A 54,792-nucleotide genomic window follows, 5' to 3' on the forward strand; every position below is an offset into this window, starting at 1 on the left:
GCCGACCGAGCGGTGCTCTTGACCGACCGCTATTTTGCCGGCTCCGACACGCTGGCGACCTCGTTCGCCCTTTCCCAGGCAATCGCGAAGGTTGGCGAGACGTTCGGCACGCCAGACCTCGTCTTCACCGGCAAGCAGACGATCGATGGCGACACCGCCCAGGTCGGGCCCGGCATCGCCAAGCGCCTCGGACTCCTGCAACTGACCTATGTCGCGAAGATCGCCTCTATTGACCTTGCTGCGCGCGAGATCAAGGTCGAGCGCCGCTCCGAAGGCGGCACACAGATGCTGAAGAGCAGGCTCCCTTGCCTGATCACCATGCTGGAAGGCACAAACGAGATCCGCCGGGGCTCGATCCAGGACGCCCTGTGCGCCGCGCGCAGCCAGGTCTTGAAATGGAGTGCGGCCGACGCCGGCATTGAGGATCTCACCAAATGCGGCCTGCGCGGTTCACCGACGGTGGTCAAGCGCGTTTTCGCGCCTCCTGCGCGAGCGGAAAAGGCGGCAAAAATCGACACCGCCGAGATGGCCTTGCGCGATGTCGCTGACGAACTCATCACGGCAATTTTCACCCGCCAGCCGGCATTGGAACATGAGCTCGCCTTCAACGGCGGCGCGTGAGAGGGCAAGGAGCAGACGATGTCGACCGCGAACCGAGAAACCCCTCGCCCTGCCGCCGGCCGTGCCGGCATAAAGAAGGAGCTGCCCGCGCATTTCAAGGACTACCGGCACGTTTGGGTTTTCATCGAGCTCGAACGCGGCCAGGTCCATCCCGTATCATTCGAACTGCTCGGCGAAGGCCGCAAGTTAGCAGACAAGCTTCAGGTCCAGCTTGCGGGCGTCGTGCTTGGACCGCCGGGAGAGGCCATCGGGAACGCCGTTGCCGAAGCGTTCGCTTATGGCGCCGACCTTGTCTACATCGTCGAGGCGCCGCTGCTCGCCGACTATCGGAACGAGCCATTCACCAAGGCGATGACGGATCTGGTCGATACCCACAAACCCGAGATCCTTCTTCTCGGTGCCACCACACTCGGCAGGGATCTTGCCGGCTCCGTGGCGACGACCTTGCAGACAGGGCTCACGGCCGACTGCACCGAACTCGATGTGGATACCGACGGTTCGCTCGCCGCCACCCGTCCGACTTTCGGCGGTTCCTTGTTGTGCACGATCTATACGCTCAATTTCCGCCCCCAGATGGCGACAGTGCGACCGAGGGTCATGCCCATGCCGCAGCGGGCGGATAAACCGGTCGGGCGTGTCATCCGGCACAAGCTCTCGGTAGCCGAGGACGAGATCGTTACCAAAATCCTCGGCTTCCTGCCGGATAGTCAGTCGGCAAAGGCAAATCTTGCCTATGCCGACGTCGTGGTTGCGGGAGGCCTCGGTCTAGGCGCGGCGGAGAACCTGCAGCTTGTGAAGAATCTCGCGCGAGCAATCGGCGCCGAGCACGGCTGTTCGCGCCCGTTGGTCCAGAAGGGCTGGATGCCAGCTGATCGGCAGATCGGCCAAACTGGCAAGACCATCCGGCCGAAGCTTTACATAGCGGCCGGGATTTCCGGCGCCGTCCAGCATCGGGTTGGCGTCGAGGGGGCGGATCTCATCGTGGCCATCAACACCGACCCGAACGCGCCGATTTTCGATTTCGCTCACCTCGGGATCGTCACCGACGCGATCCGCTTCCTGCCCGCACTGACGGAAGCCTTCACCCGGCGGCTGTCGCCCCACAGTCGCGATAAGCTTGCGAGCTAAGGGATGGACATGATTGAGGAACAATTCGACGCCATTGTTATTGGGGCCGGCATGTCCGGAAACGCAGCTGCTTACACCATGGCCAGCCACGGCCTGAAGGTGCTGCAGTTGGAGCGGGGTGAATATCCGGGCTCCAAGAATGTCCAGGGTGCCATCATGTACGCGAACATGCTGGAGAAGATCATCCCGGATTTCCGGGACGATGCGCCTCTCGAGCGGCATTTGGTTGAACAGCGGCTTTGGGTGATGGACGACACATCCCATACCGGGATTCACTATCGGTCGGACGACTTCAATGAGGCGAAGCCCAACCGCTACACGATCATCCGTGCCCAGTTCGATAAATGGTTTTCGCGTAAGGTGCGCGAGGCCGGCGCGACGGTTCTGTGCGAGACGACCGTGACGGAACTCATCCGTGACGCCAAGGACAGGGTGATCGGCGTCCGCACAGACCGGGCCGGCGGAGCCATCTACGCGGACGTGGTCGTCCTCGCAGAAGGTGTATGCGGACTGCTTGGCACGCGGGCCGGCCTGCGCGAGATGCCGAAGCCGCAAACCGTGGCGCTCGCCGTCAAGGAAATGCATTTCCTGCCCGAAGAGGTCATTGAGCAGCGGTTCGGCCTCAAAGGCGATGAAGGCTGCGTGATCGAGGCGGTGGGCACGACCTCCCGCAGCATGGCCGGGCTCGGCTTCCTCTACACCAACAAGGAGTCGATCTCACTGGGCATTGGCTGCCTCGTCTCCGATTTCGCCGCGATGGTCGAGAGCCCTTACGTCCTCCTCGACGCCTTAAAAACCCATCCTTCGATCCGGCCGCTGATCGCCGGCTCGGAAGTGAAAGAATATTCCGCGCATCTCATTCCCGAAGGCGGCTACAAGGCTATTCCGCAGCTCTTTGGCGACGGTTGGGTCGTGGTCGGCGATGCCGCGCAACTGAACAACGCCATTCACCGCGAGGGTTCGAACCTCGCCATGACCTCCGGCCGCATCGCGGCTGAGGCAATCATCGAGGTCAAGAGCCGCAACGATCCTATGACCAAACGGAATCTCGCCCTTTACAAAGCCATGCTGGACAAGTCCTTCGTGGTCAAGGACCTAAGGAAATACAAAGACATGCCGGCCTTGCTCCACACCAATTCCTGCAATTACTTCACGGCTTATCCGCGGTTGATGTCGCAAGCCGCGCAGAACTTCATGCGTGTCGACGGCACGCCGAAGATCGAGAAGGAAAAGGCGACCACGGCGGCCTTCATCAAGGCGCGCTCGCGCTGGGGGTTGGTCAGCGACGCGGTCCGCCTTGCATTGGCGTGGCGCTGAGGGGAGACGAAATGACGATCGCAGTGACGAAGTCACGTGTCGAGGACAAGCTTTACCAGAACCGCTACTTGGTGGATTCCGGCCGTCCGCATATCAAAGTGCGACCGCACGAGAGGCCAAGCGCGAACTTGCTCGCGCTGACCCACGTCTGCCCCGCGAAATGTTATGAGTTGAACGACAAAGGTCAGGTGGAGATCACTGCCGACGGCTGCATGGAGTGCGGCACCTGCCGGATTTTGTGCGAGACCAGTGGCGAGATCGAGTGGAACTATCCACGCGGCGGCTTCGGAGTCCTCTTCAAATTCGGATGAGGACGCACGCACCGTATCAAGCGGGTCAATCTTGGTACACCTGAGGTCGCGACCAACGCCAAGTCTATCTTTGCTTGAATTGCCGCGCCACGAAGAGAAGCTCGTCAATACTGTGCTTTCACAATTCAGACTCAGACACAAAAGGAGGAGCACTCTGGACGACAACCGCTGAGGTGTTTCCATGGCTCACGTACCGCAAGATCGGGTCGACGAGGTAGCACCTCGGGATACCCGCCCTGAACCGCCCATCAAAAGCATGCCCCAAGCAGATATCGCGCTCAGGGGACTCTACGAGATATCGAAGGTGCTGACCGCCCCCAGCGAGCTGGAGATTACGCTCGCCAATGTCGTGAACATCCTGCCTTCGTTTCTGCAGATGCGTCACGGAGCAATCGTCGTCCTGGACGCTGAAGGAGAGCCGGAGATTGCCGCAACTGCCGGCAATACCCACGCACCTCAATCAGGCACTCGCCGCGTCATACCACAGGCCATAACAGATCAAATCGTCGCTACGGGGACGCCGCTCTTCATACCGGACGTCCGCAAGTCCCAACTATTTCAGGCTGACCTTCAAACATCTTCGAGCAGCGGCACCATCCCAATTGCCTTTATCGGTATCCCGCTAAAGGCTGATCATAAAATCCTTGGGACATTGTCGATCGACCGCGCCGGAGACGGCGCCACCGACTTTCGCGACGACGAGGACACATACTTCCTGACGATGGTCGCCAACCTTGTCGGCCGGACGATCCGTCTCCATCGCATCCTGAGTACAGATCGTCAGCGGTCTGTCCATGAGCAATGCAGACCGGAGAAATCGCCCAACGAGGGGAGGACCTACGACCCTGCCCGGCATGCGGATGTCAAAATCGACGGGATCATCGGGGAAAGCCCCGCACTCAAGCAGGTGCTCGAAACCGTCTCGGTCGTAGCAGGGACCAATTCCACCGTGCTACTGCGGGGTGAAAGCGGCACCGGCAAGGAATTCTTTGCGCAAGCCATCCATAAGCTCTCACGTCGGAGGAAGAAGTCTTTCGTCAAATTGAACTGCGCCGCACTGTCTGAAAGCGTTCTGGAGTCAGAACTGTTTGGGCATGAAAAGGGCGCTTTCACGGGTGCTATCTCCCAGCGCGCCGGTCGTTTTGAATTGGCAAATGAGGGAACGCTGCTACTTGATGAAATCGGCGAGATTTCGCCGGCCTTTCAAGCCAAGCTGTTGCGTGTCTTGCAGGAAGGCGAGTTGGAGCGAGTCGGCGGCACCAAAACGCTACAGGTCGACGTGCGCCTCATATGCGCCACCAACAAGGACCTCGAGACGGCCGTCATAAAAGGGGAGTTCAGGGCCGACCTTTATTACCGCATCAATGTGGTGCCAATTATCCTGCCTCCGCTCAGAGAGCGACCCGGCGATATTCCACGCCTTGCGAACGCCTTCCTCAATCGATTCAACAAGGAGAACGATCGCGCACTCGCCTTCGCGCCGTCGGCGCTTGACCTGATCTCGCAATGCTACTTCCCTGGTAACGTCCGCGAGCTGGAGAACTGCGTCCAAAGGACGGCCACACTTGCGCGTTCAAGGACGATCACGCCATCCGATTTCGCCTGTAAGAAGAGCCAGTGCCTTTCCTGGCTCCTCTGGAAGCGAGCCGACCGCTCGAATGGCGGCAATACCATCGACGATCTCGCACGGGTCAACGCAGTGCCGGTCGGATTGCGGCTGCCGGCCAGTCGCATCGGTGCCTCCGCAGGCAACGTTTCTCCCCTTGCGGCCGGCGATCCAAACGATCCCGCTTGTCCCCCGCGTCTGACGGAACGCGATCGGCTGATCGACGCGATGGACAAGGCCGGTTGGGTTCAGGCCAGGGCGGCTCGTATCCTCGGCCTCACGCCGCGGCAAATCGGCTACGCGCTGCGCCGATATGGCATCGAGGTGAAGAAATTCTAGACGTCGTGATGACGTCAACGTAAGCCCGAAGTAGTCTCCCTCACACCCTTCGCGCCCAAGGCTGGTAGCCTTCGCGACCCGATTTGCTTGTCCACTGTCGGAAGCCCGACAAAGGTGTGTCGGAGCAATCCGACGGAATCCGACACGAAAGCCAATTCGTGAACCAAAACCGCTCTTTGAGCTGGCATAGCTCTTGCGGTTTGAACTGCGACATTCACCCAGCAACGGAGCCGTTCGATGTCCGCACCGGCAATTTCGCTTGAGAGCCTCAGCACGACATTCGATGACCAGTTGCTTGCCACCGTGAAAGCCGGTGGCTGCGCGTCTTCGTCCTGCGGCTCGTCGATAAAGCCGGACGACACGGATCCGGCTGTCTGGGACAAGATCAAGGATCACCCCTGCTTTTCAGAAGAGGCGCATCACTATTTCGCGCGCATGCACGTCGCGGTGGCGCCCGGCTGCAATATCCAGTGCAACTACTGCAATCGCAAATATGACTGCGCCAACGAAAGCCGGCCTGGGGTGGTCTCCGAAAAGCTGACGCCCGACCAGGCGCTACGCAAGGTGATCGCGGTCGCCAACGAGGTGCCGCAGCTTTCCGTGCTCGGCATCGCCGGACCTGGCGATGCCTGTTACGACTGGAAGAAGACGAAGGCAACGTTCGAACGAGTCGCCAGGGAAATCCCAGACATCAAGTTTTGCATCTCCACGAATGGGCTCGCGCTGCCGGACCATGTCGATGAGCTTGCCGACATGAATGTCGATCACGTGACGATCACCATCAACATGGTCGACCCTGAGGTCGGTGCAAAGATCTATCCTTGGATCTTTTACGACCATCGCCGCTACGTCGGCATCGAAGCCGCCCGGATCCTGCACGAGCGGCAGATGTTGGGTCTGGAGATGCTGACCGCGCGCGGCATCCTCACCAAAATCAATTCGGTGATGATCCCCGGCGTGAACGATGAGCATCTGATCGAGGTGAATAGATGGGTCAAGGACCGAGGCGCGTTCCTGCACAACCTCATGCCGCTGATTTCGGACCCGGCGCACGGCACGCACTACGGACTGAGCGGGCAACGCGGCCCAAACGCAATGGAGATGAAGGCTCTTCAGGATCGTGTCGAAGGCGGCGCCCAGTTGATGCGCCACTGCCGGCAGTGCCGGGCAGATGCCGTCGGCCTGCTCGGTGAGGATCGTGGCCAGGAATTCACAGTCGACCGAATTCCCGGCGAGGTCACCTATGATGCCAGCAATCGCAAGGCCTATCGGGAGCTGGTCGCGGAGGAGCGCCGTGATCACGTGGCGGCTAGGAGAGAAGCGATCGGATTGGTCAAGGCAGCGAGCCCCGGCAAGTCCCTTCTCTTCGCAGTGGCGACCAAGGGCGGCGGCCGCGTCAATGAACATTTCGGCCATGCGAAGGAATTCCAGGTTTACGAAGCATCGCCGAGAGGGATCAGCTTTGTCGGGCATCGCAAGGTCGAGCAGTATTGTCTCGGCGGCTGGGGCGGAGAAGCCGCCCTGGATGGCGTCATCGCTGCGCTTGAGGGCATAGATGTCGTGCTGTGCGCCAACATCGGAAACTGCCCGCAGGATCAGCTCGCCGACGCTGGGATCCAAGCCACCGACGCATATGCCCACGACTATATCGAGACCGCAATCAGCGCGATTTACGCGGCCGCGTCTGGGACCCCCGCACTCGCGGCGACGGCCTGAGCGCGTCTCATCCATTCGGACCAGGAGTTAAAATGGCTTTCAAGATCATCGCATCCCAATGCACCCAATGCGGCGCCTGCGAATTCGAGTGTCCCTCCGGCGCGATCAAGTTCAAAGGCGAGAGCTATGTGATCGAGCCGCAAAAGTGCACCGAGTGCGAGGGGGTCTTCGATGCGCAGCAATGTGCCTCGGTATGCCCGGTGCCGAAGACCTGCGTTCCTGCGTGACGAACATTGGGCTGCCGACATGGTCGGGGATGCCTTCGCAGGACGCCTGGAACGCCTTTGTTCACAATCTGCAGCCTCAAGAGAAATCAGGGAACGGACATGTCGCTCGGACGCGAAGAGGAGGTCGAAATCCGCAGGCCTCCACGATTCATGCCGGGAGAGCGGGTACGTGCCACTCGCCACATAAAAAATGACGGCACCTATCCTGGCAGGGAGATCGGCGAAAATCTCGTGCGGAAGGGCGACGAGGGATATGTGCGCGACATTGGCACCTTTCTCCAGCAGTTCTTCATCTATGCGGTCGAATGGGTCGACCGTGGCACCGTCGTCGGCATGCGAGCGCGTGAACTGATGAGCCTCGACAAGGCCGAGGCGCCCTGCAGTGCTGAAAGCAATACCAATGAAGGGACGGCCAGATGAAAGTCATGATCCGCAGGACCGAGGCTGGCTTGTCGGCGTATGTCCCGAAGAAGGACCTCGAAGAGCCGATCATCAAGCTCGAGAAGGAAGAGTTGTGGGGCGGAACTGTGACGCTCAGGAACGGGTGGCGGCTCCTCCTACCCGATCTTCCACGGGATACGCGTCTGCCGATCACCGTCGAGGCAAGGAAGGTTTCCGAACAGGACTGATGCTGCCCCTTGATAGGTGCGTCGCGAGGAAACGAGCATGAACACGATCCTGACATCGGGCCACCTCGTCATCGTGCGGGACAGTTTTGCCGAAAAGCTGCTTGACCTGGCGAAGGAAGCGCTCGCCGCCGATGAGGTGATCCCCTATCTCGGTCCGGGTCTTCTTGGGTTCAACTGTGCGGAACCGCCTGTGCCGCATACGCCGGAGGTCGTTGCCGCGGCACTCAATGCGCGGGCGCCAGCCCCTTCCAGGATCCGCACCAATATGTGGTCGGTTGCGCAGTTCATCGAACAGCGCCGGCATCGCCGGACGCTGCAAGCTTGGATGACCGACATATTCGCAGCGCCGGTGGCGCCGACCCTCCTCCACGCCTGGCTCGCAAGGCTGCCGCTCTCCCTCATCGTCGACAGCTGGTACGACGGCGCGATGCGCACGGCTCTCGTAGAGACCGGCCGAACGGACGTCGTTGAGATACAGGGCGTCACGCGGGCGAACGAAATCGGTAACATTTGGACGAAAACCTACGATTTGTCCGGGAGGGAACTCGACCCCCGATCGGGGGCCAAGACGGTTCTCTATACGCCTCACGGGAGTATTAGGCCGGCGCAAAACTTTCTCGTCGCAGATTCCGACTATGTCGAAGTTCTGACCGAAATCGATATCCAGACACCGATCCCAGACGTGGTGAAGGAACGGCGCATCACCCGTGGATTTTTCTTCGTTGGCTGCCGCTTCAACGATCAGATGCTGCGCACCTACGCCAGGCAGATCATGAAGCGCTCCCGAGGTCCATATTGCGCGGTAATGGACGCGGAAACGCTGACCAGAAACGAAGCGCGTTTCCTTGCGGCAAGCGGAATCACGGTGATCGACATGCCAGTAAGTGAAGCCGCGGCTCGGCTTATAGGAACGCGCCCTGCTGCAGGTGGTGGACAGGATTAACAATGGCGGGCCCCTTTGATGATTGGTCCTTCGGCTTGCCTCGAAGGCGCAAAATGCAGTCGGGAATACACCCGTGAGCAGTGATGCTATCGGCAGCGCAACGAACGCTCTGAATTCGTTGACCCATGTGGAAGCGGCGCGCTGGGGCCGGGATTTGAGTACGCTGTTGCGCATCACGCGTATGAATTTGCGGCATCCCTGGCAGGTCGCCTTCGCTATGGGCTCGACGGTCCTGGCGGCAATCCTCCAGTTGCTCATTCCCCAGCTTCTCGGCCGGGCCGTCGACCTGACCCAGACAGCCATCGGGGGCGGTGTCGCGGGGACCGCGGCAGGACAAGCGCTCTGGATCCCGGCTCTCCTGCTGCTCGCCGTCAGCGCGCTACGCGGCCTTTTCACGATGGCGCAGAACTATTTTGCCGAAGCCGTCGGGCATCATGTCGCGTACGAACTGCGGCTCGCGTACTACGACAAGATCCAGCGTCTCAGCTTTTCCTTTCACGACCGGGTCCATTCAGGCGATCTGATCACCATCGGAATGCTCGATCTCCAAGGCGTGCGGATGTATTTTTCCACCGCGCTCGTTCGCGTGCTCCTGCTCACCATGCTGATCGGGATCGGCGCCTACATGATGATCTCGACCGATCCCATGCTCGGCCTGGTCGCGCTGAGCTTCGTGCCTTTTGTCGCCTGGCGCTCATCGGCCACACAGCTTAGGCTGCGCGCCACCTGGCTCGACCTGCATGAGCGGCTTTCAGTACTAAGCCGCGTGATGGAGGAAAATCTCGCAGGCATCCGCGTGGTCCGCGCTTTTGCGGCTCAAGCCTATGAGATGCTGAAGTTCGACGGCGCTTCCAAGAACGCGCTCGACCTCGCCAACGACCGCGTTGACATCTACGTGCCCAGCACGTCGGCGATGACCTTGTCCTTCTTTTTCGCAATGGGATTGGTGCTCTGGATCGGTGGCAGCAAGCTCGTCGCTGGCGAGATCAGCGTCGGAACGGTGGCGACCTTCCTGACCTTCATGACAATCCTGCAAATGCCAGTTCGCCAGATCGGCCTCATGGTCAATGCCTTTGCCCGCGCTTCTAGCTGCGGTTCGCGGCTTTTCGGTCTCCTCGACCAGGAGATCACAATCAGGGATGCTCTCGAGGCCAGACCGCTCGAGATAAGCGACGGCACTCTGCGCTTCCACAATGTCTCGTTTGCGTACCCCAGCGCCGAAAACCGCGCCATTCTGAAGAACCTCAGCTTTGAGGCCCGTAGAGGCGAGACGATCGCGATCGTCGGTCCGCCGGGTTCGGGCAAATCGACGATAGCTCATCTGGTCCCCCGCTTTTATGACGTGACCGGTGGCGCCATCACGCTGGACGGCCAGGACATACGCAATGTCACCCTCGCGACGCTTCGCAAGGCGGTCGCCGTCGTACAGCAGGATGCATTCCTATTCACCACCACGATCGAGAACAACATCGCTTATGGCGATCCCTGGGCGAAGAGACAGCGAATCGAACGCGCTGGCGAATTTGCCCAGCTCCACAACTACATCCTCGGGCTCCCAGCAGGCTACGAGACGGTCGTGGGCGAACGCGGCGTCTCTCTCTCTGGCGGCCAGCGCCAGCGTCTCACGATTGCTCGCACCATGATGCTGCGCCCCTCCGTCGTCGTTTTCGACGACTCAACGGCGGCGATCGATGCCGGCACCGAGCAGCGCATCCGCGCGGCGATGCGGCGCTTCGCCAAGGATCGGGTGACGATCATCATCGCGCACCGGCTGAGTGCGCTTATGCATGCCGATCAGATCCTTTTTGTCGATAACGGCGAAATCGTAGAACGCGGCACGCATCAAGAGCTTTTGGCGAAGCGGGGACGCTACAGGGCCCTTTACGATCTCCAGACGCGCCCGGGTGATGACAATATGACCCAGTATGGGGGCGCCCGCTGATGGCGCAGGGCCGCGCCGGCGAAGTCGAAGCCGAACGTGACGACGGTAGACGCCCTCCGCGCGCGGTTGTCGGCTCACACCGCATCGAGGAGGAGATGTTCGGCCGGGCTTTCGACAAGAGCATCCTCCGGCGCATCTGGGCTTTCGTCCGTCCCTATCGGGCCAGGGTAGTCATCACGATTGCAGCAATGCTGATCTTCACCGGGACGCAGCTTCTCATCCCGTTGATCATCCGCTACGCGCTCGACCAGGGCATGAACCCGGCAAGGACCGATCGCTCAGCCCAGCTCGCGGCCGTCGGCGCGTTCGTTTTGGCGATTTTGGTCAATTTCGCTGCCGGCTACATGCAGGAAACCGTGGTTGGGAAAGTGGCCGAAACTGTCCTGTTCGACATCCGCCGCGCCATGTTTGGCCATCTGCAGAAGGTTTCGCTCTCCTTCATGGACAAGACCGAGGTCGGACGCCTCATGTCGCGCCTGCAAGGCGACGTCAACTCCATACAGGAATTCCTCGAAACCTCGGTATATTCCGTAGGCGATGTTGCGCTTCTATTCGGCATCGTTTTCGTAATGCTGTGGCTCGACTTCCGCCTCGGCCTCCTGACGCTCTCGGTTCTGCCGGTCCTGGTGATCGTCCGCATTGTCTGGCTGCCGCGTGCCCGCGACGCCTTCATGGCTGCACACGAGACTAATTCCGTCGTCAACGGCGCGCTGGCCGAAGCCATTCACGGCGTGCGCACCGTCCAGTCAATGGACCGCCAGCAGGTGAATTTCATCCTTTTTGACGACAAAGCCCATGCCAACCTCAGGACCCACCTGATCGCTGCCAAATATGCACTGGTCATGATGCCTATCGTCGATGGCCTCACCGGCCTCGCCATGGCCGCCATTATTGTGGTCGGCGGCTCGATGGTCATGAATGGCCGCATAGATGTGGGCGTATTGGTTGCCTACCTATTTTACATCCAGCGCTTCTTTGACCCGATCCGCTCACTCACCCTGCAATATTCGGTCATGCAGCGCGCCATGGCCTCAGGCAAGCGGCTGACCGATGTGCTCGACGTCAAGATCGATGTTCAGGACAAACCCAATGCCGAGGTGCTTTCGCCCGAAATGGACGGCTCGGTCGAGTTCAGGGACGTCACCTTCGGCTACAATCCGAACCGTTCGGTGCTGAAAAATGTCTCCTTCCGGGTCAATCCCGGCGAGACGGTCGCACTGGTCGGGCCGAGCGGTTCTGGCAAATCGAGCGCGATGGCCCTGGTCCACCGCTTCTATGATGTTCAGCAGGGCCAAGTGCTGGTCGGCGGACATGATGTGCGCGATCTCACCCAGGAATCGCTCGGCCGCCAGGTCGCCATGGTGCTGCAGGAGCCGTTCCTGTTCACCGGGACGGTCTTCGAGAACATTCGATACCACAAGACGGAAGCCACGCGCGACAAGGTGATCGAGGCGGCCAAGGCGGTCGGCGCCCACGACTTCATAATGAGCCTCGCCGACGGGTATGAGACCCAACTTGGCGAACGCGGCGACAACTTATCTCTCGGCCAGCGCCAGCTTATCAGTTTCGCCCGCGCCCTCGTCGCCGACGCCAAGATCCTCGTGCTCGACGAAGCTACCGCCAACATCGACAGCTACACGGAAATGCAGATTCAGAAGGCTCTGATAAAGCTGCTTGAAGGCCGCACTGGCCTCGTCATCGCCCACCGTCTTGCCACGACCCGGGGTGCCAACCGCATCATCGTGCTTCAGAATGGCCAAGTTATTGCGACTGGCAATCACGATCAGCTAATAGCCATGGGGGGTCTGTATTCCAAACTCTATAATCTCAACTACGCCTCCTTCGACGATATTCCCGAACACGATACGACCGTACAAGCCGGCTCCCAGACCTGACGTCTTGTCGGCCTTGTGGTACTGGCAATGACTTCGGGCGTGCCGGCGGACACTCACTCCGCCAGTGGCGTTGATTTCATTGTGTTTATTGGCACTTTTTACCACTTGCCATAACCGACCTTGTTAGTGCTTGCCACAACAAATCCGCTTCCTCTACTACTCTCGATCCCGTGTCGGATCGTTCCGACGTGCGCCGCGTTGAATGAATCCAACCGGGAGGAATCAAAATGGGCGACGATCGGCACGACAAGATCCGGCAACGGGCCTATGAAATTTGGCAACGCGAAGGCGGCATTCACGGCGATCCTGAGCGACACTGGCATCAAGCCGAAGCCGAAGTCGACAGAGAGGCCGCACTGCCCCTCACCGCGGACGATGCTTTGCCGGAAACCGGCGAGATCGCCAGCTCAGACGTCTTGGTGGTTGAGGCGTTGGCGATGCACACCGGTATAACCCCCGAGCAGGCACAAGAACTTTTGGACAGGCTCGGCAATGACCGCGCCGCAATCGAGCAAGCCGCGCGGAGCCTTAAGGAAACGGGAGGGTAGCCGCGTTTGCAACTAAAAAGCCCGCCGAAGCGGGCTTTCGTCGGTTACAGGGATGAACAGTCAGGCAGCGATGCCATCGTAGACCGCAAACCGTTCTGCCGTCTCTGCCGACATGCAGTCGGCGAACGCATCCGCAGCCCATGGGCTGCGTGCTCGCCACCATTCCACCGGCCGATCCCGCTCATCTAATCGAGCTACCATCGATCCCAAGTATCTGCCCCAGTCGGCGTTAACTGTCTGCCCGCGCATCTGATTCTCCTCGTTGCGTTACGGCTATCAACCGAATATGTTGATACGCCTGACGCAAACCTGCGTCAACAGAAAATGTTGATGAGCATGACGCCCTTGCAATGCCGTGCCGCCCGCGCCCTTCTTGACTGGACGCAACCGAAGTTAGCCGATGCGGCTAAGCTTGGTCTGTCCACAATTGTCGATTTCGAGAAGCAGCGCAGGGGGACGATATCCGATGACGCCAAGGCCGCCATCCGCTCTGCCATAGAAGCGGCCGGCGTCGAGTTCATCAACTGCTCTGGCGTCAAACTGCAGTCATAAAAAGCGCGCCCCAGTTACCACGCTAGAACGCGCCCTGATTGTCGAAGCGTCGACAATCGGTTGGACAAAACCGGCACGCCCGAACCGGCACGCGGTAATGGCAGTCCTCGACGCAGGCAAGAACGCTAGCGGCAACTCGACTTGGCTCGTTCGCCTCAACACCGGCGCTGACAGCAACCCGGTAGCACTAGCAGGCTGTTGAAGAAGTCTGGCGTACTGCCTTGAGGATGGCTTCGTCGCCGTTGTGGTAGGCGAATGTGATCTCGATCGAGCCGTCGTCGAGCAATTCGGCATGGCCATCGCCTGTGACGTCGTCCATCTCGTCACATCCGCCCCATGTGAAGTGAACTATCGAGAGGCCATAGCTCAGATCGAGGCCGGCTTGCAGGGCGCCAAAGGCGATCTCGCCGTTGTTGTCGGGTCCGATGGTGATGGTTGCGGGTCCACCGAGGTTCAGGTAACCGCGATCCCACAGATCGGCTTCGATGATCCGCCAGCGGCCGATCAGTTGGCAGCCCGCGGGCGCGGTCATTTCGGCGCCGCCAAGAGCTTGGGCAGCCGCACCAGATTGTAGGCGGCGGCCGCGAAGGTGAAGGCCCACCCAACGCGGTCGCGGCCGCGCAACTTGGTCTTCTCCTGTCCGGCGACGGTCTTGATCCAGCCGAACGCCTCTTCGATGCGCTTTCTGATGCGCTGGCTGACGGCATAGCCACCGTGACGCGTGGTCCGGCGATCGATCGCGGAACGGCGGCCGTTCGTGTTCTGCGCCACGTGCGGCGTCACCTTCATCGAGCGCAACTCGTTGATGAAGTCCTCCGCGTCATAGGCCTTGTCGGCGCCGAGCGTGATCGCCTGCGGCCGGTCGGCGCGAGGTTCGATCATATGCAGGGCCGCCACTCGCTCGGCATGCCCGTCGGCCAGCGTCAGACAGGCATCGACCAGCAGGCCATGGCGGTTCTCCATCAGCCCATGTCCCATGAAGCACAACCTAGCCTCCTTGCCCCGCCCTTTGCGGTAGAGCCTGGCGTCGGGGTCGGTGGTCGAGGCGTGCGTCTCGTTCGATCGCCTCTCGCCGTGGAAGTCCGCTTCCGCGTTACGCCCGCCGTCCTGAGCCGGCGGCTCGCCTGAGTCATCTTCGCCCGAACCGCCCTTCGGCTTGACGCTCTTCATCGACGCCCAGGCCTCGATCAGCGTTCCGTCGACCGAGAAGTGATCCGTGGAAAGGAGCTTCTTCACCTTGGGCTGCGCCAGGACTGCACTTAGAAACTTCGCTGCGACGTTGCCCTCAAGCAGCCGGTCACGGTTTTTGGAGAACACCGAATGGTCCCAGGCTGCGTCGTCGACACCGATGCCGACGAACCAGCGGAACAAAAGATCGTATTCCAGCCGCTCCATCAAAAGCCGCTCCGAGCGGATCGAATAGAACGCCTGCAGCAGCATCGCCCTGAGCAGCTTTTCCGGCGGGATCGACGGCCGACCGATCGGTGAATACAGCGCCGCAAACTCCCGCCCCAGCGCCGAAAGGGCCTCGTTCACAATCGCCCGAATGCGGCGCAACGGATGATCGCGTCGCACCCGCGCCTCAAGGTCCACGTAGCTGAACAGTTCGCCTGTCTGTTCGTCTCCGCCTCGCATGCATCCGTCTCCGAATCCCTTCGGAGACAATGAATCATCGTTGCAAACCGATGACGAGTACCTTTTTCAACAGCCTGCTAGACACCAGCGCCAACGAGCTTGTCGCCGCCCAGCGAAGCCTGGCGCCCCGCGAGGACGGCGCAAGGTGCGCGAGAATTGCCGCAACTCCTTGAGCTTGTCCGCCGGCACTGACGCGAACTTCAAGACCGTCTTAAGATTGTCGACCGTCCATTTGCCACCCGTAATCCGCATGAAAATTTCGATAGCGGGCACGCCTGCGTAGGCTTCGAATAGCGGCAGGTCCTGGGGGTCAATTGTGAATGTGAGATCGCGACCGCCGAAACGGGCGGTTACTGAATTCAGAGTCATTTGGGGAGTTCCTTAAAGGAAAGGCCGCCTTCATGGGCGGCCACAAGCAAGTACGCTCAGAGGAATGTTGCAGTCTTACTTTCTGTTCCGTGGGGCGCGCCAATCCTGACCCGGATACAGTGACTCCGCTGATTTTAGTTTTGCTGCTCGATCTTTGCTTCTGGCCGGCGCACCTTCGTCATCATCGATCAGAAAGGATTTGGAATTTTCACGAAGCAAATTTTCTATTGCGCCGACGATGGTGTCGTGTGCGTCGAGTATGGAGCGAATACCCCTTGCTGCAGGTCCTCGCAAATGGTTCGGCAAACGATCGATTCCGAATGCCCGCAGTGCAAGTACACCTGCGGTAATGTGCTCTTCGCAGTCCGACAACCGTCGCCTTAGATCCCTTAATCGCATGAGCGCCTCCCGGTTCAAGTCCATCGCCTGAATTGAAAACCACCCGGTCCGAGTCTTGGAATTCAGGGTTAGATCGTCTCGTTCAAAATGATCAAGGAAAAGGTCGAGATCGGGCCGGAAGAACCTGTAACCATCAGATCGAGCCTTTTCGGGCGGGTATCTGTCGCTTTTGCGGGAATTACATTCGTCACATGCCCACATCAGATTTTCGTATGAATCTACCAGATCGGCCCGAGCATTTTGCGGCACATAGTGGTCGATGGTAAATCTGATGGCAGACGCTTCCGCTTCGGCCATAGTGCAGTAGGCGCAGGCGTGAAAGAAATCGTGTCGCAGAGAGTTTCGATACCTCGAATAAGGAAGACCGGGCTCGACATCAGACCGGACGACGAGCGCCTGTTCCTCTCTAACGACAATATCTGTCGGCATCTTTACCGCCTCGGGCGCCGTTCCGTACGCGTTTCTAGCTGCTCGTAAAACTTGTTCAACTCATTGATAACGTTTTCGTATGTGTCTACCTGCGTTTCCAGAGCATCCAGCGTTTGGCCATGTTGTGCGTCTTCAATGCGATCTAGGGACCACCGAACGTAGTCGAGTTGGTTTTGCTCGCTCCGGGTAATTGATCCGTCAAATAGCTTATCCAGAAGCGACTGCCTTTCACGAAGAAGTGCCGCATGTTCTGTCGGTGAGATCGACGTTGCGTTGAGCCTTGCGGCCAGTCTCGCCGAAGATGCAAATAAGGATCCTCGTGAAAGGTTCGGTGATTCCAATGCCGAGGCCGCCCATCCAGACGCTGGCGTCTCTGGAGACGCTATACTTGTCAAATCCTCAATCCCGAATGTGTTTGCAGTGCTCGCGGCCGTTCCGACGCTAGGCGTCTTTAACAATATCATCGAACGCATCTCCCACTGCTAGCGTCTCAAAATAATCCAATGCAGCTTTCTTGGCCCTCTGCAACTCGCGTAACAACGTGTCCTTTTCTACCGCGACCTGATTTGAATAGCTTCGCTGCCAGTCGAATTTGAAGTTTGGTATTTGCTCCTTGTCATCCGGGCGAGTCAGGGTGTGAATACATCTGTCCGAATGAATTTTTGCGGACTCAACCTCTGCCACTATTGTGAAAAGGTACGCATCAAGGTCCGATTTCCATGGTCTCGAAAGATACCGAATCATTTTTCTGATGCCAGGAGGTATGTCTTTTTCGTCCGCATGCGTGCTTGTGACTATTCCAATCGTCTTTACCGATCTTCGTTTAGCCATCGGCAAGATCAAGGCTATTTCCACTATATCGGAGATGGCATCATCGAGAAGTTGTGAATATGGCTGGGGGCTAGAAATGAGTTCCGCGACAGGCCTGCTCCCACTTACATTTCTAAATTTAACCCGGTGCTGGTAGGCTATTGAGGTTCTTGTTGGCTCGAATGAATAGGTGAATCCATTGTTATGTTGCACTTCAATTTTGAGTGGTTCCGGCTGGCTTAAGGTGAAGTCCGGTTTATCGCCGACTTTCCATTTGTCGAGCATCGGTGCGATGGCATCAATAATTCCGTCTCCTGACACGAAGTGCGGATCATAGATGAATCCCACAGACGGCACGGATGCAAGTTTGTCACACCAGCTCAAACGACACTCCCAATTCCAAAGCGGGCAGTTTAAGCAGCTTCTCCCGAGCAGGTAAACAGACTGGCGGTCGGCCGCGTTCCTTTTATCCGCCTGCGCTTGACGACCCTCATATTTTCAATTGGAAAACTGTGCGAGCTGGGGCCGAACCGGTAGTTGTTGTCGACGGCGGCAAGTCCATCAGCACCCCCCATTGGGGGTGGCGTCAGGCTGGCGTCCGCCGACCGTAGGACCGGTCGCCAAAGCCAGCGATAACGCTAACTCAGGATTCCGCCTCGCGTGCGCGCAAGCGCGCGAGGGGTCACGTAATGCCTCTCAGCCGCTGCGCGGCTTCGGCTTTGCGGCGAAGCGCAGCTGCCGCATTGCTAGAGGCGCGGGACAGCGAAGCAGATGTCGCATCACCGTAGGCTCCCCACAGAACCAAGGAGATTTCATACGAGCGCGCCTCTGTGATCAGCCGCCTCGGCAGTTCGGCAGTGTCGTCCCATTCTTCAACCCAAGGACTGAACGACACGCTTACCTGGCCGACGTCCTCGCGCCCGACAGTTGCCAGGGCCTCGGCGCCGGCAGGCGAGTCCGGGTTGGGTGTCAGGCTATACCAAAGACCGATCGCGTCAGGCTTGAGGGTCAGCGTACCGTTGCTGACGCGCCCGAGAGGCCTGCTGATGTCGTGCGACCATAGCGCTGCGACGTCGGGGTGGTCTCGCAGTGACTTATCGAATGACCCGCGGGCGAACCGCTCTTCGAAGACCCCCGCAATCACGGCAGGCTGATTCCATTGGATGGCATAGCCACTAATGAAAGGCTCAGCCATTCATCACCGTCCGAGTGCGTCTCTCCCGTTTGTCCAGATCGAGCTTGCGCGCAATGTAAACGGCGGAATCCGAACGCTCGACGTGTCCTTTTTCGCCCGGAAGCTTGATCATGCGGCGACCCGGCTTTCGCAGACCCTTCTCGTCTGTCGAGGCGTGTTCAATGCGTTCGTTATGCATGGTAGCCAGCCTCCTTTGCCGCACGCAACCAACGCTCCAGGTGGCCGTCATGACGGTCGCCGCAGAACGTAGGCTGCAATGGGGTGAGCCAGTCCATTCTACGTTTTCGGCATTGAACTGGTCGACTAGCGATTCATAATCAGCGCTTGCCGCACCCAAAGCCTCGATGGCTGTGGCCATTGCCTGAACGCGACGGGCATATTCAGGCTTCACAGCCTGGCGCACCACAGAAGAGGCGGCGCCCTTTTCCGCCAGAATGCGGCTGGCGATGACCGCAAGTGCTGCTTCAATATCCGCGACCTGTCCGACGATTTCCCGAACCCGACGACGGGGCGCACTCTCCGCTTCGACCGGTTCGCCAAGCAATTCAGAGACGCGGCCGCTGTACTCCTTGCGAGGGGTGGCGAGTATCTCTTGCTCAAGGCGCCGCTTCTCTGCGGAAAGCTCGCTGCGGCGGCCGTGCAGTTCACCACGTTTCGTGATCAGGTCGGCATAGACAGGCGATGCATCCACAAGCGACGGCATCTGGAACTGCAGGCGTGCCGTTTCGGATTTCTTGAGAAGTCCCATGCTCATGCTCCTGCGAAAAGATTACTGACGGCATCGGCAAAGGCCGCTCCGTTGATTGCAGTCGAACGACGGTGGCCGGCGTGCTGCCAATTTGAAGCTATTGCGCCAGGCTCAACAAAGCGGCTGATCGTGCCATCTGGTTGATGGACGGCAAGTTCCTTCCAGTTGCTGACCACCTCAATCTTGACCCGGCGCACGTCCAGTGAGCCTTCAGCGGCCATGTCGGCGAGCGCATCAAGATAGGCGCCGGCCGTGTGCCGCAGGCTCTCAGGGAGGGCCTTGAGCGGCGTGCCGGCTGGTGTCAGTTCGCGAACCCTCGCAACTGTGTCGGCGACGGAACGTAGCGGGACGTCGACGGCGCTGCCGAGGAACAAGTCCACAACATTGCCGATGTCGAGCACCGGGGATTTTGCGGGGGCGCCAGGCGGGAGTCGCCCGGCGTCGGTGAGTGCACGCGCAACAGCGCGGACTCGGGGCTTGTCGAAGCCGACACGTGCAGCGAGCACGTCCACGGCCTCCGATGTGGATGGCATGATGTGTTTTCCTATTTTCGAAAATGGCTAGTCCTGGCGCAAAAGGGGTGCAGCCTTCGACAAGCGGACGCTCAGTCGAAGGCTGCTATTCCGGCGCTGCACGGAATTGGTCCCGCCTGGCCTACTGAGCCAATGACGGGTTACGCAAGACGTTGACGAGGCGTCTTGCGTAAAAGAAAAGGGACGCCGAAGCGCCCCGATCGTTGCTGTTGCCCTATAGGTTTTTCGGGGCCACGATTTGGCACACTGTCTTAAACTGCACGTATTCGGCGGTTGTCATTCGCCACCGCCAACTTCGCCCACTTGCCTGCCGCGAGTAGTTCTGCACCCCCGCGTCTGTCGGCATATCCACCCTTCGCGCCGAAAGCCTTACCAATATCGGCAACGTTACCGCCTACCAAGATGATTTCAATGACAGAGTCGATATCGGCCGGCGGATTGATCGGGTCGGTAGATCCAGCAAGCCGCACGTCTCCACGACTTTTGCCGACCTTAAGCTGCCCTAATCCGCCTATGGCGCCGAGAAAGAAGGCGCCTGGCGCGATCTCTGGTGGATGGAAGCTGAAGCGAGTTGCCGACGTGAATACTGCGTCGGGATGTATCCAATCTTGAGATTTGATGACAACACCCCCGATACGCCCCGTCCCAGTTGCCGGTGCGTGCCGGTTCAGGTTCGGCGTCACCGAGCCGTGGCTTCACGGCAGGCAGAGCTATATACGCTTCCAACGAACGCGGATCGCGATTCTTACCCCTTGGCCTGCCGTCCTTTCGGCTCCGATCGATATGCAGGCCCGCGTCGGTGGGCAGGTTGTCGTTGGCGGCCTGCGGAAGGCGCTCTCGAGCGATGAGCCACAATGCGGCGGCGCCTTTCTCATCATGCTTTTTCAGCGAGTTCCAAGCAGGCCGGCCCCCACGAAAGCGTATACGTACATCGGTGCGTTTCTCTTCGGGGTTCGCCTTCAGGAAGGCGTCTGTTGCTTCTAGTATTTCCTTGCGGGTGGTCTTTGTCATGGGTAGTCATCCCAATTCGAGAAACCGGCCTGGCCGGGTAGAAAAATCAAAAACAATCAAAAGTTTGCGCGTGAGGATACGGGGTTTGCACCCGTAGGGCCTTCCTAGAGATTTGACCCGCCCTGGCCCATTTGCGCGCTGTGGGCTGCCGATATATCTGCGGCAGAGAAATCAAACCTTACGTGAGTAACCCATGGTGTGCTATCTTCATCGTGCAGAATATTCACCAGCCATGGAGGCTACCATGTGGAGATCAGCACTATTTTTCTTCGCGATGACCTCGTTATTCAGCGGAATAGCTATTTCCGCTGATTTTACCTCCCAGTATCAGGTCTGTATTGGACAATATGCGAACCAGGGAGCATGTATTTCTGAGCGTGGAAATCTCGCCTGCATAGGCGCAAATACTTGCGTCGACCATCCTAGTAATAAGCAGTTCGGTTGCGGGATTACGCAGAGGCAAATTTGTAGTGCCATGTGTGGACATCCGAACTGCTTCCATGAGCAATCACATACACCCGAAGGGGGTCATGGGTGCGGCTATGCGTGGCAGAGAGTCGTATGCTGATGGCCTGATTGGCCGCCGTTGAGCGGCTCTCCATCTCGTTATCGTTGGCCGGCCGCAGGTCGGGGCGCAGCGCATAGAATTCCTTCCACGACATGCGCCTGCCGCGATAGGGCTTGGTGGACTCATCGGTGCTGGTGACGCTTGTAGAGCGGGTTGTGATGGTCATGCGGCGTCCTCGCTCTGTGTACCTACGTTAGACCGATTAGAGTGATTAGAGTCAGAAGAACTATAATCGGTATAACCGGTCTTACCGGGGTGCACATAGAGCGCATACGCGATCTTCCTCACCTCACCGTCCTTGACCATCTTGCCGAGCAGGACATTGATGCTGGCGGCCTTTGCACCGATCTCCTTGGCACGTCCGCGGGGGACATAGCGCCTGTGGCCTGTTCTAATATCTCTAGCACCCGACGCCGTTCGGTCGAACGCTTCACATCGACAGCATCGCCCAACACCGACCACTTACCGTTGTCGAACCGCAAGGCCTTCTCTAGCTCCTCAATGTCGCGGCCTCGTCCGTACAACTTGGGCCCGTCCGTATCGCGATTCAGCACTAAGATTGAGTCGGCAGCACCCGTAAGACCATTGGTACCCGATATCATCTCCAGTGGGTCTGACGCCTCCATCTTGCGGACGTGCGTCACCACGACGACGGCAAGGCGGTGCTCGCCGGCCGATTTCTGCAACGGTGACAATGCAGCATAGTCGGCCTCGTAAGAGTCCTGCGTTTTCTTCCTTGCGGGGCGCACCATCGCCAGCGTGTCAACAATGACCATGCGCGGATTTTCGGCGCTGAGTCGCCATGCATCCAGGCGACCAATAAGGCCACCATCAATCTTCGGCGCCTCGGTGTCCAACTCGAGGTGGGTAAGATCTGGCCACAGCGATTTCAACGGTGGCAACAACACCCTCAGCCGGTCCTGTAGCCGCCTTTGATTGTCTTCCAGTGCCAGATACAGCGCGTCCCCTTGCTCGCATCGCATTCCTAGCGCGTTGCCACTACAGGCAACGGCGATGGCAACATCCAGCGCCAGCCAACTCTTGCCGAGTTTTGGGCGCCCACCCAGAATCGTTAGACCTTCGGTAATGACGCCAGGCACTACGTATGAGACAGGCGGAAACTTCATACCGAGCAGGGTTTGCGCGTTATCGCTGTGGCTGGTTTGTTATCGTTGGCCGCCTTAAGTGGCTCTTTCTTGGGCGCCTCTTTGGGCGTTGTCGTCTGGCGTACCTTCAGCGGTTCATCATCGATGAGGGCTTCCGTGATGAGGTAGTGATGGGGTTGTCTAATCGCCGCTGGGACGTCAAGCATGTAATTGCGTCGAGACGACCCTGCCGGGTGCATGGTTGTCTTCGCGGTCGACATCAGTCGCCGCATGATGGAGCTCCGCGGACGAGCCTTCAATGTGGACGACGCACTTTGCTGAGACGGTGCAACCCCATCAGCGGAATGGCTCGGCTCACGTCCCGGCACGGACGTCTCAGGCGCTCAGATCCTGAACGCTATTCGCAAGATTTCATGCTGTGGCGCCTGCATTTCGATCAAAGAACTCACCGGTCTTGAGCATCGAATGCATTATCACCGCCAGTTTGCGCGCCACAGCCACGGCAGCTCGTTTGAAGCCAACCCTCTCCCGGAGCTTGAGGCCCCACGTGCGCAGGCTGCTGTCGATCGAGCTGCGTGTCAGGATGACCGCCGCAGCCTCATAGAGAAGTCCCCGCAAATGTCGATCGCCGCGTCGGGATATATGGCCGTCATAATCGACTTCTCCCGATTGGTAGCGGCGAGTTGTCAGGCCGATCCAAGCGGCAACAGAGCGGGACTTCTTGAAGTTGCCCGGATCTTCAATGGCAGTGGCGAAAGAGGTTGCGGTAATGGCGCCGATGCCGGGGATCGACATGAGTATGCGGCATGCTTGGCTTTGACGTGCATCTGCGACAAGCTGGCGCCCAAGCTCGGCGGCACGGATGCGAATGCTGCGCCAGGCTTCCACCATCGGTAGGACGACAGGAGCAAGCTCGCTCTGATCGATAAGAAGGCTCCGGACATTCTTTTCGAATGTAGTTCCCTTACCGGCGGGAACGAGCAAGCCGAACGTTTTCATGATCCCTCGGATCTGGTTGGAAAGCTCGACGGTGATCCGGACCAGCCGAGTGCGTGCTGCCACGAGCGTGCGGGTCAACATACTGTCGAAGCCTTTCACGCGCACCTCGCGAAAGAATCCTGCTTCAGCAAGACGCGCCAAACCATCGGCGTCATTCGCATCCGTCTTGTTCGCCGCCATATCGAGAGCGGCTTTGGCATGGCGCGCATCGATGCAGATGGCTGGCAATCCCTCGGCGCGCAGCGCATGGTAGAACCAAACTGACAGCGGGCCGGTTTCGAACACGACGCGCTTTGCGGCCGGCGCCCGCTTGCGGACAAGCTCGGCAATGATCCTGGGATCAGATGCGCACTTCCCGCGCCAGATCCGTTCGCCTTCACGGCGGATCGACACTGCCGTCTCTTTCATCGACACGTCGAGACCGATATGTTCTTCCATGGCTGTTCTCCGTTGATGCTGGGCCCGGCGTCCAGTCGTGAGCCCGTATTTCATCTTATCGGGGAACAGCCACCCTCCAAGGCTATGATCGGTTCAGGGCGCGTCGCTCCCGCGATTACCCCATGTGGACGCCCCCTCGACGGCATCGATGTGCCAGAATGGTGGTGTTTGACAGCCACCGTAAGAGAGGGAGCGTCCACAATGGAAGTTAACACGATCGGATTGGACCTAGCGAAGAATGTGTTTCAGGCGCATGGAGCCGATGCGGCGGGCGCCATTGTTTTCCGCAAGCAACTGCGACGCGACAAGGTGCTTGCGTTTCTCGCTGGGCAGCCGGCCTGCTTGGTCGCCATGGAGGCCTGTTCTGGGGCGCATCACTGGGCGCGCGAGATCGGCAAGCTCGGGCACACCGTTCGTCTGATCCCGCCATCCTATGTGAAGCCTTTCGTGAAGCGGCAGAAGAACGACGCCGCCGATGCCGAGGCGATCTGCGAGGCCGCGCAGCGGCCGACCATGCGCTTTGTCGCCGTGAAGAGTGAGGAGGAGCAGGCGAGTGCGGCCGTATTCCGGGCTCGTGATCTGCTGGTGCGGCAGCGCACCCAGACGATCAACGCCTTGCGCGGCCATCTCGCAGAATATGGACTGGTCGTTGCCCAGGGCCCTTCTCACACCGCCAAGCTGATGGAAAAGGTAGAGGATCCTGAGGGCGATCTGCCAGAAGCAGCCCGCCTGGCCCTCACCATGCTGGTCGATACGCTGAGTCGCTGGAGGAAAGGATCAAGCAGCTCGATGCCGAGATTGCACGGCGTGCCCGAGAGGATGAAGACGTGCGGCGGTTGGCAACAATCCCCGGCGTTGGTCCGATAACGGCAACGGCTCTGGTTGCACTGGCGCCTTGCGCCGCAATCTTCCGAAAGGGGCGCGACTTCGCCGCTTGGCTGGGCCTGACGCCGCTGCAACGCTCAACCGGCGATAAACAGAAGCTCGGTGCAACATCGAAGATGGGCGAGCGTACTTTGCGGCGCCTGCTTATCATCAGAGCGAGCGCTGTCGTGCGTCATGCTCGTCGGCGAGGCATTCGTGAAGGATCGTGGCTTGGGCGCATGCTCGCCCGCAAGCCGCCAATGCTTGTGGTCGTCGCTCTTGCCAACAAGATGGCCCGCATCGTCTGGGCGCTCATGGCAAGAGGTGGGACCTACAGGGCTCCGGCCGTGGCAGCATAGCAGCTCGGTCTGAGGTCGTCGCAGGTGTAGGAAGGTCACACGGAGAGGTATGGCGCGACAGTCGATGAGAGACGGATCGGAAAAACCAGTTCAGCACAGAGCGCCTCGAGCGCGCGGTAGTGATATGGATCCGATCGGCGAACTCCCATACGGGCCGGCGGCAAATGGAAGGCCGCATCAGAGGCCGGACAGATGTCAGCACCCGCCTACGCGCCGCTATACTGCCTTTCGAAGAGTCTTCTTGCGCTCACGGGGGCGTCCACAGATGTGCTGCGGGGCAAGGAACGCCATCGATCTGACGAACGTCAGGCGTGCCGCCGCGCCACAACGTTACAACCGAGACGTCCTCAGCGTTCTCGATGAAGCGATTGAACCCGTCTGTTAGCACGGCGAGCCGAGCAATATCTTCCGGCTTAATCTCAGACCAGTGACCGGACAACTTGGTGAGCGTGTCGCGTGTGGTGTTAGGCCAATCTGGCTGACCGTCCGCAAAAGGCAGCAGAACCATGTCGCCGTACAGCACGTCGGCAAAGTCGGCCAGGCAGTCCAGTGCGTGCTCACGCGGATCTACGCCGATAAAAGCCACGGCAGCCCGTGCAGCATCACCTTCGCCAAAACCGGCAGGCAGTTCGAATGCCTTCATTTCATGCGGGTTAGGATTGGACATCGGCTACGCGGCCTCCGCTCAACGCCGCGGCTGCCGCCTGGCTGATCTGCTCTGCAAGAATGGGATGGAACGTCGCGGCATGCTTGCCGCAGGCGTTTGGTGCCATCGTGCGCAGCTTCCCGTCCGCACCTCTTCGGAGCATCAAATTGTAAATTCGCAAATGCTCGCCGATTTCTATGTCGAAATAGGCAAGTGTCTTAGGTCCGGCTGTCGGCCGGATTGCAATAATGTTCACGTTCTGGTGGTTCCCGTTTTGGAAGTTGCCGCGGTTGGGTCCGCGGTGGTTTTTTTATGAGAAACGCGCCCGCGGCCATCGTCCGGTCGGTTTGCCGCACGCGCCGCGGGCGCGCGTCGATCAAGAAAGCGGAGACTGACTAAGCCCTGCGCTTCTTGATCTTTGTCTGTTCGGTCGATGGGCCAGCCCTCCTGTAAGAGGTGCAGTCCGGTTGCGAACTTTTCGCTATTGAAGTCCGGAACGTCCTCCATCAGTCGGATGAGGAGATGCTGCAGGAATGCCTTCTCGGTAGCCTTCCAAAGCATAAACATTTCGCCAACAGTTTCGGCATCATGGCTCATGCTGCCGCCCTCGCGGCGATACGTTTATCAATCCACTCTTCGACCTCGGCACGCACATATGCACTACGTCGTTCGGATAGCTTCGGGAACTCCCCGGCTTCGGCCATCAAAATCAATAGTGTACGAGAAAGAGACGTGGCTGCCGCCGCGTCTTTTGGTGCCATCAGGCGCGGTCGGTTGTCGTTTGCGGTCATCGGAATCCCCATTGCAACCCGGCGCAAAAAAGCGCGCGGAAATCCAACGTGCGAAAAGGCACGTTTCCAAATCTGAATCTTTAGAGAGGGGTTCGGGTCGCCATTAACTTAGGCGAGGTAAGCCAAGGTGAACAACAATATGCGTTTTCGCCTGCTATGTCAATGTGGTCAACGGGCTTTATTTTCACAATACTGCGCCCAGTCTTCCATCAAGCCGCGCCTTTTTTGCAACGCGGTGCCACGTCTGTACGCAGCTTCGGTCTTATCCTTAAGCACATGAGCCAAGGCCGCCTCGGCTACATCGCGCGGGTAGTCGGTCATATCGCCAGCCCAATTACGGAACGATGAACGTAGACCATGCAAGGTGGCATCGCCCCCACCTGCGGCTCTAAGCGCCTTCGTCATAGCTGTGTCGCTGATTGGCCTTCCGTTGCGTCCACCTTCGAACACCAGATCGCCGGTCGACTGCTGCTGTCTAGCGCGGAGGATCGTTAAGGCGCGCTCGGAAAGCGGAACCTCATGGTCGCGCGCAGCCTTCATCCTTGCGGCGGGTACCGTCCACAAGGCCGCATCAAGTTCGATCTCAGGCCACACTGCGCCACGCACCTCACCGGAACGCGCTGCGGTCAATGCGGCGAACTCCACAGCCCTAGCTGACACGCCAGCCGCGGCTCGTAGGCGCTTCATGATGACAGGCAGTTCCTTGTAACCGACTGCTGCGTGATGGCCGCGCGTGAGCTTCTGTCGAGCCGGAAGCATATCCTTCAGGCCTCCCCGCCAGTCGGCAGGGTTGTCGCCGACATAAAGCCCCCTCGCCTTCGCGTGATCCATTACTGCTGCAATGCGCATGCGGAGGCGGTCAGCAGTCTCTGGTATCTTCTCCCAGATCGGCTTTAGCGTCTCGACCACGTCGTCGCGCGAGATCTCGGCGATCGGCCTTTTATGCAGAGGCTTGGCATATTCACGCAACGTCATCGACCACTGCGCCTTGTGCTTCTCATTGCGGAAAGACTTCTCCTTCAGAGCTATCACGTCGTCCATAACGTCAACGAATGTCTTGCGGGCGGATAGTTCGTCACCGCGCGCCAGCCGTTGTCGAACCACCTCTGCCTTCTCCCGCGCCAGGGCAAGTGAAACCGGCGCTGTGCCAAAGCCGTACCCACCGAGGCCAAGCTCGGTTCTTTTGCCTGCCCGCTTATATATAAGGAACCACTGCCGCGACCCCTCTTTCCGGACGCGCAGGAACAGGCCGTCGCCGTCGCTATAGATCCCTGCTTTATTGAGGGTTCGAATCCGTGTTTCGGACAGCTTGTGCTTGGCCATGTCGATTCCCCTTGCCATAACTTTGATGGTGGAAATAGGGAAAATGCGGCAAATAGCAAGGTCAAAGCATCTTAAATATCAAGAAGTTACGAGGACAGGCGGACACTCAGGCCGCCGCAGACGAGGAAGCAGGCAGCATTCATGCAAAGCACTCGCGCAGATCGTGGAGACCGGCTGCGAACGATTTCCTCCAGCATCGTTATCCGACCGCGGTGCACCCCGCGACATCGGGCGAACTCGCTCCAGGTGGTGTCGCTCGGCGTAGCAAAGCCGCTCGCGAGCGCGCCCTCAACAGCGCCGTAGCGAGTGACGGCTTTGCTACCGCCGAGCCGCTGATGAAGCTGGATCTGGGCGCCGCACCGGCGCCGCCCCGGGCGAGAAGAACCTCTGCGGCGGGCTATGTGCCAACGACTAGCGCGAGCGCGACGAGCAGATGCGTGCCGGCATCGTGACGCGCTCGGCCATCATCTCCTTAGGATCGTGCAGTCTCACACAGTGCCCAGATGCCGGCCAACGCACAAACCTGGTAATCTGTGCCGCCGGCTCGTCGTCAGTTTGGCCTCCCTCCCGATTGCCCGCCCCCACCACGTGCACGCTCGAGCACGTGGATGTGAGGGAGCGCTGTTACTACGATTTAACCTTCAGATCAGACCGCGAATTTCATGGTCAGACAAATCGAGCCATGATTTCGGATTGAATGGTCGTCGCGGTGTACAGGGAAGCGTCTAACGGCAGATTCCCAAATGCCAGTTGAGAAAGCAGGTAGTTGGCACCTGCCTCTTCCAACTGATCTAACAGAGCTTTTCGCACAGATTCTGCTGATCCTACCACGCACAATTCACGCTCTACTGCCTCATCGAAGGTCAGCGGCAGGTTTGGTGGAGTGGGGATAGCGTTAAGCTCGTAAAGGAATTGGAAGCTCTTGAGCCATCGTTCGTAAGCAGGTGCCGCGAGCGAATAGGCATGTGTGTCACAACGCCCAATCACCACCATTCGGAGCAATCCAATAAATGGCGCTCGATCGCCCGTGTCAGTGTTGTCCTCTCGATAGGCGCGGAACGCATCAGTAGTTTTGCGAACAGAAGAGGAAGGTCCTACACACGCGATATTTGCTCCATTCGCAGCGGCCCAGGCTGCGGACTCGGGTCGATTGGCGGCGACCCATGTCGGCGGATGTGGGCGCTGATGAGGTCTTAGCGTCAAAGGAACGTCATTGAGCTCAAAATGGCGGCCTTGATAGCACAGCGTGCCAACCTTCATGGCATTAACAAGTATTTCAACAAGAATTTCGCTGGCTTCCGCATAGCGGCCCGGCACCGCGTCCGCACCAATCCCGAAGTAACCCAATTCGATCGGGAGAGCACCGCGCCCGATGCCCAGTTCGAGCCTGCCACCGCTCAACTGGTCCAGCATACAGATCTCTTCGAACGCACGCAGCGGATGATAAAGCGCAAGCAGCATCACCAAGGGTCCGAGACGCAGGCGCCGGGTGCGCTGGGCGACGCTCGATAAGAACAGATTCGGCGATGGACCTCTCCCATGGGGGGTACAGTGGTGCTCTGCGAGATGATAGGCATAGAACCCTAGCTGATCGCACGCCTCTGCTAATATCAGGCGATCTTCATACTGCCGGGCGATATCGCGGCCGTCCTCGTCCAGATGATCGAAGATGCCGAAGGCTAGGTTTGAAGGAAAGACGTTTGTCACTCGATATTGTCCCCGATTTTAGAGCAGGCTGTTCTCTTGCTGGGATGACCAAGCAAGTCGAAAGATAGCAGTGTGTGATCTCGGATTAGCGTCAGCGTACCGAACGAGCAGAGCCTGACGCTCCCCTGCCCGTGGTGCTTGGTATGTTTAAGCTTCCAACTATATCGCGAGCGGCAGCAAGAAATGCATCCAATTGCTCTTTTGTGCCGATGCTGACGCGGATGCAATGTTCCAAACCACTGTCCGGAAAGTAGGCAACGAGTATCTTTTGCCTCTCCAAGGCTGCTTGCCACCATGAGCCGTCCTGTCCCGCTGGCACACGGGCTAGCAAGAAATTTGCGTGGGAGGGCGTTACGGAAAATCCAAGTTGCGACAGTGCGGCCGTCACTCGCTGTCGTTCATGTCTGATGTGCTTGTGGTTCTCTGCGTAGGCGCCGCGATGCGCAAGCACGCTGATACCAACCGCATGCCCGATCACGTTCATGTTGAACACGTTCTGGATGTTGCGCAGCCTGCCAATAATCTCAGGGTGACCGAAACCGAAACCGACGCGTATGCCGGCGGCGGCATAGCTCTTCGAAAATGTTCTCAAGATCAGAAGGTTCGAATAACGGTTGATGAGGCGCAGCCCGTGATCGGGCGCAAAGTCGACGTAGGCCTCATCAAGGACGACCAGGCGATCCGATTGTGCCACGAGGCGTTCGATATTGCTTATCGAGAGGAATGTTCCGGTCGGATTGTTTGGATTGGCCACCAGAATGAACTTGGCGTCTTTTGCCGGACCGGAAAGCAATTGCTCCATTGGCAGCGAATGAGTTTGACATCCGATCTCGAGAAACTCAGCACCATGCAACATGGCAAGTTTGCGGTTGAACGAAAACCCTGGCGATATCATCGCCACCTTGTCGCCAGGGGCGAGGAAAGCTCTGTAGATGAGTCCGAGCAGTTCAGACGACCCGTTGCCTGCGATGACCTGATCCGTGGATACCCCATAGGTATTGGACGCTGCTTCCCTCAAGCTGATGTTATCGTCGTCCGGATACAGATACTGGCGATTGAGGGCCGCCACTGCACTTTGCATTATGATTGGCGGCAACGGAAACGGGTTCTCATTCGTATTCAGCTTGACAAAACTTCTGTCCGGCGCTGGTCCTTTGGACGGCAGAGCATCTAACTGTCGCGTCCCTTGCGGAAGAGACGAAAGCACAGCTTGCAGTTTTGCATCGGACATATTTTATCTCCGTTTCAGTCGCACAGGGCATCCGTATGAGCTCGCAACGAGAGCAACATGGCGGACGGATTGACGATGGCAGCGTCGCCTTTCACAAGATGGTCGCAACGCCGGCTGCCACGGGAATTCGGCCAGGCTGTCCTCGGTCGGATCGACTTGACGCGGACGCGGATCTGCATCCCTGCGCGGGCCAAGCCGCTAAGCGGTCTCAGCTAATCCGCCTGAGTCATGCTTTCACAGACGCTTGACCTCGATGCCGTATTTCCTCAGCACGTAGCCAATCTGGCGCGGGGTCAGTCCAAGCAGGCGCGCCGCCTTTGCCTGCACCCAGCCACATCTTTCCATGGCAGCAATGACGCGCTCGGCGTCGGTGGTCCTCGCGCCCAATGAGTGGGTTGCTCCGGCAGGCGGGACTGTGGTGGCGGCCGAACGAGCGGCCGCATCCGGCGGCGTGGCCGGATTCACTGCCTCTGGGAGGATCGGCGCTGGTTGCAGCGCGGCCTTGCCCGATCTGCTCTTCCGCAGCGCCTCGGCAAAGCATTGGTCGTGGGAGCACGCAAAGTCGTTTCTCCCGATTGATCGTCCCTCCGCCAGGATCGCTGTCCGGTGCACGCAATTTTCAAGCTCGCGAATGTTGCCGGGAAATTCACATTTCATCAGTACTTCAATCGCACGCGCATCGAAGGTCAGCGTACGGCCGTTCTCATCGTTGAAATTCTTGAGAAACTCAGCTGCGAGGAGCGGAATATCGCTGCGCCTTTGGCGTAATGCCGGCACCAGCAAGGGAACCACGTTGATGCGATAATATAGGTCGGCACGGAACTCATTCCTTGCAACCGCCTCTTCAAGGTTCCTGTTCGTGGCGGCAATCACGCGAACGTCGACCTTGATGGTCTGGTTGCTGCCGACGCGCTCAAACTCCTGCTCCTGCAGCACGCGCAGTAGCTTTGCCTGGAAGGAGGCCGAGATCTCGCCGATCTCATCCAGAAACAACGTCCCCTTGTCGGCGAGCTCAAAGCGACCCTTGCGGGAATTGAACGCGCTTGTGAAGGCACCCTTCTCATGACCGAACAATTCGGATTCCAGGACTGTCTCTGGCAGCGCTGCACAATTGAGTTTGATGAAGGGCCGCTTGGCGCGCGGCGACAACTCGTGAATTGCCTTGGCGACCAGCTCCTTCCCGGTACCGGATTCGCCTCGCAACAGAACCGTGGTCTTTGCCTTAGCTACCACTGCGATCTTCTCGAGCAGCGCGCTTAGCGCCGGACTATCGCCAATCATCCCCTTGACGTGAACCTTCTTGCGCGGCGGTGCAGGGTGCTTGACATCAGAGAATTGCGTTTGCAGCCGATCTTCCACCTCTGTCGGTCGTTCGCGGTCGCCCGCGGAGAAGCGGTGCAACTTGACTGTCTGTCCCACCATGTTGGCGATCATGGTGAGCAGCCGGACATCATAATCGAGCCGATACGTTGACCTGCTGTCCAAGGCGCGGTCGATAGTCAGCGTGCCTACGGCGTTCCCATCAACACGAATGGGAACGCCAATGAACGACACGGGGTCGGAGGCCCCAAGCACCTCTATGTCAGCGGCAGTGAAGGCCGAATGCACCGCTATGTTCTCGGCGACGAGCGGCGTGTCCGTCGTCACAATCAGATCGATTGCCTTGCGCGGCAGGCGCATCCGGGAGCGCTCATCGCTGTTCTCGTCGCAGCCGGTGACTACGGTGATGTCCAGTGCGCCCTCAGCGTCGAAGAGAGCGATGATGCCGTGCCGCATCTGCACAAACGAGGGCAGGAGATCGACGACCTTGGCCAACGTGACTTCGAGCCGGGCGGGGTCGGTGAGTACTTTCGATATTTCGAAGATGCCGATAAGCGCGTGCTCGTGCGATGGCACGAAAGGGACCGCGGTGGTCGTCTCGGACTTTGGGTAAGCCCTTTTCGCATCCGGAAGCGAAATGCGGCACTCGCTGGCATTTTGTTCTGATTTGGGAATGTTGTGGTGCATGTGATCCTCGATCTCGCGCCATGAAATGCATGCCGGCGGCATGTGCGCCCGCGACGTCGCGGGCAAGCGCGAAAATGCTCTGACGTGAACTCGTGCCACCGCCGTGTGGTCGAGTACAAAGCGGGTCGACCCCTGACGCATCGCTTGGCTCTCCCTCCACGAAGCTTGGCCACGTTCTCGGCTTGCACGGGGGCAACCACACGTTGATTTTCAAAAGACTGGAGCGAGGCGGGATAGTCAATCGAGCTTTCTTTCATTCGTGAAAGGAAACCTCGCGGCCTATGATAGAATTCATCAGTTCTAATTTTTGTCGGCGATGTTGAACGAGAGAAATACGGCGCCGGCGATGCGGTGCCCGAGCGGCTGACCGCGCCGAGTTGCCGGGCCGTGCCAGTCACCAGCGCCTGCGAACCAGGGGCGGGAGCGATAGTCACTGCCGACGACACTGGTCGGTCGCGGCAACCGCCATTTCCTCGATATTGATGACGCAGATAAGGCGGCGGCGTCGCGTGTGAAGGCGCGAAGGTGGCGGTCGAGCGCGGCTTTCTCGGCGGTGCTCGGAACTTCTGAACCGCATCGTCGCGGTCAGCACCAGCGGCGTCAATCCCTACGTCTCGACGTCGCTTTCAAGCTGTCGCTGCAGCGGGAGCGCGGCAAAGAACACGGCAATTCTGCGCCCTGGTGCCAGCGATGCGGCCCTTCCCAAAGTCGGCAAACCGAGGAGCCCGCCACGATGTGCAGCAAAACCGCAAGCCAGAGAGATCGACCGGCAATCTGCCGGAGAACATCAAGCGCGTGCTGGACGGCGGCCTTGTCATTCCCGTCTTGTGCCACCGCATTCATCCCATCATTGGCGAGCCCAACGTCAGTTCAGGTCATGCGGATCCATTTGGCATGGGTATTGCGGCGGCGTTGGTGCAGCGTTCGACCGGAGCGCCGCGATAGGGAGAAGCCCGGGAGAAGTCACGCCACCTCGATCCGGTCAGGGAGAGAGAAACAGTGTCAGCTGCACAAGTCCGCGGCGCGAGTCCCGCGCCCCGCAAACCCTTCTATGCCAAGCTTTACGCGCAGGTGCTTGCCGCCATCGCCCTAGGCGTCGCAATTGGCTATTTCTATCCGGGGACCGGCGAGAGCCTGAAGCCGCTGGGTGATGCCTTCATCAAGCTGGTCAAGATGATCATCGCGCCTGTCATCTTCCTGACAATTGCGACCGGCATTGCCGGCATGAACGATCTTCACAAGGTCGGCCGGGTCGCCGGCAAGGCAATGGTCTATTTCCTCACCTTCTCGACGCTGGCGCTGATCGTCGGCCTCATCGTCGCCAATGTCGTCCAGCCTGGCGCCGGCCTCAACATCGATCCGGCCTCGCTCGATGTCCAGGCCGTGAATACCTATGCCGCAAAGGCCCACGAGCAGTCGGTCACCGGCTTCCTGATGAACATCATCCCGCCAACGATTGTCGGTGCCTTCGCGGAAGGCGACATCCTGCAGGTGCTGTTCTTCTCGGTTCTGTTCGGCATGGCGCTCGCGATGGCCGGAGAGACGGGCAAGCCTGTCGTTTCCTTCCTTCAGGCGCTCATCGCGCCTGTCTTCAAGCTCGTCGGCATTCTGATGAAAGCCGCGCCGATCGGCGCTTTCGGCGCAATGGCCTTCACCATCGGAAGATATGGCATCGGTTCGGTCGTCAACCTCGCGATGCTGGTCGCGACGTTTTATTTCACCGCCTTCCTCTTCGTGTTCGGGGTTCTCGGCGCGGTCTGCCGCTACAACGGCTTTTCGATCTGTTCTCTTATTCGCTACATCAAGGAAGAGCTGCTGCTTGTCCTCGCAACGTCCTCCTCGGAGGCCGCGCTCCCCTCGCTCATGCAGAAGATGGAGAAGGCGGGCGCCAGGCGTTCGGTTGTGGGTCTCGTCATCCCGGCCGGATATTCGTTCAATCTGGACGGCACGAATATCTACATGACCCTGGCGGCCCTCTTCATCGCGCAGGCGACGAACACCGATCTGTCAATCGGCGATCAGGTGCTGCTGCTGCTCGTTGCGATGCTTTCCTCCAAGGGCGCTGCAGGTGTGACAGGTGCGGGCTTCATCACCCTGGCTGCTACGCTCGCCGTAGTTCCGAGTGTTCCCGTTGCTGGGATGGCCCTGATACTCGGCATCGACCGCTTCATGTCCGAATGCCGGGCGTTGACGAATTGCGTTGGTAACGCAGTGGCATCCCTCGTCGTCGCCCGCTGGGAAGGAGAATTGGACCAAGCGCAGATGAAAGCCGCCTTCTGCGGTCATCAGCTTGCCGAGGCATCAAACCGGCTATCCTCCGCCGAGTAAGGGCGACGCACCGCGACCGGTTTCGCCAAGCTGGTCACATGACCTGAACGATCGACTCGCAGGCTCTAAACGGCGCCTCACGGACCATGTATCAGAAGCGCTAAATGTGTGAGTGCAAATCATCGCCGCCCTAAGCGAATGAACCTTCCGTTATACCCGGCCGGTCTACGTCTGGAGTAGTCCAATACGCTGTCGATCATTCAGTATGCGGGCGTCTTCACTTTGCCCACCCGAAAGCATTGTCGAATCGCGCTAGGTGACAGAGAGCCAGCCTGCGTCAAAAACCAATCAGAATAGGACCCATGACCAAGCGCCCCACAATTACCGATCTCGCCCGCGAAGCCCGAGTCAGCGTAGCAACGGTCGATCGGGTTCTGAACGCCCGCCATCCGGTGCGCGAGGAGACCGCGCGGCGGGTCCACGACGCCGCCCACGCGATCGGCTATCATGCTGCCGGGCTCATCAAGCAGCGCTTGCGGCGAGACCTACCGTGCTACCGTCTGGGCTTCATCTTGAGAAAACCGGCCCAGCATTTCTACCAAGACTTTGCGCGCGAGGTCGAAGCGTCGGTCAATTTGGCCCAGTCCTTCCACGGCATTCCGCTCATCCAATTCGCCCCGTCACATATGCCGAGCGACCTAATCGCACCGCTCAAGGATTTGGGCGCACGCTGCCATGCGATCGCGATGGTGGCACCGGACCACCCAAAAATTACAGCAGCGGTTGAGGACCTCAAGGCCAAAGGCATTCCGGTTTTCTCGCTGCTTTCCGACTTCGCCGCCGGCGTGCGACAGGGCTATATCGGCCTCAACAACCGAAAGGTGGGGCGCACGGCCGCTTGGATGGTGTCCAAGGTCGCAAAACGGCCCGGCAAGGTGGCGGTGTTTGTCGGTAGCCATCGTTTCCAGGGGCACGAGCTCCGTGACGTCGGCTTTCGCTCCTATTGCCGTGAGAACGCGCCAACGTTCGAGGTGCTCGATCCGCTTGTGAACCTGGAGAAACGGCAGGTCACCTACGAGGCAACGCTTGATCTCATGCAGCGGGAACCCGAGCTCGTCGGCTTCTATGTCGCCGGGGGCGGCATGGAGGGCGCCATCTCCGCGGTCCGGGAAGAGGGTAAAAGTCGCGATCTCGTCGCGATCGTGAATGAAATCACGCCGGAATCTCGGGCGGCACTCGCTGATAACATCATCACGATGGCGGTCGCCACGCCAATGCGCCGGCTTTCCCAGGAGTTGATAACGCTGATGACGCGGGCTATCGAGACCGGCACTGCTGAAACACCAGGACAGACATTTCTGCCGTTCGACATTCATCTGCCGGAAAATATATGAAACTGATGGCTTCTATCGTAAGCGGGGAAGTTTCCTTTCATAAATGAGAGAAAGTTGATTGATGATCCCATCCACGCGGGGTAGCCGCACCCCACAGGCCTCAGCCGCGGCCCAGGATGAAGCGCCAATTGGTGAACGGATCGGCCACGCGTTCAGGCGGAAGCGCGAGGTAAATTGCCTACATCCGCAGCGTCAATCGCGACCGGCTTCATTGCCAACATCTCGACGTTGTCGGTGCAGGGCGGTGTCGTCAAGGATGCCTCACGCCAGTAGCCGAGCGAGGCCGGCACAGTCCATTGCGATTGACCTCGTCGACCGGCATCTCCTCGCCAGGCCGCGCGTGAAAAGCCGCGGCAAGGCCGGCAAAGTTGGCATTGAGTGGGGCTAGACATCTTCTGGGACTTCGCACGCGAAATCGGAGGCGGCAGTCAACTCAGCACCAACCCGGGCATGTGTTCTGCTCGTTCCTGGCCCTCGTACTCAGCAAGGAACTGCGCCGCTCTGCCGAGCCAAAGGCCTGACGCCCGAATGGCAACCGCTCCTACGCGATCGCGACCGCCTCCAGGAAGCCCGAGACGCTCAATAGCTTTCAAGCAAAGGCGCCAGGCGAGATGCCTCCTGCAACATCATTTCCCGCATCCACAGGCTTGCCGGATCAGTATTGTGAAGCGCGGGCCATTGGACGGCCTCCGTGAATGCGGGATGAGGAAGTGGCGGCGGAAGTCCGACAATCCGCAGGGGTGTTGTTTTTGCGAAATGCTGCGCCAGCCGTAAGGGCATGGTCCCGATGCGGTTGGTGCCTGATAGGACGGGCGCGATCAGGCTAAAGCCCTGTACGACGACCTCGATACGTCTCTCGAAACCGTGCTCGAGCAAATACCACTCCTCCATGGTGGGCTGCCGGGTGTGCCTGAATTTGAGCACGACATGCCCCATCGACAAGTATCGCTCGAATGTAAGTGGCTCTGACAGCTGCTTATTCGTGCCGCAGCCTACGCATACGAGCATATCTTCGAACAGGGCTGCGCGAGGATGTTTCGACATGAACACTTCCGGCATAATCAGAAAATCAACGTCGCCGCGCCGGAGAAGCTCCTCGGGGTCGTCGCAAATAGGCAGACATTCGAAGCGGACGGCGGGAGCTTCCCGCGCAGTACGCTCTACGATCCTCTTAAAAAGCACGAGCGTGAGGTAATCGGAAAGCATGATTCGGAAGAGACGATCCGATTGGGCTGGGTTAAAGGCGTCGGAGGAAATAATCGATAGCTGGATGTGCAGCAATGCGTCCCGGACTGCTGGGGCAAGCCCCTCCGCGCGCGGTGTCAAAATGAGCTCGCGGCCGTTCATCGTAAATAGCTCATTGCTGAAGTAGGCGCGTAACCGAGCGACGGCGGCGCTCATGGCCGGCTGGCTCAGGTTAATACTGTTGGCCGCGGCAGTGACTTTACGCTCCCTGATCAGAGCGTCCAGCACAACGAGGAGATTCAGATCCAGCCCCTTAAACCGCATATCCTGATCTATCCAGCGTGTGGATGGGCATCATCTAAACAATCAATTTTACGAATTTACGAACCATGCATTAGAGGAACGTAAATGACCGACGTCAAGCTCAAATCGACGGCGCCGCCACACGGGCGGGAACATCGAGAGAGCTCATTGGCGAGCCCCACCGGCTGGCTCACCGTCGCTAACGACAACGGTTGAGTGCAGCCAACAACGCCGCCGCTTTGGCCGGGTAATGCGGCCCGCAAGAAACTATTTTGAAGAGAGGTCCTGAATGCGCCCTCAGGTGCAGTGGAAATTGTGCTGGGAAAACGAGTTGCAGCTCTCGGACCACGTCGAGCTCGCCCAGTTCTTTCGTAATACCTACGGGCCGACTGGGGCGTCCAACGCAGAACCGTTCGAAGGTAGTCGAAGCTGGGCCGGAGCCAGGCCTGAACTCCGCGCAATCGCCTATGATTCGAGCGGTGTAGCGGCTCACATGGGCATACTGCGCCGTTTCATCAAGGTTGACGCGGTCGATCTGTTGGTGGCTGAGCTGGGCCTGTACGGGGTACGTCCGGATCTTGAGGGTCTCGGAATCGCCCATTCAATCCATGTCATGCTTCCAATACTGCAGGAGCTTGGCGTTCCATTCGCTTTCGGAACCGTCCGGGACGCGCTGCGGAATCATGTTGAGAGGTTCGGGCGGCGATACAGCCCTATGGCCGTTTTGTCGGGAATTCGCGTGCGCTCCACCCGACCAGAGGCCCGCCTCGACCTGCCGCCCACACGCATCGATGACGCACTCACCATTGTTCTGCCAGTTGGACGCCCGATCAGCGAATGGCCCACGGGCACGATGATCGATCGGAACGGACCAGAGCTATGAGCCGTCCCGATTGCTTGTACGAAGTGCGCCGTGAGTGCTCTGACGGCACCGGCCGTCGCAGCGTTTATCTGACGTTTGACGACGGTCCCAATCCACTTTTCACACCGGAGATTCTGGATGTGTTGGCAGAGCAGCGGGTGCCGGCGACTTTCTTCGTCATCGGCGCCTACGCCTTAGAGCACCCGGATCTAATCCAACGAATGTTTGCAGAAGGGCACGAGCTAGGCAACCACACGATGACTCATCCGGATCTGTACAAATGCGGCTTCGGCGAAGTGCAACGTGAGATCTTTGAAGCGAACGGCGCCATCATGAGGGCGTGCCCGCAGGCCTCGGTGCGCTATATTCGCGCGCCCTATGGCGCCTGGAGCGAAGAAGTCTTCACAGCGTCACAGATCGCCGGGCTGACGGCCCTCCATTGGTCCATCGACCCACGAGATTGGTCTCGCCCTGGGGTCGACGCGATTATCGATACCGTGCTCGCCTCTGTCCGGCCGGGCGCAATCGTACTCTTGCACGACGGATGCCCTCCCGGCGAGTTGAGCCAGGGCGCTCACGCCGGTCTGCGCGACCAGACGGTCACGGCGCTGTCCCGGCTGATTCCAGCACTTCATGAGCGCGGATTTGTAATCCGCTCACTTCCTCAACATCACTGAACAAACGAGATCCCATGACTCTTCTTGGTACAACCAGCACTGTGGCCATTTCGCTTTATGCACTGCTCTCGACTGCTTATAAGAGCATGCAGGGGATTTATGCTCTGCCGACAAACGACTCATCGGCGTTGGAGGATCTCGTCGGCTCCGATCAACTGCCCAGCGTGGATGTCATCGTCCCCTGCTTCAACGAGGATCCGCGCACGCTTTCAGAGTGCCTGGCGTCCATTGCAGACCAAGAATACGCCGGAAGACTTCGGGTCTATGTGGTTGATGACGGTTCTGGAAATCGCGAAGCCGTAGGAACTGTCCACGAAACCTACGCGCGCGACCCTAGGTTCGACATCATTTTGCTTCCCGAGAATGTTGGAAAGCGCAAGGCGCAGATCGCCGCGATACGCCGCTCATCCGGGGATTTGGTGCTTAACGTTGATTCAGACACGATACTCGCGTCCGACGTCATCACCAAGCTTGTACCGAAGATGCGAGATCCAGCGGTCGGCGCAGTCATGGGTCAGTTGATTGCAAGTAACCGGAGCGAGAGCTGGCTGACAAGGCTGATAGACATGGAGTACTGGCTGGCTTGCAACGAGGAGCGCGCGGCACAGGCTCGCTTCGGTGCCGTTATGTGCTGTTGCGGCCCATGTGCCATGTACCGCCGGTCTGCGCTCCTTTTGTTACTGGACCAGTACGAGTCGCAATTTTTTCGGGGCAAGCCAAGCGACTTCGGGGAGGATCGCCATCTCACCATCCTCATGCTGAAAGCAGGCTTTCGAACCGAGTACGTTCCGGGCGCCATCGCGGCCACAGTCGTTCCGAACAGACTCGGACCGTATCTGCGCCAACAACTCCGTTGGGCACGAAGCACATTCCGGGACACGCTGCTTGGGCTGCGCTTGCTGCCCGGCCTCAATAGCTATCTCACGTTGGACGTGGTCGGACAGAATCTCGGGCCGCTACTCCTCGCCCTATCGGTACTAACGGGCCTCGCACATTTCGCACTGACAGGCACTGTGCCTTGGTGGACAGGACTGATGATTGTGTCCATGACCATGCTCCGATGCAGCGTGGTAGCATTTCGTGCTCGACAGTTTCGATTTCTGGGCTTTTCCCTGCACACGTTCATCAACATCTTTCTCTTACTTCCCTTGAAGGCCTACGCGCTGTGTACATTGAGCAATAGCGATTGGCTGTCGCGAAGCTCTGCTGTCGCTACATCGAACACTGGGGGAAAACAGGCCCCCACCCAAACTCCGATCACTGGATCAAGCAGGGCAGAATTCTCACCGCATGCGGCTCCGCTTCGCAGGCTCAATCTTGCGCGGATTCTTCGGGATTAGCGCTGTCGAGCAACATCTGCGGCGACGAGTGATCGCTAATTACCTAGGTGGACGAGAGGTGGACGAGTTTGACCCAGAACATGAATCATCAGTTGCTCGATCGGGAATTGGCCGCAGACGATCCGTGGCGCCTCGACGGCAATCCGTTCGAGCGGGAGCGCCACACGCAAATGCTCCAGCTGGCGCTTGCCCAAGGCTCCATTACAAATGCCCTCGAAGTCGGGTGCGCTGCCGGCGCATTCACGGAAAAACTAGCCCCCTACTGCCAAGGGCTCACCGTCATCGATGTCGTGGCGCAAGCGATAGCTCGAGCACGTCAACGGATAAAGAAGCCGCCGCGCATCAACTGGATAGTCTCCGATGTTCAACAGTTTTCGACCGACGAGTTGTTTGACCTGATCGTTGTGGCGGAGGTCCTATACTACCTCGAAGACATAGCCGAGATGCGCGCGGCCGTCAAAAACCTGGTGCGGGTGCTTGCGCCAGGCGGGCATCTGATCTTCGGATCGGCAAGGGATGCTAATTGCCGTCGCTGGGGTCACGCCGCTGGTGCTGAGCCGGTCATCGCCATGCTGAACGAAACGTTGATCGAGGTAGAGCGTCTTGAGTGTCGGGGCGAGTCGGTCAACGAAGACTGCTTGCTCGTCCGTTTCCGGAACCCGCTTTCCACTTCCTGATGAATCGAATCTATCGCCGTTAACGTGGAGACACTATGCGCATCTGTGGTACCAAGCTGACCCATGATGGGGCGATCGCCCTTGTCGAGGATGGACGGCTCGTCTTCTGCGTTGAGCAGGAAAAGCGGCACAACAATCCGCGTTATCAAACCATCGATAATCTCGACGCAATTGTCGCCGCTTTGGCGGAACAGGGGCTAAATCCTTGTGATGTCGATCAGTTCGTTATCGACGGCTGGGATGGCGAAGACGAGTCACAGTTTCAGGTCCGGCAGGCAACAGCAACCGCCAGTCGTGGCGACGCTCTCGGTAAAATGAACCCATGTCCACGGTAACGATCGATCTTACTGACGTAAGCAAAACTTATGACAAGCTCGTTGTCGACAGACTGTCGTTCCGCGTTACGGCGGGGGAATGCTTCGGGCTCTTGGGACCGAACGGCGCGGGCAAAAGCACGATTGCGCGTATGGTCCTCGGCATGACATCGCCTGATGCGGGGAAGATTACTGTGCTCGGCGCTCCAGTGCCGGCGCGCGCGCGTTTGGCACGTATGCGCATCGGCGTGGTCCCGCAGTTCGACAATCTTGATAACGCGTTCACTGTACGCGAGAACCTGTTGGTGTTCGGGCGCTACTTCCGGATGAGCAGACGCCAGATCGAAGCGGTCATACCGTCGCTGCTTGAGTTCGCCCGCCTCGAGAACAAAGCGGATGCGCGCGTCGCCGAACTGTCCGGCGGCATGAAGCGGCGCCTGACGCTCGCGCGTGCGCTGATCAATGACCCGCACTTGCTAGTGATGGACGAGCCGACCACCGGCCTCGATCCGCAGGCCCGCCACCTGATCTGGGAACGGCTGCGATCGCTGCTGGCGCGGGGCAAGACTATTCTTTTGACTACCCATTTCATGGAAGAGGCCGAGCGGCTGTGCGATCGGCTGTGCGTTATGGAGGAGGGGCGCAAGATCGCCGAAGGCCGCCCGTCCGCACTCATTGACGAGCAGATCGGCTGTGACGTGGTCGAGGTCTACGGCGGCAATCCGCATGAACTGGGTGCGCTGATCCGGCCGTACGCACAGCGCATCGAGGTAAGCGGTGAGACGCTTTTTTGCTATGCACCCGATCCGGAGCAGGTGCTGGTGCAGCTACGCGGGCGCGCGGGTCTGCGCCTTCTGCAGCGTCCCCCCAATCTCGAGGATGTGTTCTTGCGGCTAACCGGGCGCGAGATGGAGGACTGAACAATGGGCGAACGTTATGCGGCGGCCATGCCCGCCAATGCATGGAATTGGGTCGCGGTTTGGCGCCGCAACTATCTTGGATGGAAGAAAATCGGGCTTGCATCGGTTCTCGGCAACCTCGCCGATCCGATGATCTATCTGTTCGGTCTCGGCTTTGGCATCGGAACAATGATAGGTCCTGTTGAGGGCACTTCGTACATTGCGTTTCTCGCGGCTGGCATGGTTGCCACAAGCGCGATGGCATCGGCGACTGCTGAAACGGTTTACGGGAGTTTCGGCCGCATGGACAACCAGCGCACCTGGGAAGGAATGCTATGCACTCAGCTGACGCTCGGCGATATCTTACTCGGCGAATTGGCGTGGGCAGCCACCAAGGCCCTGATGGCGGGCACAGCAATCACTATTGTTGCCACCACGCTCGGCTACACATCGTGGCCATCCATCCTCTGCTTGCTGCCAGTCATCGCTCTCAGTGGCCTCGCCTTCGCGAGTCTAGCGATGGTCGTCACGGCGCTTGCGCCCAGTTATGAATATTTCATATTTTATAATACGCTTGTTATAACACCCATGCTGTTCCTTTGCGGCGCGATGTTTCCGGTCAACCAATTGCCCGGCGCTTTTCAGGACGTCGCCTCCTTGTTGCCGCTCGCACATGCAATTGACCTCATTCGTCCGGCGATGCTTGGCCGTCCGGCCGGCAGCATGGGCCTGCATATCGGCGCGCTTTGCATATACACGGTTTTGCCGTTCTTCCTATCGGTTGCTCTATTTCGTCGTCGGCTGATGCGTTGACGCTACTCACCATTCGTAAAATTGATTCTTTGGGCGATACCCATCCACGCGTCGGATAGGTCAATACATGCGTTTTAAGGGACTTGATCTAAATCTCCTCGTTGTGCTGGACGCTTTGATCAGGGAGCGTAAAGTCACCGCCGCGGCCCGCAGTATTAACCTGAGTCAGCCGGCCATGAGCGCCGCCGTCGGTCGGTTACGCGCCTATTTCAGCGATGAGCTATTTACGATGAACGGCCGCGAACTCATTTTGACACCGCGCGCGGAGGGGCTCGCCACAGCAGTCCGGGAGGCATTGCTGCACATCCAGCTGTCGATTATTTCCTGGGACGCCTTTAACCCGGCCCGATCGGATCGTCGCTTCCGCATCATCCTTTCCGATTACCTCACGCTCGTATTTTTTAAGAAGATCGTAAAGCGTGCTGCGCGGGAAGCTCCCGCCGTCCGCTTCGAATGTCTGCTTATTTCCGACGACCCCGAGGAGCTTCTCCGGCGCGGCGACGTTGATTTTCTGATTATGCCGGAAGTGTTCATGTCGAAACATCCTCGCGCAGCCCTGTTCGAAGATATACTCGTATGCGTAGGCTGCGGCACGAACAAGCAGCTGTCAGAGCCACTTACATTCGACCGATACTTGTCGATGGGGCAGGTTGTGCTTAAATTCGGGGACACCCGGCAGCCCTCCATCGAGGAATGGTATTTGCTCGAGAACGGTTTCGAGAGACGTATCGAGGTCGTCGTACAGGGCTTTAGCATGATCCCGCCCCTTATATCAGGCACCAACCGCATCGGGACAATGCCCTTACGGTTGGCGCAGCATTTCGCAAAATTAACACCCCTGCGGATTGTCGGACTTCCGCCGCCACTTCCTGCCGCATTCACGGAGGCCGTCCAATGGCCTGCGCTTCACAATAATGATCCGGCAAGCCTATGGATGCGGGAAATGATGTTGCAGGAGGCATCTCGTATGATTACCCCGCCTAAGAGCACCGGACGTCTCAGTTGTCGGCCGACGACCCCTCGGTTATGAGAGGAGGCATGGATGGCGATTGGGATTGGGCGATTCCTGCATTGTCGAGAACGATGCAGGGAGAGCAGCTCCTTCAGCCTGAAGAGGTGGCAGCGATGCTGCCGCTGCATGAGCTTGGCTGGGGAACCGACGGGCGAACGAATTCGGGTGCGCTCGCAACACGGTGCCTCGGTATCTAAGCGAGGGCGGGACTGTTCCGTTTCGCAAGCCTGTGCGGCCGACCGCGTTTGACGGACTGGACGATTGGCTGCGGGAGCGCTTCTTCCCCCATGGCTCGGGCTGGATGACGATCTCGACCCGCTCCAGATGCGCCGGGAACGCCTTGCGCGGTCGCGCAGCACGTCGCGGCTCGCCTGTCGGTCTTGCGGCCTCGAGCTCGGACTCAATCGCGCCGAGCCCGGTCTGGATTTCGAAGGCGAAGGCCTGCTAGGCACGTTCGAGCTTCTCGGAGCTGCGACCGAAGCGGCGCGCTCCAGCTGCTTGACGATCCCATGAAGGTCGGCGATCCTCACCTGGGCACGCTCGTTGAGTGTCGCCATCCGGACGATCTCGGCCTTGAGTGTTTCGCTCCGGAGTTGTTGCAGTTCGGCCTTCTCCGCCGCCATGGCGACGAACATCGCCTTGAGCGTATCGATTTCGTGGGGACGGGCCGAAGCGCTTCTCATCATGACGCCGACAGAAGCTTATTGTGCACGGCCTGAAGCCCGCCTTTTGCGCCTGAGTCACTTCGCCACCGCCTTCCGGCCGGACGCCGTCGCCGTTCGGCTCGAACGCGTGTCCAGTCCATGCCTTCGACGAGCGCCATCAGTTTCGGCGCGGCAAGCCGATCACGCCGTTCTCCGCCAGCGGAACTTGTCCTCGTCCAGCGCTCACGGTGCGGGTATGCCGGCGTCGAGCAAACAGAGAGAAGTTTGGGGCCCAACCAGGACGGCCCCGTTACGAAGTTCGTCCTAGTCCCGGTTTGAGTGTCGAATCTTCATCGATTGCTTGGGCGACCAGCGTCCCCGCCGCCAGCGAGCCCGCAACTGCTCAGCAGAAGGGCGAAGTGAACGTGAATGCATCCATTTCGTAAATGTGTGTCTATCCAAGCAATCGATTTCTCTAATTCTCCGATGAGCAATATGAACGCGTCAGGCAGGGTGCATCATTAGGAGTATTTTCGATGGCAAAGATTATCGAGGGTGGCCCGGGTGCCGAAACACTCATCGGCACCGAGCTTGACGATTGGATGGAGGGTTTCCAGGGCGGTGACTGGATTGACGGTCGTGGCGGCAACGACGAGATCTCGGGTGGCCCGGACAGTGACCGACTCATCGGCGGCAAGGGTAACGACCGCATCTTCGGCGGAGATGGCTGGGACGATCTCTCCGGCGACAACGGCCGCTTCAACCCGCGCGTCTCCGGTGAGGACAATGACAGGCTCAGCGGCGGTCCCGGCCAGGATGTCCTCTACGTGGGTGACGGCCAGGACACGTTGACCGGGGGCACCGACAGTGACACGTTCGTGTTCCAGTTCCACAATCCGGTGCCTGGGGTTGTCGGGTCGAAGTCGGACATTACCACTATCACCGATTTCAACCCGGCGGAGGACAAGTTCGCCTTCGATGCGGTGGGCCTCTACAATGACGGTTTTGGCGCGAACTTCGTCAACAACGCCAGCATACAGTCCGGCTACCCGGTGAGCAGCTTCTACAGTGGTGCGGCCTCAGGTGCGAACGGCGAACACGTCGTGGTAATCACTGGCGAATCTTTCAACTCTGCTTCTGAAGCCGCGAGTGCGATCTCCGGCGAGCACGCCGGCGACATCATTGTCTACCAAAGCAGCTACACCGACAGAGTCGCAACTCTGGCCTATGTCACCGCCGACAACAACGCGCATGAATTCGTCCACCTGGGCGGTGTGGTCACCGTGGCCGACCTAGGCCTGACCGCGTCGGACTTCACCTTCGTTTGATCCAGAAAACCCATACGGAACAGCGCCCCGCCCCCCGGGGGCGGGCGCTTCCGTTTCCGCTACTTGCGATGGGCCGGGGCGCCCGGGAGCAGTCGCAGCGTGTACAGCTTGACGAAGCCCTGCACGTCGCGCTGGTCGTACACCGAAATCTCCCTGAAGGCGTGGAGGCGGAAGCCTGTTCGGGCCCTTGCGGCCGGCCACGATGACGTTGCCCTTCCAAACCTTCAGCCGGACGGTGTTGTTGTTGACCCGCTCCATTAGATGCCAAACCAAACACATTCGGCGGGAGCACTGATCCTGAATCAGCGAGCGGATGCAGTCGGTTGCCGCTCGGGGAGCAATATAGGGAGCTGGGTCGCCAGATCCTCACGGAGACCTACGTGAGTAACCATTCCTTGAAGGATTCAGCTTTGAGACCTTTCCCTCTGACTTCCGCTATTTGGGGAATTCTGTTGATCAGCGGCGTGGTCAACGTGCTTGCGCTGATCTCGCCGCTGTTCATGCTTCAGGTCTACGACCGCGTTCTGGCAAGTGGCAGCGTATCGACGCTAGTGGGGCTCGTCGTGCTTGCTGCAGGGCTTTATGCGTTCCAATGCCTGCTCGACGTTTTGCGCGCCCGCGTGCTGCTGCGGATTGGCGAGCGTTTCGATGAACAGTTTTCCGGACGCGTTCACGATGCGATCGTTCGCCTTCCGCTTTTAACGCGCATGCCGGGCGACGGCTTGCAGCCGCTACGCGATCTCGACAATGTTCGCGGATTCTTAGGTGGAAACGGCCCGACAGCGTTCTTCGATCTGCCATGGATGCTGCTTTATCTTGGCATTTGCTTCCTCTTTCATTTCTGGATCGGCATGACGGCACTTATCGGGGCGATCGGTCTCACATCTCTGACACTCCTTACCAACACTCTCTCGCAAGGGCCGATACGCGATACCATTGACCACAACATGGTACGCAATGGTCTACTGGAAGCAGCGCGCCGCAATGCCGAGGTCGTGCAAGCTCTCGGTCTCGCAAAGCGGATCGCTGCCCGATGGCACAAGGCCAATGCCAAGTATCTGGCCGCCAACCGGAAAGTCGGGGACGTGGCAGGTGGGCTGGGTGGCATTTCAAAGTCGCTGCGCGTGCTGCTGCAATCGGCCATTCTTGCCGTCGGCGCGTACCTTGTCATCAGGCAGGAGACTACGGCCGGGGTCATGATTGCCAGTTCGATCACGATGGGGCGTGCGCTGGCTCCGGTCGATCTGGCCATTTCAAGCTGGAAACCCTTCCTCATGGCGCGCCAGGGTTGGGCGCGGCTGGAGGACCTCTTGGGAAAGGTTCCTGAAACCGCTCCTGTTATGCCAATGCCTGCACCTGAACGCGAACTCCGCCTCGAAGGCGTGACAATCGTTCCGCCCGGCGAAAGGAAGCCGACCGTGACCGGCCTTGCGTTTGCCGTTCAGGCGGGAAGCGCACTCGGGATCATCGGTGCATCGGGTTCGGGCAAGTCGACACTCTCGCGCGCCATCGTCGGCGCATGGGCGCCGGTCGCCGGAAAGGTTCGCATCGACAGCGCAAGCCTCGATCAATGGGACCGGGAAGCGCTAGGCCGTCATATCGGCTATTTGCCGCAAGGTGTTGAACTATTCGACGGCACCATTGCCGAAAACATCGCTCGTTTTGAAGATAATCCTGACCCTGAGGCTATTGTCACCGCGGCGAAAGCAGCGGGCACGCACGAACTGATCCTCCGATTTGAGCACGGCTACGAAACTCCGATTGGTGAGGCCGGATCGGCACTTTCCGCCGGGCAGCGCCAGCGTATCGGTCTTGCCCGTGCTCTTTATCGAGACCCTTTCCTTGTTGTGCTGGATGAACCCAATGCCAATCTCGATGCGGAAGGCGAGGCTGCGGTTGTCAAGGCGATCGCCTCCGTGCGCGAGCGCAAGGGCATTGCGGTTGTCGTTGCCCATCGGCCGAGCGCCATCCGCGCCGTGGATTTGGTGTTGGTGATGGAAGGTGGACGGCAGCGAGCATTCGGTGCGCGTGATGAGGCGCTTTCCAAAGTCCTTAAGGGGGCAGCGATGGCATCAGGCGCTGGGGTCAAGGCCATCGAGTCTACACAGGATAACGAGCGCGCTGACATGGAGGATCCCGGTGTCCGGCATTCATCAGAACAATGACGTTTCTAGGTCCATTCGCCGGCACCTGGTGGCGGGCCTGCTGGCGAGCGTGATCTTTGTGGGAGGAGCCGGAGCCTGGGCGGCCTTCACGAATCTCTCCGGCGCGGTTGTCGCGTCCGGACACTTTGTCGTCGATTCCTATGTGAAGAAGGTGCAGCACCCGACCGGCGGGGTGGTGGGAGAAATCCTGGTGAGCGAAGGTGATAAAGTAAAAGCCGGCGACATCCTCATGCGGCTCGACGCCACCCAGACGCGCGCCACTCTCGCTGTAGTCACCAAGCGGCTCGATGAGCTGGCCGCCAACCTGGCACGACTCGAAGCTGAGCGTGACGATCTGGCGGAGATCGCCTTCCCGGACTGGCTGCTCGCCCGCAGAGATGTTCCGGACGTAGCTTCGGCAGTACATGGCGAGACGCGGCTGTTCGAATTCCGCAGACAATCCCGCGACGGAAGGCAGGCGCAGCTAGCGGAACGCATCACTCAATATGAGCACGAGATCGAGGGGCTCAAGGCGCAGGCAATCGCTTGTGAGAAAAGCACCGAGATCCTCCAAAAGGAAATTGCTGCCCTGAGTGGGCTGCGCGACCAAGGCATTGTCTCGGACCAACGCTTGAACAGTCTGAAGACGCAGGTTGCCACTTTCGGCGGCGAACGCGGTGAGAAGATTGCACATCAGGCACAGACGGCAGCCCGCATAGCCGAAACGCGCCTGCAGATCCTGCAGATCGATCCGGATTTCAAGACGGAAGTCGGCCAGGAGCTCAGAGAGGTTCAGGCGCAGGTTGGGGAGTATGTTGAGCGCAAGGTGGCGGCTGAACAGGAACTGCGACGGATCGATATTGTCGCGCCGCAGTCAGGCGCCATTCAACAACTCGCAGTTCATACGGTCGGAGGAGTGATCACGCCCGCCGATCCGATTATGCTAATCGTGCCGGAAGGCGACGATCTTGCGCTTGAAGCACGAATCACCCCGAAGGACATCGACCAAATCCAGCTTGGTCACAAGGCCGTGCTGCGGATGTCAGCCTTCAATCTGAGGACCACGCCGGTATTGAACGGATATGTCAGCCGGATCGCAGCCGATCTGGCGACGGACGAAAAAAACGGCGTTTCGTATTACCTGGTGCGTCTGTCGGTTCCGCATGCGGAACTGACGAAGCTCAAGGACCTGACGCTCGTGCCCGGCATGCCGGCCGAAGCGATGATCCAGACGGGCGAGCGTACGGCGCTTTCTTATTTTGTGAAGCCGCTGTCGGACCAAATCAGTCGCGCATTCCATGAGGAATGAAAGTAACCACAGAAACATTTTGTTGGTATTCTTGTTGGTTGTTACGCATGCATGAGAGTCATAACCGTCTGAAACCACAGCCATGATTCCGCCTCTGACTCAGATTCGTGGTTCCACGGTCATTTTGCCCTTCCAAGTCGCCGACCATTCAGTTCTTGGCCTCGAGCGCATTAAGATACCCATCATCGTACACAAAGGCTGGAAAAGAAACCGGTGTCTTGAGCGATCCTGAGGTCTGGAGACCTAGGGTGAGCCTGCAAGCACAGGGCTAGGACATGATTGAGCGTCTGCAATATTCGGACAGGTACATAGGAAGACAGGCAGGCGTCAAAAACGCGCTTTCAACGCGCTAAACCGATGCTACGCACCCCGAGCGTCTTGCCGCCCTCGCTCCCGCCGGTAGGAATCAATCGCGAGCAGGCTGCGACGTTCATCGGCGTAAGCTCAACGACCTTTGATGAAATGGTCCAGGACGGCCGGATGCCCCAGCCACGAATGCCGAGCAAGGGGCGCATTGTTTGGGACGTCGAGGAACTTGTATTGGCCTTTCGAAAGCTCCCTCACCGCCAAATCGGAGGAGCACCAAAGCTTGACGAAGATTCGCCGCCACTAGACAATCCTTGGGATCGAAAACCACGAACATGACGGATGAGCCCGTGAAAATCGATCTTAAGGGCGTAGTGAAGGACACTGATCGCCACGGCAATGATCGGTACTATTTTCGCGCACCGGGTCGGAAGAAGGTCCGGCTCCGTGAACCGACCGGCAGCGACGAGTTCCTCGAGGAACTGCGGTGCGCGCGCGCCGAGGTCACTTATGTTCGGCCCGGCACTCTTCCCGAGATTTGCCGGCGCCTCCCCAAGCCTTCCGAGCCAGCGAAGAAAGGCACGTTGCTGTGGCTTTGCCAGGAGTATTACCGTCGGGGCGGCACGGAAATCACCCAAGACACTATGGCGCGCCGACGAGCAATTCTGGAGCGCGTATGCGAATTACCTCATCCCCTCGAAGGTGACCCGGATCCTCAGTATCCCACCAAGGGATCTCTGCCATTCGCCGGTATGAAACGGTCTCATGTTAAGGAGATCAGGGACACCAGGCTCGACGCCCTTGGCGCGGCAAACAATATCGTAAAAGCCATCAGCGCGATGTTTGAGTGGGCAAAGGACACAGAGATTCCGGGCGTCGACTCCAATCCCGCCCGCGGCATCAGACGGCTAAAGAGCGGCGACGGCTGGCACCCATGGGACGTGTCGGAGATCGTTCAATATGAGAAGCGGCATCCGCTGGGTACCGCAGCCAGACGTGCGCTCTCGATCTTCATGTTTACTGGCCTGCGGTTGTCCGACGTCGCGATCTTCGGTCGACAGCACATCACGCTCGTCTACAACGAGGAGACCGAGCAGTGGGAGAAGTGGATCAGAATTAAGCCTGGGAAGACCAGTCGTAACAAGGATGCGGTGTTGGTGGAGCTCCCGCTTCTGCCCGAACTAGAGGCGGAACTTGAGCACACGCCCTCCGACCAGATGACCTTCCTGGTCAATGAGTATGGTCGCCCGTTCTCGGAGAACGGTCTGGGCAACAAGATGCGCCAGTGGTGTGATCAAGCTGAGCTGCCGCACTGCAGTGCTCATGGAATTCGCAAGGCCGGCGCGACGATCGCCGCTGAGAACGGCGCGACGCACGAGCAGCTGAAGGCGATATATGGGTGGACTACGTACCAGCAGCCCGACCACTACATCAAGAAAGCGCGTCGCCGGAAGGTAGCGAGAGCGGCGAAATACCTGCTGGTTATCGATCGAAAAGAGAACAAAATTGTCCCACTTTCTGAGGGGGTTGAAAGAGGTGGGACAAAAATGGCCAAAAAATCCAATTAAATCAACGGCCACAAAAGCCAATGGTGGGCCCGGAGGGACTCGAACCCCCAACCAAGCGGTTATGAGCCGCCGGCTCTAACCATTGAGCTACAGGCCCCACGGCGCTGGATTAGTGTTTTTCCCTGAACCGCACAAGGCTTTCCGAGCAGGCGTTCCAAGGGGGCTGGCAGGGATCGCCCAAATCAGCCCATATTGATAACCTATTGCACGTCGCCCATTGGACGCCGGCCAACACTCGGCTGTCTTGGGATCCCAGATCGAGGAGATTTCATGACCAGACGTATCTTGCCCCTGGCGATTGCCGCCGCAATCGCATTTCCGGCGATCGCGGCCGCCGCCGATTCGCCACCGCCGCCGCGTATCGTCGTCACCGGTGAAGGCGAGGCGGCGATAGCACCCGATCTGGCTCTGCTGACGCTCAGCGTCATGCGCGAAGCCAAGACGGCACGTGCAGCGCTCGATGCCAATAACGACGCCATGGCCGCGGTGATCGCTGCCATGAAATCGTCCGGCATCAAGGAGCGCGACCTGCAGACAGCGGGCATCCAGATCAATCCGCGCTATAACTACACCAACAAGCCCGACGGCAGCCAGGAGGCCGAGCTTGTCGCCTATCAGGTGACCAACACGCTTTCGGTGCGCGTCCGCGACATCGACAAGACCGGCGACATTCTCGACAAGGCGGTGTCGCTCGGCGTCAACCAGGGCGGCGGCATCTCCTTCTCCAACGACGATCCGGCGGCAGCCGTCACCGAGGCGCGCAAGAAGGCCGTCGCCAATGCCATGGCCAAGGCCAAGACGCTGGCCGAAGCGGCCGGCGTCGGCATCGGCCGGGTCCTGGAAATCACCGACCAGAATTTCGCACCACCGCCGATGCCGATCAACGCCAAGGCATTCGATGCCGCCGGCGCGTCGGTCCCGGTGCAAGCCGGCGAGAATTCCTATACCGCACAGGTGACGGTGACTTTCGAATTGAAATGATCATCGCTTGCAGCATGAAAAAACCCCGGAGGATCGATCCTCCGGGGTTTTTTGAGCCGCGCTTTCCGTCCTGGCGGAAAGGGCTCCGCTACTCTACCGGCTGCAAGTCAGCCGGCCGCAAGCCCGAAGACCTTAGCGATAGATGATCGGACAGCCGCGCTCGTTGGCGAATACGATTACGACGCGGTCGCCATACTGGCGGCCGGCGACCTTGACCGTGCGGCGGTTGATGTCGATGATGCGGGCGCGGTGCAGGCCCATGCGTTCGGCCTTGTCAATGGCACGCTCCGGCGAACAGGACCGGCGCCAGCCGCCATGACGGCGGTGTTCGCGATAGTAACCATCATCTTCGTCGCCGGTATAGACGCCGACGCGCGGATCCTGGTTGTTGCCGAAGCCGAGATAGATGCTGTCAGCATGAGCGGGGATGGCAGCAAGCGTGCCAAGGCCGACAAGTGCCGAAAGAGCAACCGTCTTGATGGTATTGAACATTGTCTTCTCTCCTTGTTTGAGGGTTTCCACCCGTTTTCGTCAAACCTATGCGAGGAGAATGCACCCGCCTGTCTGAATTTTTTGCGAACCGGCCATTCATCCCCCGTTCATGCGGCAAGAATGGGCCAGCCGTTAGTCTGTCCGTTTCTGGAACCGTTCTATGCAGGGCAGATGGGGAACGTACCCTTTTGCCATGGTTCCCGGTCTTCGTTACCGCAGGAAATCCTAAGGCTCGTCCGCGAGCATATGGTCGAAATAGTCGTCCGGCTCGGCAAGGTCGGTCTCGCTGGCGCTGACCCGGCCGCGCATCGAGATGCCGGCCTCGTGCACGGTCTCGTCGCTTCCCGACACCAGCCTGTGCCACCAATAGAGATCGCGGCCCTCGGCCACCAGCCGGTAAGCGCAGGTCTTGGGCAGCCAGCTGATGGTGCGCACGTTCTGCGGCGTCAGCCCGACGCAATCCGGAACACGCGCCAGCCGGTTGGCATAGTCGGAGCAGCGGCAGCTTCCAGCGTCGAACAGCCGGCAGCCGACGCTGGTCCAGTAGATCTCTCCGGTGTCCTCGTCTTCGAGTTTCGACAGGCAGCACTTGCCACAACCGTCGCAGAGTGATTCCCACTCGGCCGGGGTCATCGCCTCGAGCGTCTTGGTCTTCCAGAACGGCTTTTCCATCGTCGGCATGTGGCCCCCGGACGCTTCAAGGTCAAGCACGGCAACCGTGCACCCTCGTCCGAACGATACGCCGGGACCATACGCCGGAACATACGCCAGGACCATACGAATGACATGAAGTCGCCTTCAAAACGCCGGTCAATCGCCCTGTGCCACAGCTAGAACCTACAAACAGGAACCAAACATGGTTGCTGAAAGTTTGGGCATGGATGGGACGCCACAAGGAGTGTTTATGATGAAACGCCAACCACGGATTCTGGCAGGCACGGCGCTTGGCCTGTTGATGGCGTCCGCGCCGCTAGGCGCGTTCCCACTGCAAGGCGACGCCGCATTCGGCCCCGTGCAACGTACCGCAGCGCCGCTCATCCCAGTGCAATCGAGTTGCGCCGAGGGCGAGTCGGCGGAGGCCTGCGCGCAAAGCCAGCAGGCAGAGCAGCCCAGAAAGAAGAAGCGCGACCAGCAGCAGCAAACGGAATCCGCTCCGGCCGAGCAGGCGGCTCCAGCCGAGTCCGAGCAACCCCGCAAGAAGCGGCGCAATCAGCAGCAGCAAACAGAATCCGCTCCGGCCGAGCAGATCGCTCCAGCCGAGTCCGAGCAACCCCGCAAGAAGCGGCGCAATCAGCAGCAGCAAACAGAATCCGCTCCGGCCGAGCAGATCGCTC

At 59.2% G+C, this 54,792-nt stretch carries 50 protein-coding genes, 1 tRNA gene and 4 pseudogenes (1 of these 55 running past the window's edge); 33 read left to right on the plus strand and 22 right to left on the minus strand.

The features are described from left to right. From NKH60_RS19340 to NKH60_RS19405, 14 genes are all read left to right on the plus strand, one after another. On the plus strand, positions 1-621 hold the 3' portion of the coding sequence (locus tag NKH60_RS19340) for an electron transfer flavoprotein subunit beta/FixA family protein (protein ID WP_352466656.1). Its footprint begins 231 nt before the window's first position; the window shows 621 of its 852 coding nt (coding positions 232-852); its start codon lies beyond the left edge, outside the window; the stop codon is at positions 619-621. An 18-nt stretch (positions 622-639) separates the two neighbouring features. After that, a complete protein-coding gene (locus NKH60_RS19345; protein ID WP_352457019.1) occupies positions 640-1,749 on the plus strand; it encodes an electron transfer flavoprotein subunit alpha/FixB family protein in 1,110 nt (369 codons plus the stop codon). Positions 1,750-1,758: 9 nt separating this feature from the next. Further along, positions 1,759-3,066, plus strand: a complete 1,308-nt coding sequence (locus NKH60_RS19350; protein ID WP_352873063.1) for an FAD-binding protein — start codon at positions 1,759-1,761, stop codon at positions 3,064-3,066. Positions 3,067-3,077: 11 nt separating this feature from the next. Further along, positions 3,078-3,377: a ferredoxin family protein gene (locus tag NKH60_RS19355; RefSeq protein ID WP_023678245.1), complete on the plus strand. Its 300-nt coding sequence runs from the start codon at positions 3,078-3,080 to the stop codon at positions 3,375-3,377. 181 nt (positions 3,378-3,558) lie between these two features. Next, a complete protein-coding gene (nifA, locus tag NKH60_RS19360; RefSeq protein WP_352548219.1) occupies positions 3,559-5,322 on the plus strand; it encodes a nif-specific transcriptional activator NifA in 1,764 nt (587 codons plus the stop codon). Positions 5,323-5,559: 237 nt separating this feature from the next. Continuing rightward, complete coding sequence (gene nifB, locus NKH60_RS19365) at positions 5,560-7,038, plus strand: nitrogenase cofactor biosynthesis protein NifB (protein WP_352873008.1); 1,479 nt, start codon at positions 5,560-5,562, stop codon at positions 7,036-7,038. Positions 7,039-7,070: 32 nt separating this feature from the next. Then, positions 7,071-7,265 carry a 4Fe-4S dicluster domain-containing protein gene (locus NKH60_RS19370; RefSeq protein ID WP_023678248.1) on the plus strand — a complete coding sequence of 65 codons (195 nt, stop codon included), beginning with the start codon at positions 7,071-7,073 and terminating at the stop codon, positions 7,263-7,265. Positions 7,266-7,364: 99 nt separating this feature from the next. Further along, entirely contained in the window at positions 7,365-7,685 is a 321-nt protein-coding gene (locus tag NKH60_RS19375; RefSeq protein ID WP_352542072.1) for a nitrogen fixation protein NifZ, read from the plus strand. Then, the gene (nifT, locus tag NKH60_RS19380; protein ID WP_352542071.1) at positions 7,682-7,894 is read left to right on the plus strand and encodes a putative nitrogen fixation protein NifT; all 213 of its coding nucleotides are present in this window, start codon (positions 7,682-7,684) and stop codon (positions 7,892-7,894) included. Before NKH60_RS19375 ends, nifT begins: the two co-directional genes overlap by 4 nt. A 37-nt stretch (positions 7,895-7,931) precedes the next feature. Continuing rightward, positions 7,932-8,837: an SIR2 family NAD-dependent protein deacylase gene (locus NKH60_RS19385; RefSeq protein WP_352772734.1), complete on the plus strand. Its 906-nt coding sequence runs from the start codon at positions 7,932-7,934 to the stop codon at positions 8,835-8,837. A gap of 73 nt (positions 8,838-8,910) precedes the next feature. Next, the gene (locus NKH60_RS19390) at positions 8,911-10,779 is read left to right on the plus strand and encodes an ABC transporter ATP-binding protein (protein ID WP_352873011.1); all 1,869 of its coding nucleotides are present in this window, start codon (positions 8,911-8,913) and stop codon (positions 10,777-10,779) included. Next, positions 10,779-12,674 (plus strand): ABC transporter ATP-binding protein, encoded by a 1,896-nt coding sequence (locus NKH60_RS19395; RefSeq protein ID WP_352873013.1) that lies wholly within the window; start codon positions 10,779-10,781, stop codon positions 12,672-12,674. The genes NKH60_RS19390 and NKH60_RS19395 overlap by 1 nt, the downstream gene beginning before the upstream one ends. Before the next feature lie 227 nt (positions 12,675-12,901). Then, entirely contained in the window at positions 12,902-13,222 is a 321-nt protein-coding gene (locus NKH60_RS19400; RefSeq protein WP_352873015.1) for a DUF2934 domain-containing protein, read from the plus strand. 330 nt (positions 13,223-13,552) lie between these two features. After that, positions 13,553-13,774 (plus strand): helix-turn-helix domain-containing protein, encoded by a 222-nt coding sequence (locus tag NKH60_RS19405; RefSeq protein WP_352873017.1) that lies wholly within the window; start codon positions 13,553-13,555, stop codon positions 13,772-13,774. Positions 13,775-13,961: 187 nt separating this feature from the next. Here the strand turns inward: NKH60_RS19405 and NKH60_RS19410 are convergent, their stop codons facing one another. The 11 genes from NKH60_RS19410 to NKH60_RS19460 all read right to left on the minus strand — a co-directional run bounded on the left by NKH60_RS19410 (position 13,962) and on the right by NKH60_RS19460 (position 24,014). Continuing rightward, the gene (locus NKH60_RS19410) at positions 13,962-14,306 is read right to left on the minus strand and encodes a hypothetical protein (RefSeq protein WP_023679720.1); all 345 of its coding nucleotides are present in this window, start codon (positions 14,304-14,306) and stop codon (positions 13,962-13,964) included. Next, complete coding sequence (locus NKH60_RS19415; protein ID WP_023679719.1) at positions 14,303-15,409, minus strand: IS5 family transposase; 1,107 nt, start codon at positions 15,407-15,409, stop codon at positions 14,303-14,305. The genes NKH60_RS19410 and NKH60_RS19415 overlap by 4 nt, the downstream gene beginning before the upstream one ends. A gap of 444 nt (positions 15,410-15,853) precedes the next feature. Then, positions 15,854-16,606: an HNH endonuclease gene (locus NKH60_RS19420; RefSeq protein WP_352873020.1), complete on the minus strand. Its 753-nt coding sequence runs from the start codon at positions 16,604-16,606 to the stop codon at positions 15,854-15,856. A gap of 441 nt (positions 16,607-17,047) precedes the next feature. Beyond that, positions 17,048-17,800 (minus strand): hypothetical protein, encoded by a 753-nt coding sequence (locus tag NKH60_RS19425; protein WP_352873022.1) that lies wholly within the window; start codon positions 17,798-17,800, stop codon positions 17,048-17,050. A 298-nt stretch (positions 17,801-18,098) separates the two neighbouring features. Then, a complete protein-coding gene (locus NKH60_RS19430; RefSeq protein WP_352873024.1) occupies positions 18,099-18,611 on the minus strand; it encodes an HK97 family phage prohead protease in 513 nt (170 codons plus the stop codon). After that, the gene (locus NKH60_RS19435; RefSeq protein ID WP_352873026.1) at positions 18,604-19,359 is read right to left on the minus strand and encodes a hypothetical protein; all 756 of its coding nucleotides are present in this window, start codon (positions 19,357-19,359) and stop codon (positions 18,604-18,606) included. Before NKH60_RS19435 ends, NKH60_RS19430 begins: the two co-directional genes overlap by 8 nt. A gap of 2 nt (positions 19,360-19,361) precedes the next feature. After that, positions 19,362-19,760 carry a hypothetical protein gene (locus NKH60_RS19440; protein ID WP_352873028.1) on the minus strand — a complete coding sequence of 133 codons (399 nt, stop codon included), beginning with the start codon at positions 19,758-19,760 and terminating at the stop codon, positions 19,362-19,364. A 383-nt stretch (positions 19,761-20,143) separates the two neighbouring features. Continuing rightward, positions 20,144-20,575 (minus strand): hypothetical protein, encoded by a 432-nt coding sequence (locus NKH60_RS19445; protein WP_352873030.1) that lies wholly within the window; start codon positions 20,573-20,575, stop codon positions 20,144-20,146. 777 nt (positions 20,576-21,352) lie between these two features. Beyond that, a complete protein-coding gene (locus NKH60_RS19450; RefSeq protein WP_352873032.1) occupies positions 21,353-21,637 on the minus strand; it encodes a hypothetical protein in 285 nt (94 codons plus the stop codon). 118 nt (positions 21,638-21,755) lie between these two features. Next, positions 21,756-22,571, minus strand: a complete 816-nt coding sequence (locus NKH60_RS19455) for an AAA family ATPase (RefSeq protein ID WP_352873034.1) — start codon at positions 22,569-22,571, stop codon at positions 21,756-21,758. 417 nt (positions 22,572-22,988) lie between these two features. Then, the gene (locus NKH60_RS19460) at positions 22,989-24,014 is read right to left on the minus strand and encodes an IS110 family RNA-guided transposase (protein ID WP_352613549.1); all 1,026 of its coding nucleotides are present in this window, start codon (positions 24,012-24,014) and stop codon (positions 22,989-22,991) included. A gap of 201 nt (positions 24,015-24,215) precedes the next feature. Between NKH60_RS19460 and NKH60_RS19465 the strand changes: the two are divergent. Beyond that, a pseudogene (locus NKH60_RS19465) lies at positions 24,216-25,237 on the plus strand (IS110 family RNA-guided transposase). Between the two features lie 247 nt (positions 25,238-25,484). On the opposite strand, the gene NKH60_RS19470 reads toward NKH60_RS19465, so the two are convergent. The 7 genes from NKH60_RS19470 to nifA (NKH60_RS19500) all read right to left on the minus strand — a co-directional run bounded on the left by NKH60_RS19470 (position 25,485) and on the right by nifA (NKH60_RS19500) (position 32,942). Further along, a complete protein-coding gene (locus tag NKH60_RS19470; RefSeq protein WP_352873036.1) occupies positions 25,485-25,904 on the minus strand; it encodes a hypothetical protein in 420 nt (139 codons plus the stop codon). Positions 25,905-26,135: 231 nt separating this feature from the next. Beyond that, on the minus strand, positions 26,136-26,480 hold the full coding sequence (locus NKH60_RS19475) for a hypothetical protein (RefSeq protein WP_352873038.1): 345 nt from the start codon (positions 26,478-26,480) through the stop codon (positions 26,136-26,138). Further along, positions 26,477-26,674, minus strand: coding sequence for a helix-turn-helix transcriptional regulator (locus NKH60_RS19480; protein ID WP_352873040.1), 198 nt, complete (start codon positions 26,672-26,674; stop codon positions 26,477-26,479). Before NKH60_RS19480 ends, NKH60_RS19475 begins: the two co-directional genes overlap by 4 nt. 168 nt (positions 26,675-26,842) lie before the next feature. After that, positions 26,843-27,997: a tyrosine-type recombinase/integrase gene (locus tag NKH60_RS19485; RefSeq protein WP_352873042.1), complete on the minus strand. Its 1,155-nt coding sequence runs from the start codon at positions 27,995-27,997 to the stop codon at positions 26,843-26,845. Positions 27,998-28,663: 666 nt separating this feature from the next. Continuing rightward, entirely contained in the window at positions 28,664-29,704 is a 1,041-nt protein-coding gene (locus tag NKH60_RS19490; RefSeq protein WP_352873044.1) for an LLM class flavin-dependent oxidoreductase, read from the minus strand. Between the two features lie 91 nt (positions 29,705-29,795). Next, the gene (gene hisC, locus NKH60_RS19495; protein WP_352873046.1) at positions 29,796-30,935 is read right to left on the minus strand and encodes a histidinol-phosphate transaminase; all 1,140 of its coding nucleotides are present in this window, start codon (positions 30,933-30,935) and stop codon (positions 29,796-29,798) included. A 234-nt stretch (positions 30,936-31,169) separates the two neighbouring features. Then, complete coding sequence (gene nifA, locus NKH60_RS19500) at positions 31,170-32,942, minus strand: nif-specific transcriptional activator NifA (protein ID WP_352873065.1); 1,773 nt, start codon at positions 32,940-32,942, stop codon at positions 31,170-31,172. A 735-nt stretch (positions 32,943-33,677) separates the two neighbouring features. Between nifA (NKH60_RS19500) and NKH60_RS19505 the strand changes: the two genes are divergently transcribed. The 3 genes from NKH60_RS19505 (at position 33,678) to NKH60_RS19515 (ending at position 36,604) form a co-directional block, all read left to right on the plus strand. After that, the gene (locus tag NKH60_RS19505; RefSeq protein WP_156937379.1) at positions 33,678-33,887 is read left to right on the plus strand and encodes a hypothetical protein; all 210 of its coding nucleotides are present in this window, start codon (positions 33,678-33,680) and stop codon (positions 33,885-33,887) included. Between the two features lie 54 nt (positions 33,888-33,941). Continuing rightward, positions 33,942-35,270, plus strand: a complete 1,329-nt coding sequence (locus NKH60_RS19510; protein WP_352615322.1) for a dicarboxylate/amino acid:cation symporter — start codon at positions 33,942-33,944, stop codon at positions 35,268-35,270. A gap of 302 nt (positions 35,271-35,572) precedes the next feature. Further along, on the plus strand, positions 35,573-36,604 hold the full coding sequence (locus NKH60_RS19515) for a LacI family DNA-binding transcriptional regulator (RefSeq protein WP_352466665.1): 1,032 nt from the start codon (positions 35,573-35,575) through the stop codon (positions 36,602-36,604). A gap of 579 nt (positions 36,605-37,183) precedes the next feature. Here the strand turns inward: NKH60_RS19515 and NKH60_RS19520 are convergent. Beyond that, complete coding sequence (locus NKH60_RS19520) at positions 37,184-38,113, minus strand: LysR family transcriptional regulator (protein WP_352457033.1); 930 nt, start codon at positions 38,111-38,113, stop codon at positions 37,184-37,186. 268 nt (positions 38,114-38,381) lie between these two features. Between NKH60_RS19520 and NKH60_RS19525 the strand changes: the two genes are divergently transcribed. The 13 genes and pseudogenes from NKH60_RS19525 to NKH60_RS19585 all read left to right on the plus strand — a co-directional run bounded on the left by NKH60_RS19525 (position 38,382) and on the right by NKH60_RS19585 (position 51,985). Further along, positions 38,382-38,975, plus strand: coding sequence for a NodA family N-acyltransferase (locus tag NKH60_RS19525; protein ID WP_352615318.1), 594 nt, complete (start codon positions 38,382-38,384; stop codon positions 38,973-38,975). Next, positions 38,972-39,631 carry a chitooligosaccharide deacetylase NodB gene (nodB, locus tag NKH60_RS19530; protein WP_352873049.1) on the plus strand — a complete coding sequence of 220 codons (660 nt, stop codon included), beginning with the start codon at positions 38,972-38,974 and terminating at the stop codon, positions 39,629-39,631. Before NKH60_RS19525 ends, nodB begins: the two co-directional genes overlap by 4 nt. 14 nt (positions 39,632-39,645) lie before the next feature. Then, a complete protein-coding gene (gene nodC / locus NKH60_RS19535; protein WP_352466667.1) occupies positions 39,646-40,971 on the plus strand; it encodes a chitooligosaccharide synthase NodC in 1,326 nt (441 codons plus the stop codon). An 80-nt stretch (positions 40,972-41,051) separates the two neighbouring features. Further along, a complete protein-coding gene (gene nodS / locus NKH60_RS19540) occupies positions 41,052-41,648 on the plus strand; it encodes a nodulation methyltransferase NodS (RefSeq protein ID WP_352609840.1) in 597 nt (198 codons plus the stop codon). Positions 41,649-41,683: 35 nt separating this feature from the next. Beyond that, a pseudogene (locus tag NKH60_RS19545) lies at positions 41,684-41,932 on the plus strand (carbamoyltransferase N-terminal domain-containing protein); the annotation flags it as partial. Positions 41,933-41,970: 38 nt separating this feature from the next. Beyond that, positions 41,971-42,882, plus strand: a complete 912-nt coding sequence (nodI, locus tag NKH60_RS19550; RefSeq protein WP_352609809.1) for a nodulation factor ABC transporter ATP-binding protein NodI — start codon at positions 41,971-41,973, stop codon at positions 42,880-42,882. Positions 42,883-42,885: 3 nt separating this feature from the next. Beyond that, complete coding sequence (locus NKH60_RS19555) at positions 42,886-43,674, plus strand: ABC transporter permease (protein ID WP_352450738.1); 789 nt, start codon at positions 42,886-42,888, stop codon at positions 43,672-43,674. A 67-nt stretch (positions 43,675-43,741) separates the two neighbouring features. Next, positions 43,742-44,704 (plus strand): LysR family transcriptional regulator, encoded by a 963-nt coding sequence (locus NKH60_RS19560; RefSeq protein ID WP_352873052.1) that lies wholly within the window; start codon positions 43,742-43,744, stop codon positions 44,702-44,704. 8 nt (positions 44,705-44,712) lie between these two features. Continuing rightward, a pseudogene (locus NKH60_RS19565) lies at positions 44,713-44,975 on the plus strand (hypothetical protein); the annotation flags it as partial. Between the two features lie 891 nt (positions 44,976-45,866). Further along, positions 45,867-46,658: a calcium-binding protein gene (locus NKH60_RS19570; RefSeq protein ID WP_352483785.1), complete on the plus strand. Its 792-nt coding sequence runs from the start codon at positions 45,867-45,869 to the stop codon at positions 46,656-46,658. Positions 46,659-47,053: 395 nt separating this feature from the next. Next, positions 47,054-48,823 carry a type I secretion system permease/ATPase gene (locus tag NKH60_RS19575; protein WP_352450798.1) on the plus strand — a complete coding sequence of 590 codons (1,770 nt, stop codon included), beginning with the start codon at positions 47,054-47,056 and terminating at the stop codon, positions 48,821-48,823. After that, positions 48,798-50,111, plus strand: coding sequence for an HlyD family type I secretion periplasmic adaptor subunit (locus tag NKH60_RS19580; RefSeq protein ID WP_352548197.1), 1,314 nt, complete (start codon positions 48,798-48,800; stop codon positions 50,109-50,111). The genes NKH60_RS19575 and NKH60_RS19580 overlap by 26 nt, the downstream gene beginning before the upstream one ends. Positions 50,112-50,767: 656 nt before the next feature. After that, complete coding sequence (locus NKH60_RS19585; RefSeq protein WP_352457555.1) at positions 50,768-51,985, plus strand: tyrosine-type recombinase/integrase; 1,218 nt, start codon at positions 50,768-50,770, stop codon at positions 51,983-51,985. Between the two features lie 21 nt (positions 51,986-52,006). Here NKH60_RS19585 and NKH60_RS19590 read toward each other — a convergent pair. Continuing rightward, a tRNA-Ile gene (locus NKH60_RS19590) sits at positions 52,007-52,082 on the minus strand. A gap of 173 nt (positions 52,083-52,255) precedes the next feature. On the opposite strand from NKH60_RS19590, the gene NKH60_RS19595 reads away from it, so the two are divergent. Then, entirely contained in the window at positions 52,256-52,966 is a 711-nt protein-coding gene (locus NKH60_RS19595; RefSeq protein ID WP_352472400.1) for an SIMPL domain-containing protein, read from the plus strand. Between the two features lie 132 nt (positions 52,967-53,098). Here the strand turns inward: NKH60_RS19595 and NKH60_RS19600 are convergent, their stop codons facing one another. Continuing rightward, positions 53,099-53,458: a hypothetical protein gene (locus tag NKH60_RS19600; RefSeq protein WP_352637442.1), complete on the minus strand. Its 360-nt coding sequence runs from the start codon at positions 53,456-53,458 to the stop codon at positions 53,099-53,101. Between the two features lie 225 nt (positions 53,459-53,683). Beyond that, positions 53,684-54,130 carry a YcgN family cysteine cluster protein gene (locus NKH60_RS19605; RefSeq protein WP_023678278.1) on the minus strand — a complete coding sequence of 149 codons (447 nt, stop codon included), beginning with the start codon at positions 54,128-54,130 and terminating at the stop codon, positions 53,684-53,686. Positions 54,131-54,314: 184 nt separating this feature from the next. Here NKH60_RS19605 and NKH60_RS19610 point away from each other — a divergent pair. Next, positions 54,315-54,792 (plus strand): annotated as a pseudogene (locus NKH60_RS19610) (hypothetical protein); the annotation flags it as partial.

Origin of the sequence: Mesorhizobium sp. M1006 (assembly GCF_040318825.1) — a bacterium.
In the GTDB taxonomy this organism is placed as follows: domain Bacteria; phylum Pseudomonadota; class Alphaproteobacteria; order Rhizobiales; family Rhizobiaceae; genus Mesorhizobium.

Coding starts and splice junctions, on each gene's coding strand:
- NKH60_RS19345 (WP_352457019.1), top strand. CDS start 640: ATGTCGACCGCGAACCGAGAAACCCCTCGCCCTGCCGCCGGCCGTGCC.
- NKH60_RS19350 (WP_352873063.1), top strand. CDS start 1,759: ATGATTGAGGAACAATTCGACGCCATTGTTATTGGGGCCGGCATGTCC.
- NKH60_RS19355 (WP_023678245.1), top strand. CDS start 3,078: ATGACGATCGCAGTGACGAAGTCACGTGTCGAGGACAAGCTTTACCAG.
- nifA (WP_352548219.1), top strand. CDS start 3,559: ATGGCTCACGTACCGCAAGATCGGGTCGACGAGGTAGCACCTCGGGAT.
- nifB (WP_352873008.1), top strand. CDS start 5,560: ATGTCCGCACCGGCAATTTCGCTTGAGAGCCTCAGCACGACATTCGAT.
- NKH60_RS19370 (WP_023678248.1), top strand. CDS start 7,071: ATGGCTTTCAAGATCATCGCATCCCAATGCACCCAATGCGGCGCCTGC.
- NKH60_RS19375 (WP_352542072.1), top strand. CDS start 7,365: ATGTCGCTCGGACGCGAAGAGGAGGTCGAAATCCGCAGGCCTCCACGA.
- nifT (WP_352542071.1), top strand. CDS start 7,682: ATGAAAGTCATGATCCGCAGGACCGAGGCTGGCTTGTCGGCGTATGTC.
- NKH60_RS19385 (WP_352772734.1), top strand. CDS start 7,932: ATGAACACGATCCTGACATCGGGCCACCTCGTCATCGTGCGGGACAGT.
- NKH60_RS19395 (WP_352873013.1), top strand. CDS start 10,779: ATGGCGCAGGGCCGCGCCGGCGAAGTCGAAGCCGAACGTGACGACGGT.
- NKH60_RS19400 (WP_352873015.1), top strand. CDS start 12,902: ATGGGCGACGATCGGCACGACAAGATCCGGCAACGGGCCTATGAAATT.
- NKH60_RS19405 (WP_352873017.1), top strand. CDS start 13,553: ATGAGCATGACGCCCTTGCAATGCCGTGCCGCCCGCGCCCTTCTTGAC.
- NKH60_RS19410 (WP_023679720.1), bottom strand. CDS start 14,306: ATGACCGCGCCCGCGGGCTGCCAACTGATCGGCCGCTGGCGGATCATC.
- NKH60_RS19415 (WP_023679719.1), bottom strand. CDS start 15,409: ATGCGAGGCGGAGACGAACAGACAGGCGAACTGTTCAGCTACGTGGAC.
- NKH60_RS19420 (WP_352873020.1), bottom strand. CDS start 16,606: ATGCCGACAGATATTGTCGTTAGAGAGGAACAGGCGCTCGTCGTCCGG.
- NKH60_RS19430 (WP_352873024.1), bottom strand. CDS start 18,611: ATGGCTGAGCCTTTCATTAGTGGCTATGCCATCCAATGGAATCAGCCT.
- NKH60_RS19435 (WP_352873026.1), bottom strand. CDS start 19,359: ATGGGACTTCTCAAGAAATCCGAAACGGCACGCCTGCAGTTCCAGATG.
- NKH60_RS19450 (WP_352873032.1), bottom strand. CDS start 21,637: ATGACCATCACAACCCGCTCTACAAGCGTCACCAGCACCGATGAGTCC.
- NKH60_RS19460 (WP_352613549.1), bottom strand. CDS start 24,014: ATGGAAGAACATATCGGTCTCGACGTGTCGATGAAAGAGACGGCAGTG.
- NKH60_RS19470 (WP_352873036.1), bottom strand. CDS start 25,904: ATGTCCAATCCTAACCCGCATGAAATGAAGGCATTCGAACTGCCTGCC.
- NKH60_RS19475 (WP_352873038.1), bottom strand. CDS start 26,480: ATGAGCCATGATGCCGAAACTGTTGGCGAAATGTTTATGCTTTGGAAG.
- NKH60_RS19480 (WP_352873040.1), bottom strand. CDS start 26,674: ATGACCGCAAACGACAACCGACCGCGCCTGATGGCACCAAAAGACGCG.
- NKH60_RS19485 (WP_352873042.1), bottom strand. CDS start 27,997: ATGGCCAAGCACAAGCTGTCCGAAACACGGATTCGAACCCTCAATAAA.
- hisC (WP_352873046.1), bottom strand. CDS start 30,935: ATGTCCGATGCAAAACTGCAAGCTGTGCTTTCGTCTCTTCCGCAAGGG.
- nifA (WP_352873065.1), bottom strand. CDS start 32,942: ATGCACCACAACATTCCCAAATCAGAACAAAATGCCAGCGAGTGCCGC.
- NKH60_RS19515 (WP_352466665.1), top strand. CDS start 35,573: ATGACCAAGCGCCCCACAATTACCGATCTCGCCCGCGAAGCCCGAGTC.
- NKH60_RS19520 (WP_352457033.1), bottom strand. CDS start 38,113: ATGCGGTTTAAGGGGCTGGATCTGAATCTCCTCGTTGTGCTGGACGCT.
- NKH60_RS19525 (WP_352615318.1), top strand. CDS start 38,382: ATGCGCCCTCAGGTGCAGTGGAAATTGTGCTGGGAAAACGAGTTGCAG.
- nodB (WP_352873049.1), top strand. CDS start 38,972: ATGAGCCGTCCCGATTGCTTGTACGAAGTGCGCCGTGAGTGCTCTGAC.
- nodC (WP_352466667.1), top strand. CDS start 39,646: ATGACTCTTCTTGGTACAACCAGCACTGTGGCCATTTCGCTTTATGCA.
- nodS (WP_352609840.1), top strand. CDS start 41,052: ATGAATCATCAGTTGCTCGATCGGGAATTGGCCGCAGACGATCCGTGG.
- nodI (WP_352609809.1), top strand. CDS start 41,971: ATGTCCACGGTAACGATCGATCTTACTGACGTAAGCAAAACTTATGAC.
- NKH60_RS19555 (WP_352450738.1), top strand. CDS start 42,886: ATGGGCGAACGTTATGCGGCGGCCATGCCCGCCAATGCATGGAATTGG.
- NKH60_RS19560 (WP_352873052.1), top strand. CDS start 43,742: ATGCGTTTTAAGGGACTTGATCTAAATCTCCTCGTTGTGCTGGACGCT.
- NKH60_RS19570 (WP_352483785.1), top strand. CDS start 45,867: ATGGCAAAGATTATCGAGGGTGGCCCGGGTGCCGAAACACTCATCGGC.
- NKH60_RS19595 (WP_352472400.1), top strand. CDS start 52,256: ATGACCAGACGTATCTTGCCCCTGGCGATTGCCGCCGCAATCGCATTT.
- NKH60_RS19600 (WP_352637442.1), bottom strand. CDS start 53,458: ATGTTCAATACCATCAAGACGGTTGCTCTTTCGGCACTTGTCGGCCTT.
- NKH60_RS19605 (WP_023678278.1), bottom strand. CDS start 54,130: ATGGAAAAGCCGTTCTGGAAGACCAAGACGCTCGAGGCGATGACCCCG.